The sequence below is a fragment of the Micromonospora sp. NPDC005367 genome, from assembly GCF_040606825.1.
In the GTDB taxonomy this organism is placed as follows: Bacteria; Actinomycetota; Actinomycetes; order Mycobacteriales; family Micromonosporaceae; genus Micromonospora.
Genome location: NZ_JBEXFP010000018.1, coordinates 56,702 through 113,813, shown reverse-complemented (window position 1 = coordinate 113,813; position 57,112 = coordinate 56,702). Strand labels below are relative to the sequence as shown.

Sequence of the window (57,112 nt, the reverse complement as noted above, 5' to 3'; positions counted from 1 at the left end):
GTGCTCGACAGCCACACGCACCTGGACATAACGGTCAGCGAGGCCGGTGTCCCCGGTGGCGGTCCCTCCGACGACCCGGTCGGTACGGCCATCGAGGTCGCCACCAGGGTCGGGGTGGACCGCCTGGTGCAGGTCGGAGTGGACGTCCCCTCGTCCCAGTGGGGCGTGGCGACCGCGCAGCGGTATCCGGCGGTGGTGGCCACCGTGGCGTTGCACCCCAACGACGCCCCTCGCCTGCCCGAGCTGGACGAGGCGCTGCGCGAGATCGAGGCGCTCGCCGCCCACGACCGGGTGCGGGGCGTCGGGGAGACCGGGATGGACTTCTTCCGCACCGGCGACGAGGGCCGCGCCGCCCAGGAGGAGAGCTTCCGGGCGCACATCGCCATCGCCAAGCGGTACGGCAAGGCACTCGTCATCCACGACCGCGACGCGCACGCCGAGGTACTGCGCATCCTCGACGACGAGGGCGCGCCGGACACCGTGGTGCTGCACTGCTTCTCCGGCGACGCCGCCTTCGCCGCCGAGTGCGTACGCCGTGGCTACCTGCTCAGCTTCGCCGGCACGGTCACCTTCGCCAGCGCCGCAGCGCTGCGCGAGGCCGCCGCGTTGACGCCGATCGACCAGATCCTGGTGGAGACCGACGCCCCGTACCTCACCCCCACGCCGCACCGTGGCCGCCCCAACGCGTCGTACCTCATCCCGCTGACCGTCCGCGCGCTCGCCGCGTCCACCGGCGCCGACCTCGACGAACTCTGCGCCGCGATCTCGGCCACCGGCGACCGGGTCTTCGGCCCGTGGTGAGCTCCGTGATGGACCGGCACCCGGCTGAGCCGGGCCGCTTCCAGACGGCCCGGCCGGCCCACCTACGCTGCTGCCCATGAGCGGTCTCCTCGGCCCGGCGGAGATCCGGGAGCTGGCCGCCCGGTTGGGTGTGGCCCCGACGAAGCGGCTCGGGCAGAACTTCGTGCACGATCCGAACACCGTGCGGCGGATCGTCACCGCCGCCGGGCTCGCGCCCGACGACGTGGCACTGGAGGTCGGCCCCGGGCTCGGCTCGCTCACCCTGGCCCTGCTCCCGGTCGCCGCGCACGTACACGTCGTCGAGATCGACCCGGTGCTGGCCGGCGCGCTGCCCGAGACCGCCGCCCGGTACGCCGGCCCGCACGCCGCCCGGCTCACCGTGCACCACGCGGACGCGCTGCGCGTCACCGCGGCCGACCTCGGCGACCCGGCGCCCACCGCGCTGGTGGCGAACCTGCCCTACAACGTCGCCGTGCCCGTGGTGCTGCACCTGCTCGCCGAGCTGCCCGGCCTGCGACACGGCCTGGTGATGGTGCAGAAGGAGGTCGCCGACCGGCTGGTCGCCGGTCCAGGCTCCAAGGTGTACGGCATCCCGTCGGTCAAGCTCGCCTGGTACGCCCGCGCCCGCGCCGCCGGCCGGGTCCCGCCCAACGTCTTCTGGCCCGTGCCGAACGTCGACTCCGGCCTGGTGGCCTTCACCCGCCGCGAACCGCCCCGCACCGACGTGGCCCGCGAAAAGGTCTTCGCCGTGGTCGACGCGGCGTTCGCCCAGCGGCGCAAGACACTGCGTGCCGCCCTCGCCGGCTGGGCCGGGGGCGCCGACCGGGCCGCCGCCGCGCTCACCGCCGCGGGCGTCGACCCCGGGGCACGCGGCGAGGCGCTCACCGTCGAGCAGTTCGCCGCCATCGCCGCGTCGGCCCCGGCTGCCGCACTCGCCGGGCAGTAGGCTGGCGCCGTGCCCGCCGGCACCCCGCACCACCTGCGGATCGAGCAGGATCCGTTGCACGTGTACGCGTACGACCTGGTCGATGGCCGGTACGAGCCGGTCGTCGACGCTGCCGAGGAGCTGATCGTGGAGAAGCCGTTCGACATCCGCCTGCGTGCGCGGGACATCGCCCCGTGACCGAGGCCTGGCGACCGGACGACGAGGACGAGCAGCGGCGTGGGGCCAGCGGCCCGGTGAAGGTGCGGGTGCCCGCGAAGGTCAACCTCCACCTCGGCGTGGGACCGCTGCGCCGCGACGGCTACCACGAACTCAACACCGTCTACCACGCGATCTCCATCTACGACGAGCTGACGGCCCGCCGGGGCGACACCCTCACCCTCACCATGGAGGGAGAAGGCGCCGGTGAACTGGCTCTGGACGACAGCAACCTGGCGATCCGGGCCGCCCACGCGCTCGCCGGGTACGCCGGGGTGCTCCCGCACGCCCGGCTGCACCTGCGCAAGCAGATCCCGCTCGCCGGCGGCCTCGCCGGTGGCAGCGCCGACGCGGCCGCCACCCTGGTCGCCTGCGACGCGCTCTGGGGCACCGGACTCTCCCGCGACGAACTGGCGGGCATCGCCGCCGACCTCGGGTCGGACGTGCCGTTCCTCATCCACGGCGGCACCGCCCTGGGCACCGGGCGCGGCGAGGCGGTCAGTCCGGTGCTGGCCCGCCCGACCTCCTGGCACTGGGTCGTCGCCATCGCGGACGGCGGCCTCTCCACGCCCGCCGCCTACCGCGAGCTGGACCGGCTGCGCGAGGCCGGCAGCGCCGGCCCGCCGCTCGGCAGCACCGACGCCCTGCTCGGCGCACTACGCCAGCGGGACCCGCGGGTGCTCGCCGCCGCGCTCGGCAACGACCTCCAGGACGCCGCCCTCGCGATGCGTCCCGCGCTCGCCGAGACGCTCAAGGCGGGCGAGGCGGCCGGAGCGCTGGCCGGCATCGTCTCCGGATCCGGACCGACCTGCGTCTTCCTCGCGGAGGACAGCAGGCGCGCCGAGCGGATCGCCGCCGAGCTGACCGCGGCCGCCGTGTGCCGCGAGGCCCGGGTGGCGCACGGCCCGGTGGCCGGCGCCCGGATCATCTGACGCCACCACCTGCCCGCCGTTCGCCGCAGCGGGCGGCGACCGCGCGATCGAGGGTGTCCGCGTACCCTTGAAGGCCAGGCGTCCCGTGCCTCGCCGGCACCGGACGCCTTGATCATGAAAGGTAGGTCGTGGCCAACATCCTCAACCTGGACCGGGTGTCCAAGGGCTACGGGGCCGCCGGGCCGCTGCTCACCGACGTCTCGCTCGGCCTCGACGACGCCGACCGGATCGGCGTGGTCGGGCTCAACGGCGCCGGCAAGTCGACGCTGCTCCGGCTGCTCACCCGCAGCGAGGAGCCGGACGACGGCCGCGTCACCCACCGCCGCGACCTGCGCGTCGCCTGGCTGCCACAGAACCTCACCCTCGCCCCCGACGCCACCGTCCGGGACGTCGTGCTCGGCACCGAGTGGCTCGAGGAGAGCATGGGCGCCGAGCACGAGTGGGCCGGTGACGCCGGCGTCCGCGGCATCCTCGACGGCCTCGGCATGCCCCACCTCGGCCTCGACCAGCCGGTCGGCCCGATGTCCGGCGGTGAGCGCCGCCGGGTGGCGCTCGCCGCGCTGCTGGTCCGCGACTCCGACCTGCTGATCCTCGACGAGCCCACCAACCACCTCGACGTCGGCGGCGTCGACTGGCTTGCCCGGCACCTGCTCGGCCGTAAGGGCGCGCTCGTCGTCGTCACCCACGACCGCTGGTTCCTCGACGCCGTCTGCAGCGCCACCTGGGAGGTCGCCGACCAGACCGTCCGGTCGTACGAGGGGGGCTTCGCCGCCTGGACCCTCGCCCGTGCCGAACGGGAACGGGTCGCGGCGGCCACCGAGGCCCGCCGGCAGAACCTGCTCCGCAAGGAGATCGCCTGGCTGCGCCGCGGCCCGCCCGCCCGAACCTCCAAGCCGCAGTTCCGGATCGACGCGGCCAACGCGCTGATCGCCGACGTCCCACCAGCGCGCGACACCATGTCGCTGCAACGGCTCGCGACCGCCCGGCTCGGCAAGCAGGTGTACGACCTGGAGCAGGTCACCCTGCACGCCGGCCCGAAGGAGATCCTGCACGACCTCACCTGGCAGGTCGGCCCCGGCGACCGGGTGGCCATCCTGGGCGCCAACGGAGCCGGCAAGACCACGCTGCTGCGGATGCTCGCCGGTGTCACCCGCCCGGACGGCGGTCGGTTTGTCACCGGCTCCACCGTCCGGCCCGCCTTCCTCTCCCAGGAACTGGCCGAGCTGCCCGGGCAGCTGCGCGTGCTGGAGGCCGTCGAGGAGGTGGCCCGCCGCGTACAGCTCGGCGACCGGGAGATCTCCGCCGCCCAGCTCGCCGAGATCTTCGGTTTCGACGACCGGCGACTCTGGACACCGGTCAGCGACCTCTCCGGTGGCGAACGTCGCCGCCTGCAGATGCTCCGCCTGCTCGCCGGCGAGCCGAACGTGCTCCTCTTCGACGAGCCCACGAACGACCTGGACACCGATACCCTCGCCGGGCTGGAGGACCTGCTCGACTCGTGGCCGGGGACGCTGATCGTGGCCAGCCACGACCGCTACCTCATCGAGCGGGTGACCGACGTCGTGTACGGCATGTTCGGCGACGGCCGGCTGGTGCACCTGCCCGGCGGCGTGGACGAGTACCTGGCCCGGGCGGCCGGCCGACCCGGCTCCGCCCGTACCGAGGCCGTGCCCGCCGCCACGCCGGAGGCACCGGCCCGCACCGGTTTCTCCGCCGCCGAGGTGCGGCAGGCCCGCAAGGACCTCACCCGGTTGGAACGGCAGATCAGCAAGCTGGAGCAGCGTGAGGCGGCGCTGCTCGGCCAGCTGGCCGAGCACGCCACCGACTACGCGAAGGTCGCTGAGCTGGACGGCCAGCTCAAGGACCTGCGGGCCGAACGGGAACAGACCGAGGAGTCCTGGCTGACCCTGGCCGAGCAACTGCCCGCCGACTGACCCCAGCGACCTCGACCCATCGACGGTGGCGGCCCGGCCAGTGGTCGCCACCGCAGGTGGGCCCCGTGTGCCGAGTCACAATCCGGCGTGCGGGAGAATCGTCGTCGACCCTCACCCGAAACGGCGTTGGAGACTCAGACATGGCCCACACCCCCGTCAACCACCCCGCGCGGCCGATCTACCGGGCGATCGGCGGGCTGATCGGTCTGTACCTGGTGGTCTTCGGTGTGCTCGGCATCATCGCGACCGCCGGCAACGACGCCCTCGCCCAGGATGACACCCTGGTCCTCGGCCAGGGCACGAACCTCGTCTTCTCGCTGATCAGCATCGTGTTCGGCATTCTCGTGCTGGCCGGTACCGTGCTCGGCCGCAACATCGACGTGGCGATCAATCAGTGGGTGGCGTACGTCCTGATGGTCGGCACCCTCGGCGGGCTCGCGTTCATCCGGACCGACGCGAACATCTTCAACTTCAACATCGGCACGGTCATCGTCTTCATGATCGCCGGCATCCTGCTGCTGATGGTCGGCATGTACGGCAAGGTCGGCACCGACGAGGAGAAGGAGGCGTGGCAGAAGGCTCGCCTCGTGCTCTGAGCTTCTGGTTGCGCTTCTGGTTCCCTGCGCTTGAAGGTTTCGCCGGAGCCCGACCCGCTCCGGGCGGTCAGGCTTGATCCCTCCGCGGGTCGGGCTCCGGCGAAACCCCTCCTGGTCCTGCTCCGTCCGGCGCCTTCGGCCCGGAGGGGTGGGACGTCTTTTTGTGGCTCGGCCCGGCAGGACTTCCGCTGGGTGGGCGGGATCTTTCTTGTGCGGGTGGACCAGTGGGTTCGCCGGACAGTTGGTGGTCCGGCGGGCGACAATCCTCCAGAACCGGTCATCTCGGGCGGAGGAGAGGCTCATGGCGCATTTCCCGATGAACCATCCGGCGCGGCCGATCTACCGGGTTCTCTCCGGGCTCATCGGGCTCTACATCCTGATGTTCGGTGTGTGGGGAGTCGTGCTGACCGCCGGCGAGTCCCTCTTCGCCCGCGAGAGCAACTGGGCCCTCGGGCTCCGCACCAACCTCGCGTTCTCCATCGCGTCGGTGATCTTCGGCGCCTTCTTGATCATCGGTGCCTCGCGCCGCACCAACCTCGGCCACTACATGAACCTGACCGCCGGCATCGTCTTTCTGGTCACCAGCATCCTCATGATGTCGCTGTTGCAGACCGAGGCGAACTTCCTGAACTTCTCGATGTCGACGGTGATCGTGTCGATGATCTTCGGCCTGGTGCTGCTCGGCACCGGCCTGTACGACAAGGTCGGCCCACCCGAGCTCGCCGAGGCGGAGCGACGCAACCGGGACAAGCAGATCTCCGAGGCGAACACTCCCTGACCAGATGCGGCCGCCCCGGTGGATCGGCCGTGCTCAGCGGTTCCGAGAGGAGATCAACGTCGGCTTCGCCTCCAGATGCGACAAGCCGTTCCAGGCCAGGTTCACCAGGTGCGCGGCGACCGTCTCCTTCCGCGGCTTGCGGACCTCCAGCCACCAGCGGCCGGTCAACGCCACCATGCCGACCAGCGCCTGCGAGTAGAGCTCGGCCAGCTTCGGGTCGTACCCCCGGCTCTTGTACTCGGCGCCCAGGATGTGCTCGACCTGATGGGCCACGTCGTTGAGCACGCTGCTGAAGTTGCCCGTCGCCGCCATCAACGGCGACTCGCGGACCAGCACCCGGAACCCGCTCGTCTCCTCCTCGATGTAGCTGAGCAGCGCCATCGCCGCCTGCTCCAGCAACTCCCTCGGATGGCCGGCGGTCAACGCCGTGGTGATCCGGTCCAGCAGCGCGCGGACCTCCCGGTCCACCACGACGGCGTAGAGCCCCTCCTTGCCACCGAAGTGCTCGTACACCACCGGCTTCGAGACCTTCGCCCGAGCCGCCACCTCCTCCACCGAGGTCGCGTCGAAGCCACGCTCGGCGAAGAGTTGCCGCCCGATCGAGATCAGCTGCTCCCGGCGCTGAGCCGCCGACATGCGTACCCGCGAAGGAGACTTGCCGCCGGGCCCGGCGACCGGTCGTTGTCGATTGACGCCACTGTCGCTGCTTGACACATCCGCCATCTGGTCACCTCGCCGGCGCTCGGTGACGCCCTGCCGTGGGATGGTGCCTCCGCCGTATCCGGTCACTTCGCCGCCTCACTGATGTACGGCCGGAGGGCGCTCGCGCGCCGCCCGACCGTACCCGCCGCGTGCGTGGCCCCCCTGTCGCCGTGCCGCGCGGCATTCCCCCCGCTTGGTTCGGTCACCGGGCAATACTGCCAGGTAACGCGCGAGCTCAACTCCCGGATCATCCCGCCGACGGCGACACGAGCTTCGCTGCCAGACGTTCCGGCTTCGGCCAGCGCACGTCGTACGCCGCGCCGAACTTCTCGAGGAACCAGATGACCCGGGCCGAGATGTCCACCTGACCGCGCATGACGCCGTGCCGCGCACAGGTCGGGTCCGCGTGGTGCAGGTTGTGCCAGCTCTCTCCGAAGGAGAGGATCGCCAGTGGCCAGAAGTTCGCCGCCCGGTCGCCGTTCCGCATGGCGAAGGGGCGCTCGCCGTAGACGTGGCAGACCGAGTTGATCGCCCAGGTCACGTGGTGCAGCAGCGCGATGCGGACCAGCCCCGCCCAGAAGAGCGCGGTCAGCGCGCCCTGCCAGGACCAGGTCAGCAGCCCGCCCATCAGCGCCGGACCCAGCACTGAGACGGTCACGATCAGCGGGAAGAGCTTGTCGACGCGCTTGATGTCCCGGTCGGCGACCAGGTCGGGCGCGAACCGCTGCCGGTTGGAAAGTTCCCGGTGGAACATCCAGCCGACGTGCGCGTGGAAGAGGCCGCGGGTCAGGCCCCAGACGCTCTCGCCGAACCGCCACGGCGAGTGCGGGTCGCCCTCCAGGTCGGAGAAGGCGTGGTGGCGACGGTGGTCGGCCACCCACTGGATGATCTCGCCCTGTACGGCGATCGAGCCGGAGACCGCCAGCGCCACGCGCAACCCGCGCCGCGCCTTGAACGAACCGTGGGTGAAGTAGCGGTGGTAGCCGACCGTCACACCGAGCCCGGAGAGCACGTACCAGAACGCGGCGATGCCCACGTCGGTCCAGCTCAACCAGCCACCCCAGGCCATCGGCACGGCGGCGACCAGGGCCGCGAAGGGAATCACCACGAACAGCCAGAGGGCGACGAGGATGCCGGGCGACTGCGTGCCCTGGGTAAGTGGCTTCGGTCCGGACGCTTTCGGTTCGAGCAGAGCGGTCGACATGGCACCTCGCAGGGGAGTCGGGGACATCGCAAGCTACGCCTACGTCACCGTAACTTACGGAACCGTAGATCGCACGGGGAAGTTCGCGAGCCGCTTTCGTCGTACCGGCGACGTAGCGTCGCCCCATGACCGACCCTCGTGACGAGGACGACCTGTACGCGCAGGCCGTGCGCCTGCGGTCCCAGGGCTGCTCGGTGCCCGTGATCGCGCAACGGCTGGGGGTGGCCAAGTCGACCGCCTACCGCTGGATCGGACACATGCCCCTACCTGACGACGAGGAGTCCCGAGCCCGACGCCGGGCTCACTCAAAGGTGATGACCGACGCGCAGTGGGCAGGTCATCGAGCAGCGCGGGACGCGGCTCGGACGGACACCGTCGCGGCGACCGCAGGCTGGGTGAAGTAGCTTCGCTACCGGGAATTGGTCCTCGTCGGAGCGGCGATCTACTGGGCCGAGGGCACGAAGGCGAAGCCGTGGCGTCCCAACGACTGCCGGGTCAGGTTCGTCAACAGCGACCCCGCGCTGATCACGCTGTTTCTCCGCTTCGTGGCGGCGATGGGCGTGCCACGCGCGGACCTGCGGTTTCGGGTCAGCATCCACGAGAGCGCCGACGCGCTGGAGGCTGTGCGCTGGTGGTCTGCTCTGGTCGGCGTCTCGCCGGAGGATTTCCAGCCCACTGTCCTCAAGCGGCACCGGCCAACCACGAATCGGCGGAACACCGGCGACGGCTACCGAGGGTGCCTCGCCGTCGAGGTGGCCAGGTCGAGCCGGCTGTACTGGAAGATAGAAGGGATCATGAAGGGAATGGGCGATGGCATGCCGCCACCGGGACGCTAAGGTGTAGTGGTCGGCAGCTAATCGCCTTGACTGTTTTGACCGTCCCGGGTCGTCTAATGGCAGGACGTCAGGTTTTGGTCCTGATTGTAGGGGTTCGAATCCTCTCCCGGGAGCTTCTGCTCGTCGGCCGTTGATGTCTGGTTAGCATGACCGCGGAAGTGTCGTCGTCCCGACGGGAGCCAGGTCGTGTCCCAGCCCCACCATCGCACCGTCGTCGTGCTCGCCGCCGGTGAGGGCAAGCGGATGAAATCGGCGCTGCCGAAAGTGCTGCACCCGCTGCTCGGTCGTACGCTGCTCGGCCATGTGTTGAGCGCGGCCGCGCCGCTCGGCGCGGACCGGACCGTGGTGGTGGTCGGGCACGGCGCCGACCAGGTCCGCGGGCACCTCGCCGAGATCGCGCCGGACGTCGTTCCGGTGCTCCAGGCCGAGCAGCTCGGCACCGGTCACGCGGTGCGGATCGCGCTCGAGGCCGTACCGGACGCCACCGGCACCGTCGTCGTGATCAACGGAGATGTGCCGTTGCTTCGCCCGGAGACGGTGAGCGCGCTGGTGTACGCGCACGAGCAGGCCGGCGCGGCCGCGACGGTGCTCGCCGCCGAGGTGCCCGACCCCACCGGCCTGGGCCGGATCGTGCGGTCCGCCGACGGCCGGCTGGAGCAGATCGTCGAGGAGCGGGACGCCACCGCGGCGCAACGCACGATCCGGGAGATCAACGCCGGCAGCTACGCCTTCGACGTGGTGCGGCTGCGCGACGCGCTGGGCAAGCTGTCCACGGACAACGACCAGGGCGAGGAGTACCTGACCGACGTCTTCGGTCTGCTCAACTCGGCGGGTGAGCCGGTGGCCGTGCACGTCGCGTCGGATCATACGGAGACGTTGGGCTGCAACGACCGGGTCGAGCTGGCGGCGCTGCGCCGGCTGCTGCGCGACCGGATCAACGAGGGCTGGATGCGTACCGGGGTGAGCCTGCTCGACCCGGAGACCACCTGGATCGACGTGACCGTCGCGCTGGATCGGGACGCCGTGGTCGACCAGAACACGCAGTTGCGCGGTGCCACCGTGGTGGGCTCCGGCGCCGTGGTCGGCCCGGACGTGACGCTGATCGACACGGTGGTGGGCGAGGGCGCGACGGTGCTGCGCAGCCACGCGGTGGGCGCGCAGGTCGGCCCGGGCGCGAGCGTCGGTCCGTACGCGTACCTGCGTCCGGACGCGCGCCTGGCGGAGAAGTCGAAGGTCGGGACGTTCGTCGAGGTGAAGAACTCCGAGGTGGGGCCGGGCGCGAAGGTGCCGCACCTGTCGTACGTGGGTGACGCGACGATCGGCGCGAAGGCGAACATCGGCGCGGCGACGATCTTCGTGAACTACGACGGGGTGAACAAGAACCGGACGATCGTCGGCGAGGGGGCGTTCGTCGGCTGCGACACCAGCCTGATCGCGCCGGTCGAGGTGGGTGCCGGTGCGTACATCGCGGCGGGCAGTGCGATCAGCAAGGACGTGCCGCCGGGCGCGCTGGGTGTGACTCGCGCGCCGCAGCGCGAAATCGAGGGCTGGGTGGCCCGCAAGCGCCCCGGCACGGTGTCCGCGGCAGCGGCCGAGCGGGCGTTGCGTGCCGCGGAGGGTGCGTCGGCGGGAACCGCGGCGGCAAGTGAAGGTGAGGCAATCCACGGGGATGGCCGGGCCCTGGGCGGGGAATCACCCGAGGGAGATACTGCAACCGACTAGTCCCCGGCCCACCACCACCGCGCGCCGGGCACCACCGACCAACGGGAGCAGACGGGCCCATGGGCAGCATCGTCGCCGAAAACCGCAAGAGCCTGATGCTCTTCACCGGACGTGGCTTTCCGGAGCTGGCCAAGGAGATCGGGGAGGTGCTCGGCATCGCGCCGACGCCTACCGATGCGTACGATTTCGCCAATGGCGAGATCTTCGTGCGGTACAGGGATTCGGTGCGTGGTTCGGACGCCTTCGTGGTGCAGTCCGTCACGCACGGTGTGAACACCTGGGTCATGGAGACCCTGATCATGATCGACGCGTTGAAGCGCGGTTCGGCCAAGCGGATCACCGTCGTCCTGCCGTTCTACCCGTACTCGCGGCAGGACAAGAAGCACCGGGGCCGGGAACCGATCTCGGCCCGGCTCATCGCCGACCTGCTGAAGACGGCGGGGGCGAACCGGATCCTCACCGTGGATCTGCACACCGCGCAGATCCAGGGATTCTTCGACGGGCCGGTCGATCACCTCTTCGCGATGGACGTGCTGGCCGAGTACGTCGAGCGCCAGTACGCGGGCCGGCCGCTGACGGTGGTCGCACCGGACTCGGGCCGGGTGCGGGTGGCCGAGCGTTGGACGGACCGGCTGGGTGGGTGCCCGCTGGCGTTCATCCACAAGACCCGCGATCCGATGAAGCCGAACCAGGTGGTCGCGAACCGGGTCGTCGGTGACGTCGAGGGCCGGGTCTGCCTGATCGTGGACGACATGATCGACACGGGTGGCACGATCTGCCGCGCGGCGGACATCCTGAAGGAGTCCGGCGCCGCCGACGTGATCGTCGCGTCGACCCACGCCCTGCTCAGCGACCCGGCGACGGAGCGCTTGAAGAACAGCCCGATCAGCGAGGTCGTGGTGACCAACACGCTGCCGTTGCCGCCGGAGAAGCAGCTCGACAAGATCGCCGTGCTGTCGATCGCTCCGCTGCTCGCCCGGGCGATCCGCGAGGTCTTCGACGACGGTTCGGTGACCACGCTCTTCGGTGGCCTCAGCTGAGGTCGCTGTCGCCTGTCCGGCGGCCGTCGTGGGCGGCCGCCGGGGATGGCGGAGTTGGCCTGCGAGTCAACGTCGGCGGTGATATGGGGACTGGCGGAAAGCCGGGAATTCTCTCGGGTAGACTGGTGCGGTTGCCACGGCGAGGGTGCCCGGCGGGCCGCTGAGGAAGCGCCGCACGGAGGCACCGTCATCGACGCGGTGCTCCGGGCAGTCGTTCATGACGCATGAGCCCCAGCGAGCCCCTCGCCCCAGCACCGCCAGACGACAAGCCGCCGCAGCGAAAGCATCAGGAGTTTCCCCGTGTCCGAGGTAAAGATCAGCGCCGAGCCCCGTACCGAGTTCGGCAAGGGTGGTGCCCGTCGTACCCGCCGGGCCGGCAAGGTGCCCGCCGTGCTGTACGGCCACGGCGAGAAGCCGAAGCACATCGCACTGCCGTCCCGTGAGTTCGCGGCCGCGATCCGCAAGGGTGGTGCGAACCAGCTGTTCGCCATCGAGGTGAGCGACGGCACCCAGGTGCTGGCGCTGCCGAAGGCGATCCAGCGTGACCCGATCAAGGACACCTTCGAGCACGTCGACCTGCTGCTGGTCCGGCGGGGTGAGAAGGTCACCGTCGAGGTCCCGGTCGAGCTGACCGGCGAGGCCGCGAAGAACACGCTGATCGTGCACGACCACGACACCCTCTCGGTGACCGCCGACGCCACCCGGGTGCCGGACCACCTGGAGGCGTCGATCGAGGGTGCCGAGGTGGGTGCGCAGATCACCGCGGCCGACGTGACGCTGCCGGCGGGTGTCGAGCTGGTCGCCGACCCGGAGCTGCCGGTCGCCACGGTGACCGCCGCCCCGACGGCCGAGCAGCTCGAGGCGACGCTGCCCGAGGTCGAGGAGGCCGCCGAGGAGGCCGAGGCCGAGGTCGGCGAGGTCACCGAGTCCTCCGAGGGCGCCGACGCGGCTCCGGCTGCGGAGGGCGAGGAGAACGCCGAGGCGCGTACCGGGGCCTGATCCGGTCGGTTCAAAACGTGCGACAGGCGTCCCCGCGTTCGGGGGCGCCTGTCGGCGTATCGGGGTCCGGTCGAGTGGCACTTGGGAAGGGTGGGTCGTGACGGACGAGGCGGGGCCGTGGCTGGTGGTCGGCCTGGGCAACCCGGGCCGGGAGTACGCCGGCAACCGGCACAACGTCGGTTTCATGGTGGCGGATCTGCTCGCCCAGCGGGTGGGCGCGAAGTTCGGCCGGCACCGGCGGGCCGTGGCGGAGGTCGCGGAGGGCCGGCTGGGTTTCGGCGGTCCTCGGGTGGTGCTGGTGAAGCCGTTGACCTACATGAACCTGTCCGGCGGGCCGGTGGCCGCGTTGTCGCAGTTCTACAAGGTGGTGCCGGGGCAGGTCGTCGCGGTGCACGACGAACTGGACATCGGCTACGGGCAGCTGCGGGTGAAGGTCGGCGGTGGCGAGGGCGGCCACAACGGGTTGCGCTCGATGACGAAGTCGCTGGGTACGAAGGACTACGTGCGGGTCCGGTTCGGCATCGGGCGGCCGCCGGGGCGGCAGGACCCGGCCGACTTCGTACTGTCGGATTTCAGCGCGGTCGAGCGTAAGGAGCTCGAGTTTCTGGTCGATCGGGCCGCTGACATGGTGGAGTCGGTCATAACCCGTGGCGTGGAGCAGACGCAGAACCTCTACCACGGCGCCTGACGCGGGCGGGGCGTACCCGTTCGGGGGGTGCGGGCCGGTAGTCTGCGCCTTTCGATGTGTGGCGACCGGCGGCGCGGGTCGCACGGGACGAACCGGGCCGTGGCGAGGCGACGGGAGCGGACCATGGGCACTCCTCCGACGATCGACGGGGCGTTCGCCCGGTGGCTGGCGGCGCGAGCCGGCCAGGCGCTGCTGGGTTTGCGCGCGGAGCTGGGTTTCGCCGACCCGGGTGCGCTGAAGTCGGCCGGGGACAAGGTTTCGCACGATCTGATCCGCACCGAGTTGGCGAAGTGGCGCCCGGGCGACGCGGTGCTCTCCGAGGAGGACGAGGGCTCCCGGTTGGCCTGGGCGGCGGAGGTGAACCCCGAGGGGGTTTCGCGGCGGACGGCGGACCGGGTGTGGATCGTCGACCCGCTGGACGGCACCCGTGAGTTCGCCGAGGAGGGCCGCTCCGACTGGGCGGTGCACGTGGCGCTCTGGTCGCGTGCGGCGCCGAGCCCGCACGGCCTGATCGCCGGCGCGGTCGGGTTGCCCGGGCAGCAGCGGGTGCTGGCCACGGACTATCCACCGGCGTACCCGCCGATGGCGGTGGAGGCGGCGGCGGCCGGCAGCCGGATGATCCGGTTGGCGGCGAGCCGGAGCCGCCCGCCGGTGTTCCTCACCGATCTGGCCGACGACGTGGGGGCGCACCTCGTGCCGATGGGTTCGGCCGGCGCGAAGATCGCCGCGGTGGTGACCGGTGAGGTGGACGCGTACATCCACGCGGGCGGCCAGTACGAGTGGGATTCGGCGGCACCGGTGGCCGTGGCGACCGCTACCGGATTGCACGCTTCCCGGATCGATGGTTCGACGCTGAAGTACAACGAGGCGGATCCGCGCCTGCCCGACCTGCTGGTCTGCCGTCGCGATCTCGCCCCTCGGTTGCTTGCGGCGCTGCGGAGGCATTCCGGGTAGCCTGTGCCCAGTTCTTGACTTCCCCGACCGGAAAGGTCTGGAATTCGGATGAGCGAACGAATCGAGCCCGGGTCATGAGCGCCCCCGCCTACCAGGTCTCCCACCTCGACGCGTTGGAAGCGGAGAGCATCTTCGTGATGCGCGAGGTGGTCGCCGAGATGGAGCGACCGGTGCTGCTCTTCTCGGGCGGCAAGGATTCGATCGTCATGCTGCGGCTGGCGCAGAAGGCGTTCACCCCGGCGAACGTGCCCTTCCCGGTGATGCACGTGGATACCGGGCACAACTTCCCGGAGGTCCTGGAGTACCGCGACCGGCAGGTGGCGGAGAGCGGCCTGCACCTGGTGGTGGCGAGCGTGCCGGACGCGCTGGCGCGCGGCCTGGTCCGCGAGTCCCCGGACGGGACGCGTAACCGGATCCAGACCCCGGTCCTGCTGGAGGCGGTCGAGGAACACCGCTTCGACGCCCTCTTCGGCGGTGCTCGGCGGGACGAGGAGAAGGCCCGCGCGAAGGAGCGGGTGTTCAGCTTCCGCGACGAGTTCGGCCAGTGGGATCCGAAGAACCAGCGTCCGGAGCTGTGGGCGCTCTACAACGGTCGGCACCACCCGGGCGAGTCGATCCGGGTATTCCCGCTGTCCAACTGGACCGAGCTGGACGTGTGGCACTACATCGCCCGCGAGCGGATCCCGCTCCCGTCGATCTACTACGCGCACGAGCGCGAGGTGATCGAGCGCGACGGGATGCTCTACGCCGTCAACGAGTTCATCCGCCCGCGGGCGGGCGAGGAGCTGTTCAAGGAGCGGGTGCGTTACCGCACGGTGGGCGACGCGTCCTGCACGGCGGCGGTGCGCTCGGACGCGGACACGGTGGAGAAGGTCATCGAGGAGGTGGCGGCGACCCGGATCACCGAGCGCGGCGCCACCCGTGGTGACGACCGGGTCAGCGAGGCCGCCATGGAGGACCGCAAGCGGGAGGGCTACTTCTGATGACCGTCGAGACCGCCGCGTCGGCCGGCACGGACGCCGAGTCCGCCACTCGCCGGATGGATCTGCTGCGCTTCGCCACCGCGGGCAGCGTGGACGACGGCAAGTCGACGTTGATCGGCCGGCTGCTCTACGACACGAAGTCGCTCTTCACCGACCAGTTGGCCGCGGTGGAGGCGGTCAGCGCGGCGCGCGGCGACGAGTACACGAACCTGGCGCTGCTCACCGACGGTCTGCGGGCGGAGCGGGAGCAGGGCATCACCATCGACGTGGCGTACCGGTACTTCGCCACACCGCGACGCAAGTTCATCATCGCCGACACCCCGGGGCACATCCAGTACACCCGCAACATGGTCACCGGGGCGTCCACCGCGGACCTGGCGCTGATCCTGGTCGACGCCCGTAAGGGCCTGGTCGAGCAGTCCCGCCGGCACGCCTTCCTCTGCTCCCTGCTGCGGGTACCGCACCTGGTGCTCTGCGTCAACAAGATGGACCTGGTCGACTTCTCCCAGGACGTCTTCGAGCGGATCGCCGACGAGTTCACCGCGTTCGCCGCGAAGCTCGACGTGCCCGACCTGACGGTGGTGCCGGTCTCCGCGCTGAAGGGCGACAACATCGTCAGCCGGTCGCCGAACATGCAGTGGTACGAGGGGCCGGCGCTGCTGCACCACCTGGAACGGGTGCACATCGCCAGCGACCGCAATCTGGTCGACGTGCGGTTCCCGGTGCAGTACGTGATCCGCCCGCAGTCGACGACCGTCACCGACTACCGCGGTTACGCCGGCCAGGTCGCCTCTGGCGTGCTCAAGGCGGGTGACGAGGTGATGGTGCTGCCGTCGGGTTTCACCAGCCGGATCGCGTCGGTGGAGACCGCCGACGGGCCGGTCGCGGAGGCGTTTCCGCCGATGTCGGTCACCGTACGGCTGACCGGCGAGATCGACATCTCCCGAGGCGACATGATCTGCCGCCCGAACAACGCGCCGGCCGTGTCGCAGGACATCGAGGCGATGGTCTGCTGGATGGACGAGAGCCGCCCGTTGCAGGTCGGCGGCAAGTACGCGATCAAGCACACCACCCGGTCGGCGCGGGCGATCGTGCGGGGTCTGCACTACCGGCTCGACATCAACTCGCTGCACCGGGACGAGTCGGCGGGTGAACTGCGGCTCAACGAGATCGGTCGGGTCCGGCTGCGCACGACGGTGCCGCTGCTGGCCGACGAGTACCGCCGCAATCGCACCACCGGCGGTTTCGTCATCATCGACGAGACGACCAACCGTACGGTCGGCGCCGGCATGATCGTCGAGGCGGGCTGAGAGGCTGGGCCGCGTCGAGGCGCTCGGGCGGTCGGGGCGCTGCGGGGCTGAGGCGCGTTGTTCAGAGGCGTTGAGGCGGCGGCCGGCTCGGCCCGGGATCAGCGCTGCGGGCCGGCGGCGACGGTGAGGGTGGTGCGGGCCGCCAGTCTCGTCCAGACCCGGTAGCCGAGCCAGCGGGCCGCCGGCCCGGCCCGGCGGGCCGACTGCCGCCACAGGCGAACGGCGAGCACCAGGCAGGCCGGCAGCAGCAGCACGGTACTCACCCCGCCCGCCGGGCTCTCTGCCGCCGGGGCGAGACCGTTGAGCAGCAGACCACCCAGGGCGACCAGGGTGAGCGCCAGGCAGACCGCTACGGTCCGCGCACCCAGCTGGCGGCGCAACTGCCAACGCACCGCCCCCGGCTGCCGTCGCCAGGTCAGCAGGGCCGAACCGGCCACCACCGGCAGGACGAGCAGCGCGGTGGCGAGCCGCACGAGCCGGCTCGCGTCGGCGAGCAGCGCGAAGATCACCCAGTGCGCCACGGCGGCCAGCGCCACCGCGTCGAACAGCCGCCACCACAGGGCGGCGGCGCTCACCGCGTGCTGTACGGCCGCCCAGCCGTCTTGCGGATCGGCGGCGAGCGTCGCGGTGAATCCGCGTACGGCCCGGCCGGTGAGGTCCTGCCGGGCGTCCAGCAGCGCGAGTTGATGCAGGGCCGGCTCGCACGACGGGTCCAGCGCCAACGCTCGGCCGCAGGCCGCGCGGGCGGCGCCCGGCCGACCCATCCGGGTGTGCAGCCGGGCGTCGAGCAGGTGTGCGGTGGGGACCTGCGGGGCGAGTTCGAGCACGGTGTCCGCGTGCCGGCGGGCCAGCACCACGCGCGTGGGGTTACCGAGCGTGAGGAGCGCCTCGGCCAGCAGCGCGTGCGCCTCCCAGAGGCGCGGTGACCGTTCCAGCGCTGTGTGCGCGGCCGTGGCCGCGTAGCCGGGCTGGTCGGCCGCGAGCAGGATCCGAGCCTTCTCGACGAGCAGGTGCTCCTGGGTGGCGGCGAAGCCGAGCGCCTGGTCGATCAGTCGCATGGCCTCGGCGTACTGGCCCAGGACACGGTGACAGCGGGCCAGCAGGAACAGCACCCCGGCGTGCCGGGGCTGTTCGGCGAGTACGCCGCGCAGCACCTGCACCGCCTCGTCGTGCCGTCCGACATCCATCAGCGCCCCGGCGCGCTGCTGTGCGGTAAACCCGACGTCTGTCACGTCGCCTCCCCCCGCCGGCCTGTCGAGGCAAGACCCTATCGACGGTCCCCCCTGGACGGACCACCCCTCGGCTCTCGCGCACCGTCATGGAACGAGTGGCCATCCGGCGCGGGATGGGCCACTCGTTCCATGAAGTAGGCGGACGAGCAGGAGAGGACCCGGGTTAGTCGAGGCGGGTGGCGCCGGGGGCGGGGAGAGCGGTGATGTGCTCGGGGGGCTGGAAGCCGTTCTTGGCGTACGCGGCGGTGACCGCGGCGGCGACCGCGTCGGCTGCCGCTGCCTCGACGAGGGCGAGGACGCAGCCGCCGAAGCCGCCGCCGGTCATCCGTGCGCCGAGCGCGCCGGCGGCGAGCGCCGCCTCGACCGCGGTGTCGATCTCCGGCACGGTGATCTCGAAGTCGTCGCGCATCGAGACATGCGAGGCGGTGAGCAGCGGGCCGATCTCCCGGACCCGGCCGGCGCGCAGCAGCGCCACCGTGTCGAGCACCCGCTGGTCCTCGGTGACCACGTGCCGGACCCGGCGGCGGGTCTCCGGGTCGTCGAGGCGGGCGAGCGCGGCGTCGAGCTGATCGATGGTGACGTCGCGCAGCGCGGGCACCCCGAGCCGCTCGGCGCCGGCCTCGCAGGACTTGCGGCGGGCCGCGTACTCGCCGTCGGCGTGCCGGTGCGGGGCGTGGCTGTCGATGACCAGCATGGCGAGCCCGGCGGCCCGTAGGTCGAACGGGATGTGCTCGACGCCCTCGGTGCGGCAGTCGAGGAAGAGGGCGTGCCCGCCGCGGCAGCGGATGGAGGCCGACTGGTCCATGATGCCGGTCGGCGCACCGACGTAGTGGTTCTCGGCGCGCTGCGCGAGCCGGGGCTGCCGGTCGGCGGGCAGGTCGAGGCCGCCCAGGTCGACCAGGGCGGTCAGCACCGCCGCCTCCAGCGCGGCCGACGAGGAGAGCCCGGCGCCGAGTGGCACGTCGGACGCGATGGCGAAGCGGGCGCCGGGCACGTCGTGACCCGCGTCGCGCAGGGCCCAGACGACCCCAGCGACGTACGCGCCCCAGCCGGTGACCCGGCTGGGCTCGTCGACCTCGTCGGCGCCGAAGCTGATCGTCTCGCCGGACAGCTCCGACCAGACGGTCCAGCGTGCGCCCTCCTGCCGGTCGGCGGCGGCCACCGTACGCAGCGGCAGCGCGAAGGGGAGCACGAAGCCGTCGTTGTAGTCGGTGTGCTCGCCGATCAGATTGACCCGCCCGGGCGCCGCCCAGTGACCTGCGGGTGGCTGGCCGAACTCTTGACGGAAGCCCGCGGTGGCGCGGTCGGCGACGGCGGTCATGCCTGATCCATGATGTGCGTGCGGTAGAAGGTCCAGGCGTCGCCGACCATGTCGTGCAGGGTCGGCTTCTGCGGCACCCAGCCCAGTTCCTCGCGGGCCAGCCGGGAGGAGGCCACGAGTTCGGCGGGATCGCCTTCGCGGCGCGGTGCCATCTCGACCGGCAGCTGGTGCCCGGTCACCTGGCGGACCACGTCGACCACCTGCCGGTTGGTGAACCCGTTGCCGTTGCCGAGGTTGTAGACCCGGTGCTGGCCGGCGGTGGCGGCGTCCAGCGCGAGCAGGTGGGCCCGGGCCAGGTCGGCCACGTGGATGTAGTCGCGGACGCAGGTGCCGTCGACGGTGGGGTAGTCGTCGCCGAAGAGTTGGAGCTTCTCCCGCCGGCCGGCGGCGACGTCCAGTGCGATCGGGATCAGGTGGGTCTCCGGGTCGTGCCGCTCGCCGAGGGCCACGTCGTCGGTGAGGTGCGCGCCCGCCACGTTGAAGTAGCGCAGCGAGACGGCGGCCAGGCCGTGCCCGATCGCCTCGGAGGTGAGCGCCATGTCGACGGCGAGTTTGGTGGCCCCGTACGTGTTGGTCGGCGCCTTCACCGCGGTCTCCGGGATCGGCAGCTCCGTCGGATTGCCGTAGACCGCGGCGGTGGAGGAGAAGACGAGGCGGGGGATCCCGGCGGCCCGGACCGCGTCGATGAGGGCGAGCGAGCCGATGGTGTTGTTGTGCCAGTAGATCTCGGGCTTGACCATCGACTCGCCGGCGGCGATGAGGGCGGCGAAGTGCAGCACCCCGTCGAAGCCGGCTTCCCGGGTGAGGACCTGAGCCGCCTCGTGGACGGGCAGGTCGACGTGGGTGGCGTCGGGGGCGAGCGCGACCCGGTGGCCGGTGCGCAGGTCGTCGAGGACGACCACCTCGTGACCGGCGTCGAGCAGCATCCGGGTCACGACGCTGCCGATGTAGCCAGCGCCGCCGGTGACGAGCAGTTTCACGTCGTTGCCTCCTGCCTGGCCGGCTCGGAACGCGGCCGCTGTCGGTGCACACCCTACGGGCGCGTGGGGTGGCTCGGCCCGTCACGCCGGGCATCCCGATTCCATCATAAACTCTCACGATCCAACAGAGTTGAACACATGAGGGTGGTTCGACCGGAGTGCCGCCGGCCACGGCGGGCCGTGGGAAATCCGGTGCCCGAACGTCCCGCTGTCTACCATCTCTGACATGCGGGAGGCAGGCGGTCCCGAGCACCGGCGACGCGCCCGGCGACGGCCGAGTCGCGACCCCGGGCCGCTCGCCCGCGCCGTGGCCCGGATGGTGGTACGGGCGGCCGACGCCGCCACGCGCCGGGTGACCAACCTGCTCGGCGCCGGCCCGGCGGCCGGTCGGGAGCAGATCAGCGAGTCCGACCTGCGTGACCTGGTGGCCGCGAACACCCTGCTCGACGCCGACGAGCGCCGGATCATCGACGAGGTGCTGGTCGCCGGCGCACGGATGATCCGCGAAGTCATGATGCCCCGCACCGAGGTGGTCTTCCTGCCCGTCGGGCTGAACATCAACGAGGCGGCCCGACTCGTGCGGGCCGAGCCGCACACCCGCTATCCGGTCACCGACGGCACCCACGACGACGTGGTCGGCTTCGTCCACCTGCACGACGTGCTGCTGCGCCCGGACACCGATCCCCGTGTCACCGTCGGCGAGCTGGCCCGGGAGGTGAAGCGACTGCCCGGCAGCAAACGGGTACTCGCCGCGCTGACCGAGATGCGCCGGGAGGGGCACCACCTGGCGGTGGTGGTCGACGAGTACGGCGGCACGGCCGGCATCGTCACGCTCGAAGACCTCATCGAGGAACTGGTCGGCGAGATCCACGACGAGTACGACGCCACCCCGGACCCGGTGCACGCCGGACTGCCCGCAGTGGTCGACGGCCGGCTCAACCTCGCCGACTTCGCGGAGCGCACCGGGATCACCCTGCCGTCCGGGCCGTACGAGACGGTCGGCGGGTACGTGATGGCCGTGCTGGGCCGGCTGCCGGTCGCCGGTGACGAGGTGCCGGTGGCGCCCGGGCCGGGCGGCACCGGTGAACCGGGCGACCTGCCCGGCGGCTGGATGCTGCGGGTGCTGGCGATGGAGGGACGGCGGGCGGCCCGGATCGCGGCCTCCGCCGCACGACTGCCGGAGCAGCGGCGTGAGGTGAACCCGCCCACCTCGACCGGCGGACGCCGACCCGCCGGGCCGTCATGACGGACGCCCGGGCGGGCTGACAGAATTGGCGTCATGCCCGACGTTCCCGCTCGCCCCCGCGTCTTCTCCGGCATCCAGCCGACCGCCGACTCGTTCCACCTCGGCAACTATCTGGGCGCGTTGCGGCACTGGGTAGCGCTGCAGGAGACCCACGAGGCGTTCTACTGCGTGGTCGACCTGCACGCGATCACCGCCGGGCACGACCCGAAGGTGCTCCGGCAGCGGTCCCGGGTCGCCGCCGCCCAGCTCTTCGCGCTCGGCCTCGACCCTGAGCGCAGCACCCTGTTCGTCCAGTCCCAGGTGCCCGAGCACCCGCAGCTGGCCTGGGTGCTCGGCTGCATCACCGGGTTCGGCGAGGCGAGCCGGATGACCCAGTTCAAGGACAAGTCGCAGAAGCAGGGCAGCGACCGATCCAGCGTCGGTCTCTTCACCTACCCGATCCTGCAGGCCGCCGACATCCTGCTCTACCAGGCCGACGCGGTGCCGGTCGGCGAGGACCAGCGCCAGCACCTGGAACTCTCCCGCGACCTGGCCCAGCGGTTCAACTCGCTGTTCGGTAAGACCTTCACCGTGCCCGCGCCGCACATCGTCAAGGACACCGCGAAGATCACCGATCTGCAGGAACCGACCGCGAAGATGTCGAAGTCCTCGTCCTCGCCGGCCGGCATCATCGATCTCCTGGAGGAGCCGGCCCGTACGGCCAAGAAGATCCGTTCGGCGGTCACCGACACCGGCCGGGAGATCGTCTTCGACGCCGAGGGCAAGCCGGGCATCGCCAACCTGCTGACCATCTACTCGGCGCTCTCCGGCCGCGACATCGACGACCTGGTCGCCGCGTACGCCGGCAAGGGTTACGGAGACCTCAAGAAGGATCTGGCCGAGGTGGTCGGCGAGTTCGTCCGGCCGATCCAGGAGCGCACGCGCGGCTACCTGGACGACCCGGCTCAGCTGGACAAGCTGCTCGCGACCGGCGCGGAGAAGGCCCGCGCGGTGGCCGGCCAAACGCTGCGCCTCGCGTACGAGCGGATCGGGTTCTTCCCGCCGGTGCGCGGCGAATAGCGCCGCGACGCGGCACAGGACTGGGTGGACACGGGCCGGTGGCCGGAGAGGTGGCGCGCAGCGTGGATCGCAGGGACGGGGCGTCCGAGCAGGGTGACCTCATCCGGATCGGGGTAGCTGTCGACATCCCGGAGCCATGGGGTGCCCAGCTGACCCGGCGGCGCGCGGAGGCCGGCGACCCTCAGGCGGCCGACATTCCCGCGCACGTCACGCTGCTCGGGCCGACCGAGATACCGGCCGCCACCCTGCCCGCGGTGGAGCGGCACCTGGCCACGGTCTCGTCGGCCCACCTGCCGTTCATGCTGCACCTGCGTGGCACCGGCACGTTCCGCCCGGTGACCCAGGTGGTCTTTGTGGCGGTGGCCGCCGGGATCAGTGAGTGTGAACTGCTCGCCGGGGCGATCAGCGCCGCCCCGGAGCTGCATCGGGAGGCGCGCTTTCCGTACCACCCGCACGTCACCGTGGCGCAGGACGTCCCGGCCGAGGCGCTGGACAAGGTGTACGAGGACCTCGCCGACTTCTCGGCCGTGTTCGAGGTGGCGGCGTTCACCCTCTTCCTGCACAGCGGGCAGTCCCGGTGGCAGCCACGGCGTGACTTCCAGTTGGGCGGCTGACCGGCCGGCGCGCGGTCACACGCGCGACGGTTACCCCCACGGCGAGGCGACATCGGCGAGGATGACGGCGTGAACGTGATCGGCCGGGTCGAGGCGAGCATCGACCGCTGGGTGAGCGCCGGCCGCCGCCGGTCCGCCCTCTTCGACCACGTGTGGCGCGCCGGTGCCCGCTACGCCGAGGTGCTCGGTGGCCGGCTGGCCGCGGCGATCGCCTACTACGGCTTCTTCGCGGTCTTCGCGCTCGCCCTCGTCGTGTACGCCATCTTCGGCGCGACCCTGAACGACAACAGCGATTTCAGCATGGCCGCGAGCAACTTCCTCCAGGACAATCTGCCGTTCCTCGACCCGGCGCAGATCGCCGAGAGCAGCGGCACGGTCGGGGTGATCGGTCTGATCATCCTGACCTTCACGGGGATCGGTTGGATCGAGGCGATCCGCTCCTCCCAGCGGCTGATCTACGGACTCAAACAGCAACCCGGCAACCTGGTGATCCGCCGGCTGGTGGACATCGGCGTGATGGTCCTCGTCTTCGTTCTGCTCGGCGCCTCGGTGGCGGCCGTCGACGCGCTCGAGTCGGCGTTGCGCTTCCTGCTGCGCAGCACCGGCTCGCTCGGCCTGACCACGCTGAGCGCGGTACTCAGCGTGGTGGTCAACGCGGTCCTCGCCACGCTGCTGCTCGTCGCGGTGCCCCGGCTGCGGATGAGCCGGTCGCGGCTCCGCCCGACCGTGCTGCTCGTCGCGGTCGGCATCACCTTGCTCAACACGGTCGGCCGCTACTACGTCGTACGCACCGAGCACAGCCCCGCGTACACCGTGGTAGCCGGCGCGGTCGGGCTGCTGCTCTACCTCTACCTGCTCAACCAGTTGCTGCTCTTCGGCGCGGCGCTCGCCGCGACCAGCACGCGGGGGCGCGTGATCGACCTGGCGGAGGGCGCGCCACCGGCCAACCTCGACGAGCAGACCGATCCCGGCACCCCGGGGGGTGCCAGTTGACCAAGCGGGAGGCGGACATGCTGATCTCGGTCGACCTGGATTCGCCCGTGCCGCCCTACGAGCAGGTGCGTGGCCAGCTCGCCGAGATGATCGGGGACGGGCGGCTTCCGGTGGGCACCCGGCTGCCGACGGTGCGGCAGCTCGCCGCGGACCTCAACCTGGCGCCGAACACGGTGGCCCGGGCGTACCGGGAGTTGGAGGGTGTCGGGCTGCTCGAGACCCGGGGCCGCAACGGCACGTTCGTGGCGCCGGGGCGGGACGACGCGCTGGACCGGCTGCAGCGGTCGGCCGCCGACTACGCCCTCCAGGCCCGCCGGCTCGGTGTGCCGCCCGGTACGGCGCTGGCGCTGGTCCGGGCCGCTCTGGACGCGTCCCGCCCCGGCTGAGACGCCGGGCCGGCGCAGCGCGGCCCGACGCGGGGCGGGCGGGATCGGGCGATTGTTCCACGGCGGCCGGTCGTGACGGACCATGATGAGCCGGTGGGCGCACTCGTGACGTTGGACCTGCCGAGCGATTCGCCGATGCTCGGCCTGCCGTGGATCATCACGTTCGGCCCGCTCGGCGACACCGACGAGTGGGAGCCGGTGGTCTGCGGGCCGTACCAACGGCCGCACGCGCTCGCCCTGGCCGAGGCGGTGGTGGCCGAGGAGCAGCTGATGGCGGTGGTCGAGCCGCTGCTGCCGGCGCTCTCCGCCGAGGAGATCCGCAGCGAGATCGCCGCCGCGCAGATAGCCGCGGCGGACGAGGCCGCGCAGGTCGACCAGGTCGACCTCTACGGCGACTTCGAGGACACCATCGACGAGGAGTTGGACGCGGCGGCGGACGAGGTGGGTCACGGCGAGCCGACCGTGCCACCGACCGAGGCTGAGCTGCGGGCCGGGTTCCGGCGGATCGCCGAGATACTGACCGCCAAGGGGTCCTGACCCCGGACGAGGCGTCGAGCGGCGACGTCGTCGCGGACACGACCGGTGTCAGGGCCGGGCCGGCGGGTGGTTCAGCACGCAGAACTCGTTGCCCTCCGGGTCGGTGAGTACCGCGAACGGTTCGTCGCCGGTCTGCCCGACGTCCGCTTGCCGGGCGCCCAGCGAGACGAGCCGCCGCACCTCCGCGTCCGCGTCGCCGTCGCTGACCAGGTCGAGGTGAAGGCGATTCTTGCCCTGCTTGGCAGTGCCCGAGCCCTGCAGCCACATGGTCGGCCCGGTCCCGGCCGGGTCCGGGAAGAGCTTCGCGCAGCCGTCGCCGCCCTGCTCGACGCGGTAGCCGAGCGCGGCGGACCAGAACGCCGCCATGAGGTCGACGTCCTCGACGTCGACGGTGTACTGCGCCACCCGGGCCACCATCCGCCACCTCCAGTGCGTCCCGTATCCGCCGCGGCGATGGTCTTCCCGCGACAGACCCCCGCAGCCGCCGCCGTACGTCCGGGTTACCCCGAGGGGATCGCGGTGACACACCGCCCACTGTGCCCGCCGCGAAGCACGGCCCGCACTGGTGAGCACTCGGTGGTCGTGGGAACGGACGCCGGCGCCCCGCGGAGCGGACTCCGCGAGGCGCCGGCACCACCTCACCCCCACCACAAGGGGTCGGTGCCCCAGTCGCCCGCCGGCGCGGAGCACGGCGGACGACCAGGTCGCTTTCGGTTACCCGCTCAGCGCCGTTCGAACCAGGCAGCCGAGTCGACTGGCAGCAGATGACCGTCACCGGTGCCGGCGAGCGGTTCGCTCGCGACGACCGGTTCGCCGTACCCGGCGACGTCAAGCACCTCGGGCAGGCCCAGCTCCTCGCCCTGGTAGACGTACGCGCAGCCGGGCAGCGCGAGCATCAGCAGAGCCGCGGCGCGAGGCCCGGCGCAGCCCCTCGGGCCTGTCGCCGTAGCGGGTCACGTGTCGCTGCTTGTCGTGGTTGGAGAGCACCCAGGTGGTCGGCGCGCCGACGGTGGCCGACTCGGCGAGCGCCGTGTCGATCACCTTACGGAACGATTCGGCCGACCAGGTGGCGTCGAGGAAGTCGAAGTTGAACGCCTGGTGCAGCTCGTCCGGGCCGACAGCGCCGCTGGGGCAGACACGACGAAGCCCCGGCCCACGCGGTTCGAGGTGCCGGGGCTCCGGCCCGGTCAGTTCTGCTTCGTGCAGGTCAACACGATCAGGTCGTCGGGGTTGAGTTTCGCGCCCGGCTTCGCGGACTGCTTCGTGACCGTCCAGTTCGCCAACATGATCACAAGGGTGTCGTTCTCGTCGGCGCTGCCGTACTGGAGGTTGGTGAAGCCGAGCTTCCGCAGTTTGTCATCCGCGACTGCGGCGTTCTCGCCCTTGAGGTTCGGCATGGTGATCTTCTCCGGGGCGGCCGGAGTGGCGGGTGCGGTCGTTGCCGGTGGCGGCGGGGCGGCTTCGCTCGACGGTGCCGCCGGTGTGGCGGTCGCCGGGGCTTGTGCGTCCCGTTCGGCGGCTGCGGCGACGGTCGGCGACGACGACGGGGCGGCGTCGGGTTCCGAGTCGCCGGTGACGAGCGCGGCGACGCCGGTGATGCCGCAGCAGGCGATGACGAGCGCGCCGATGGTGATGGCGATGATCGCGCCGGTGCCGAGTTTTCGTTTGGGTTTACCGGGCGGCGGCATGTTCGGGTACGGCTGCTGCTGCGGGTAGGGCTGCTGGGGCGGGGACGGCTGCTGGCCTTGCCAGGTGGTGGGGCCGGGTTCGTGGTTCACCGGACGAGTGTGGATGGTGGTGGTGTTGGTTGGCATTACCCGTTTGGGTGTTGGGGTGTCGCCTACTTGACCAGCGCCCAAACTCCTTTGTGGACCGCGTGAGTCGCCGGCCGGCACCGCGCTGGTGCTGGCCCGCCGGTCGGCCGGCGGGGGCCGGCTCGGCGGACTGCCGGCCGGGGAGAACGTGTACGGCGGGGCGCCCGCGCTGCGGCCGGAGCGGACGGGGTGGCCACCCTGGCCGGCGACGGCCCAACGTTCCGGGTCTGGCGCATCCCGTGATCCGGCCGCCGGGCCCCCTACTACAACGTGTCGTTGATGGGGGAGGATGTCCGCGTGGAAGCTTTGAGGCTGATTCTTCTCTACGTCCATCTGATCGGGTTCGCGTTGCTGCTGGGCGGTTCCCTGGCCCAGTACTTCAGCGGACGGCTGCGCATCAACGCGGCCATGCTGTGGGGGTCCGTGATCCAGCTGGTGACCGGTATCGGGCTTTCCGCTCCGCTTCGTGACGGTGACGAGCCGGCCCCGGCCAAGCTCGCCACCAAGGGCGTGATCGCGCTGCTGATCTTCGTAATGGTCTTCTTCTCGCGAAAGCGGGAAACGGTCAACCGTGGCCATTTCCTGGCAATTGTTGGGTTGACCCTGGTCAACGCCGCAGTGGCGGTCTTCTGGCGGTAACGTCGGTCCTGTAAGGCGCCTCGAAAACCGGACTTTCACGACGCCAGGGTGCACTGTTACCTGCACGAAGAGTGATTTCCCCCACGCGACGGTTACGTAGGGGTAACAGGCACTCAACGGTCGTGCACGATTGGCGGCCGGTGGGTGGGCGCGGGCGTACGCTCCCGTCCGTAACGTGGGACGCCGGCGGCAATAGCGCAGGCCGGCTCAAGGGCAGCCACCGCACAAGGCGCGGTGTGCGATGGGAAGGAGACGTCTTGCGCTCGGTGCGTGGGATGCGGATCGCCTCGATCGTGGCGGCGGGTGGGCTCGTGCTGAGCGCCGCCGCGTGTGGTGAGGCGCCGGACGAGAACAACGGCGCCGGTGACGGCGGCAAGAAGTTCAGCGCCTGCATGGTGACCGACGTCGGTGGCATCGACGACAAGTCGTTCAACGCCTCCGCCTGGCAGGGCCTGAAGGACGCGCAGGCGGCCAACAGCAACATCGACCCCAAGTTCGTGGCGTCGAAGGCCGAGGCCGACTACGAGCCGAACCTGACGCAGTTCGTGAACCAGAAGTGCGACTTCATCCTGGCCGTCGGTGGCCTGATGGCTGACGCCACCAAGAAGATCGCGCAGGCGAACCCGAACCAGCAGTTCGGCATCGTCGACGCCAACCCGGGTGTGGACAACATCTACCCGATGCAGTTCGACACCGCTCAGGCCGCGTTCCAGGCCGGCTACCTGGCCGCGGGGATGAGCAAGACCGGCAAGGTGGGCACCTACGGTGCGCTGCCGATCCCGCCGGTGACCATCTTCATGGACGGCTTCGTCGACGGCGTGGCGTACTACAACCAGACCAAGGGCAAGAACGTCCAGGCGCTGGGTTGGGACAAGGCGAGCCAGAAGGGCTCCTTCACCAACGACTTCGCCAAGCAGGACGAGGGCAAGAAGGTCTCCGACACGCTGGTCGCCCAGGGCGCGGACATCATCATGCCGGTCGCCGGCGGCTCCGGCCTCGGCACCACCGCGGCGGCCAAGGCCTCGAACGGCAAGTTCAGCGTGATCTGGGTCGACGTCGACGGCTGCGAGAGCACCCCGGACTGCTTGGCGATCATGACCACCGTGGTCAAGAACATCCCGGAGGCCGTCAAGGAGGCCGTGCTGAAGGCCGCTGGTGGCGAGAAGCTCGAGGCCAAGCCGGGCTTCGTCGGCGACCTGGCCAACAGCGGTGTCTCCATCGCCCCGTTCCACGACTTCGACAGCAAGGTCCCGGCCGAGCTGAAGGCCGAGGTCGAGAAGATCAAGTCGGACATCGCCGCCGGCACCATCACCGTCACCTCGAAGGCTCAGCCGACCAAGTGACGACCGGCCGCTCCCCCCGGTGAGAACATCGGGGGGCCGGTAGGCAACACGGTACGACCGATCCGGCCGCTCCGGCTCCCACGGAACCTCCCGTCGGGCCGGGGCGGCCGGTCGCGCACGATGGCGACCGGCCGGCCCGGCCGTGTCGTCCGGCAGCCGGCCGGCGGCTAGGCTGCACCATCGCTCGCACTCCCGGGAGGTTGCGCTGAGACTCGAACTGCGCGGCATCACCAAGCGGTTCGGTGATCTGGTCGCCAACGACCACATCGACCTGACGGTGGAGCCTGGTGAGATCCACGCCCTGCTCGGCGAGAACGGCGCGGGCAAGTCGACCTTGATGAACGTGCTCTACGGGCTCTACCAGCCCGACGAGGGCGAGATCCTGGTCGACGGGGAGCCGTTGAAGCTGCGCGGGCCCTCGGACGCCATCTCGGCCGGGATCGGCATGGTGCACCAGCACTTCATGCTGGTCCCCGTCTTCACGGTCACCGAGAACATCATGCTGGGCGCCGAGAAGATTCGCGGCGGCATCTCCGGTTTCCTGGACCGACGGCGCGCCCGCCGGGAGGTCGTCGAGGTCTCCGAGCGGTACGGGCTGCGCGTCGACCCGGACGCGGTGATCGAGGACCTGCCGGTCGGCATCCAGCAGCGGGTCGAGATCGTCAAGGCGCTGACCCGGGACGTCGACCTGCTCATCCTGGACGAGCCGACCGCGGTGCTCACCCCACAGGAGACCGAGGAACTGCTCACGGTCATGCGGTCGCTCAAGGCGGCCGGTAAGTCGATCGTGTTCATCACCCACAAGCTCGGCGAGGTCAAGGCGATCGCCGACCGGATCACCGTGATCCGGCGCGGTAAGACCGTCGGCACCGCCTCCCCGGAGGCCAGCCGGGACGAACTGGCCGCGCTGATGGTGGGTCGAAACGTCCGGCTCACCGTGGAGAAGGCCACCGCCAAGCCGGGTAAGCCGGTACTCGAGGTCGCCGGCCTGGTCGTCGACGACGACCGGCAGATCCGCGCCGTCGACGGGATCGACCTGACCGTGCACGCGGGCGAGGTGCTCGGGGTGGCCGGTGTGCAGGGCAACGGCCAGACCGAGCTGATCGAGGCGATCATGGGTCTGCGCCCGACGCTCGCCGGTTCGGTGACCCTCGACGGCGCGCGGGTCGACGGCTGGTCGACCAAGCGGGTGCTCCGGGCCGGGGTCGGCTACGTCCCCGAGGACCGCAGCGTCGACGGACTGGTCAAGGAGTTCACCGTCGCGGAGAACCTGGTGCTGGACATCTACGACCGCCCGCCGTTCGCCGGTGGGCTCGCGCTGAAGCGGGAGGCCATCGCGGCCTCGGCGAAGGAGCGGATCGAGCAGTTCGACGTCCGGACCTCCTCGGCCGACATGCCGGTGGGCACCCTCTCCGGCGGTAACCAGCAGAAGGTCATCGTGGCGCGGGAGCTGTCCCGTCCGCTGAAGCTGCTCATCGCCGCGCAGCCGACCCGCGGTGTCGACGTGGGTTCGATCGAGTTCATCCACAGCCAGGTCATCCACGAGCGGGACATCGGCACCGCCGTGCTGGTGGTCTCCAGCGAGCTGGATGAGGTGCTCGGGCTGGCCGACCGGGTCGCGGTGATGTATCGCGGCCGCATCATCGGCATCGTCGGCCCGGACACCCCACGCGAGGAGATCGGCCTGCTCATGGCGGGTATCACCCCCGAGGCTGCGGCCGATCAGGCCGAGGCCCGGCCGGCGACCGATGACGACGTGCCGACCAGCGAGGAAGAGGCATGAGCAAGCGTCAGCGAGCGAATCATCGACCCAGCGCCACGGTGCCCCAGGCCGGCGCCGAGCGGAGCGAGGTGACGGCGTGAGCTCCCCCAATCCGCAGTCCGGGTCGCCGGACAAGGAACCGGCGAGCAAGGCGCAGGCGGCGCAGGACTCGCTCGGCAACACCGAGCAGGCCGAGGACGCGACCACACCGCAGGCCGGGGCGGCTACCGCGGCGCCCGATGGCGCGCCGGAGGCGACGCCCGGCCTCGGGCGGCTGTTCGTGACGAACCTATGGGCGGCGAACACCGTTACGGTCACCGTGCTGTCGCTGGTGCTGGCGATCGTGGTCGGTGCGATCCTCATGATCATCTCCGACCCCGAGGTGCTGTCGACGTACTCGTACATCACCGCCCGCCCGTCGGACGCGCTGAACTCCAGCTGGACGCTGGTGAGCGAGGCGTACGCGAACCTCTTCAAGGGTTCGGTCTTCGACCCCGAGGCGTTCAGCGGGTGGCTGAACGGCAGCAACGGCTGGCAGGCCGTCCTCGCGCCGATCTCCGAGACGCTCACCTACACCGCGCCGCTGGTCTTCACCGGCCTCTCGGTGGCGCTCGCCTTCCGGGGCGGCCTGTTCAACATCGGCGCCCAGGGGCAGGCCACCATCGGTGTGATCACCGCGGCGCTGGCCGGGTTCGCGCTGCCGCTCCCGCCCGGCCTGCACCTGCTCGTGGCGCTGCTCGCCGGTGCTCTCGGTGGCGCGGTCTGGGGTTTCATCCCAGGCATCCTCAAGGCGCGTACCGGCGCCCACGAGGTGATCATCACGATCATGCTCAACTACGTCGCCACGTACTTCCTGACCTGGCTCATCGTGCAGAACGGTGTGCAGGACCCGAGGCGCACCGACGCGATCAGCAAGGCCGTGGACCCGTCGGCCCAGCTACCCCGGCTGCTCGGTGACAACCTGCGGGTGCACGCCGGCATCCTGCTCGCCGTGCTGGCGACCTGGGCGGTGGCCTGGCTGCTCAACCGCTCCACGCTCGGCTTCGAGCTGCGGGCGGTGGGCGCGAACCCGGACGCCGCCCGAACCGCCGGCATCAGCGTCACCCGGACGTTCGTCCTCATCATGGTCTTCGCCGGGCTGCTGGCCGGTCTGGGCGGCTCGAACATGGTGCTCGGCTCGACCGCCAGCGCGCTCACCCCGCAGGTGGCGGCGCAGATCGGCTTCGACGGAATCCTGGTGGCGCTGCTCGGTCGACTGAAGCCGTGGGGTGTGGCGCTGGCCGCGCTGCTCTTCGGCGCGTTGCAGGCCGGCGGCAACCGGATGCAGTCGTACTCGGGAATCTCGCTGGAGCTGGTCACCGTGCTCCAGGCGCTGATCGTCATCTTCATCGCCGCGCCGGCCCTGGTCAAGGCGATCTTCCAGCTCCGGGCCGCACGGGCCGCCCGGTTGCAGACGAGCCTGGCGAAGGGCTGGTAACTCATGTCCACCATGGCTGTCCCCGACGTGGCGGTCGCCGCGGTCGACGAGGGATTCTGGACCCGCAGCCGCAAGGTCGGCCTCGTGCTGGTGGCGCTCGGCCTGTTGGCGGCGTTGCTCTTCGGCGCGCTCGCCACCGATCAGCAGGCCCGGTTCACGCTCAGCGAGGACGCCGCCGGCACCGCGTTGGAGATCAACGGTACGTTCGGCGCGATCCTCTTCGGCGTCATCGCGCTCGCCGCCGGCGCGGCGCTGCTCGCCGGGCTGCCGAAGCGCTGGTTCCTCCTGGTGCTCGGCGTCGGGCTGGTCGCCTTCGTGCTGTCGTTCCTCTGCTGGCAGGTCTCCGCGGCCCCGGCCGGCCAGAACTTCATGCCGTTGGTCAACATCATCCGGGGCACGTTCATCCTGGCCCTGCCGCTGATCTTCGGTGCGCTCGCCGGCGTGCTCTGCGAGCGTTCCGGTGTGGTCAACGTGGCCATCGAGGGGCAGCTGCTGATGGGCGCGTTCAGTGGTGCTCTCTTCGGCAGCATCTCCGGCAACGTCTGGGTCGGCCTGGTCGCCGCCGCGATCGGCGGGGCGTTCATCTCCCTGCTGCTGGCCGTCTTCTCGATCCGCTACCTGGTCGACCAGACGGTCATGGGGATCGTGTTGAACCTGCTCGCGGTGGGCGTCACCGGTTTCCTCTACGAGCGGCTCATGCAGACCAACGCGGAGCGGTACAACAGCGCCCCCCGGTTCAGCAACTGGGAGATCCCGCTGCTCAAGGACATCCCGGTGCTCGGCCCGGCGCTGTTCCGCAGCAACATCTTCCTCTACCTCGGGCTGCTGCTGGTCCTGGTGATTCACATCGGGCTCTTCCGCACCCGGTGGGGCCTGCGTACCCGCTCGGTCGGCGAGCACCCGATCGCGGCCGACACCCTCGGCGTACGCGTGCTCCGGCTGCGCTACCGCAACGTGCTGCTGGCCGGTGTGGTCGCCGGCATCGGTGGCGCCTCCTACACGCTGGCGCTCTACTCGTTCACCAAGAACATGATCGGCGGCAAGGGCTTCATCGCCCTGGCCGCGCTGATCTTCGGGCGGTGGAACCCGACCGGAGCGCTGCTCGCCGCGCTCTTCTTCGGCTTCGCCGACCAGCTCGCCACCTACCTGGGCGCGATCAACAGTGTGATCCCGAGTCAGTTCCTCGCCATGCTGCCCTACCTGGCGACGATCCTGGCCGTGGCCGGGCTGGTCGGCCGGGTACGCGCACCGGCCGCCGACGGCAAGCCGTACATCAAGGGCTGACTGGGGGGAGCGCGATATGGAGATCGACTGGACGCGGCTGCGCGCCGCCGCCACCGAGGTGATGCGGCATGCGTACGCCCCATACTCGAAGTTCCCGGTAGGCGCGGCCGGCCTGGTCGACGACGGCCGGATGGTGGTCGGCTGCAACGTGGAGAACGCCGCGTACGGGGTGGTGCTCTGCGCCGAGTGCGGTGTCGTCTCCTCGCTGCACGCCACCGGCGGGGGCCGGCTCGTCGCGCTCTCCTGCGTCGACGCGACCGGCGAGCCGCTGATGCCCTGCGGCCGGTGCCGGCAGCTGCTCTGGGAGAACGGTGGCCCGGAGTGCCTGATCGAGACGAGGGGGCGCCCGCTGCGGATGGCCGAGCTGCTGCCGCACGCGTTCGGCGTCGAGGACCTCGAATCCGTGGTCGGGGAGACCCCGCTGCCGGTGGTGCCGGAGCGGCTGGCCGCCTGGCGGGGGCGCGGCACGGTCTTCGTGCATCCGGACCTCTCCGCCGGCCAGCAGGTCTGGACGGCGTACTGGGAGCGGTCGGCCGGTGACGACGCGGGCGCCGAGACCGGCGTGCTGGAGGAGGGGCCGAGCTGGGACGACCCGGCCGAGGCGATCACCTGGGGAATGGCCCGTACGCCCCGGGTGGTGGTGGTCGACGCGACCGGCACCATCTTCTGGGCGGGCGAGGGCGAGCCGCCGATGGAGATTCCGGTTCGCTGGCCGGGCGCCTGATTCCGCCCGTTGCTTTCGGGGGCCGGGGCCGGTCGACCCGATCCTTGGTGGTGGCGGAGCGCGGTTCCGGTCGCGGTCGCGGGGCGTATGCGTCGTCGCTGAGTATCGCCATGACAACAAGGAAAGAACTTTCTGATGAGTGCTCTTACTGCGGTTGACGTCATCCGGACCAAACGGGACGGGGGCGTGCTGTCGGACGACCAGATCGACTGGGTGATGGACGCGTACACCCGGGGGCAGGTCGCCGACGAGCAGATGTCCGCGCTGGCCATGGCGATCCTGCTGCGTGGCATGACCGGTCCGGAGATCGCCCGGTGGACCGCCGCGATGATCGCGAGCGGTGAGCGGTTGGATCTCTCCGCCGTCGACCGGCCGACCGCGGACAAGCACTCCACCGGAGGTGTCGGCGACAAGATCACTCTGCCGCTGACCCCGCTGGTGGCGGCCTGCGGTGCCGCGGTGCCGCAGCTGTCCGGGCGCGGCCTCGGGCACACCGGAGGGACGTTGGACAAGCTCGAGTCGATCCCGGGCTGGCGGGCGACGCTCACCAACGACGAGTTCATCGGCCAACTGCGCGACGTGGGAGCGGTGATCTGCGCCGCCGGTGCCGGGCTCGCCCCCGCCGACCGGAAGCTGTACGCGCTGCGTGACGTCACCGGCACCGTCGAGGCGATCCCACTGATCGCCAGTTCGATCATGAGCAAGAAGATCGCCGAGGGGACCAGCGCTCTGGTGCTCGACGTCAAGGTCGGCTCGGGCGCCTTCATGAAGTCCGTCGAGCAGGCCCGCGAGCTGGCCCGCACCATGGTCGAGCTGGGCGGGGCGCACGGGGTACGCACGGTCGCGCTGCTCACCGACATGTCCGCCCCGCTCGGTCTGGCTATCGGCAACGGTGTCGAGGTCGCCGAGTCGGTCGAGGTGCTGGCCGGTGGCGGCCCGGCCGACGTCGTGGAGCTGACCCTGGCCCTGGCCCGGGAGATGCTCGACGCCGCCGGCCTCGGCGACGCCGACCCGCAGGTGGCGCTCCGCGACGGCCGGGCCATGGACGTGTGGCGGGCGATGATCCGCGCCCAGGGCGGCGACCCGGACGCTCCGCTGCCGACCGCTCCGGAGATCGAGACGGTCCGGGCGGAGGCCGACGGTCACGTCGAGGCGATCGACGCGTACGCCATGGGGGTGGCCGCGTGGCGACTCGGCGCGGGCCGCGCGCGCAAGGAGGACCCGGTGAGTGCCCCGGCCGGCGTGGTGCTGCACAAGCGGCCCGGTGACCGGGTGCGTGCCGGTGAGACCCTCTACGAGTTGCGGGCCGAGCAGGCCGATCGGATCCCCGCGGCGATGGCCGAGGCCGCCGGCGCGGTGCGGATCTCCGAGACACCCCCGGTCGGTCAGCCCCTGGTGATCGAGCGGATCGGCTGACCCGGTATCGGGCGGGCCGGCATGGTGCCGGTCACCCGGGGTCGCTATTCTGCCTGGCCAGGGGGGACAACCGGCGTCGAGCCGTTGCGAGCAAGGGAATCGCCGTGACCGTACCTGCCCCCGACCCACGTGAGGTGCGTGAGGCGAGCCTGGACGAGCTGTCCCGGCTGGGCCTGCCGCTGCCGCCGCCGCAGTTTCCGCTGGTGTGGGAACCCGGCGACCAGATCGAGTTGCGGTCCACCGCGGAGATCGAGGCCCGGATCGCGGTGCTGCACCTGATCCTGGCCCGTTGCTTCGGGATGACGCCGCAGGCCGCGATGAGCTGGTTGCTCGCCTCCCACCTGGTGGAGAAGGTCACCCCGCCGGAGTGGCAGTTCGTCACCGGCAGCAAGGGTGATCACCGCTCCTTCGTGTTGCACCACGACGCGCTCTTCTCGCTGGCGTGGGTACTCGGCCTGACCAAGCTGCTCGACCCGACCCTCCCGGTGGACGAACGGCTGGTCGAGCGGATGCCGGACATCGCCGCCGGTGAGACCTTCGCCGAGTGGCGGTCCCGGATCCTCGCCGCGCCGCAGCACCCCGCCGACGCGGCCGCCCTGCTCGATCTGCACTACTGCCTGGACTGGGCGTACCTGGAGCTGGAGCGGAACGGCCGCCGGCCGCCCGGGCTGGTCGACGCGAACGCGATCGGTCAGCGGCGGTGGGCGCTGGAGTGGGCGGTGGTGCTGCGCGGGCCGTACCACGATGAGCCGCCCGGCTGGGAAGAGGTCGACCTCTCCACCTGACCCGGGCCGGCCGCCGTCAGCGCGGCACCGGACGCCACACGCCGAGCCGGACCGCGACGGTCACCCGTACCGGCTCGGCCATCGCCGCGACGCGGGCGGCCAGCCCGGCCGGGTCGGTGTGCCAGGCGCTCGGGCCCATACCCACCAGTGTGGCCACCTCCGGCCGGGTGAGGGCCAGCTCGCGGCGGTGCACGGTCTCGGCGGCGCAGGTGAAGTGCGTACCCAGGCTGGCGGCCACCCGGTCCTGCTTGGCCGGATCGACCCGGAGCAGCTCGAGCGGCCCGATCAGCTCGGCGAGGTGGTCCGCCGCGGGCGTCACCACCAGCAGCGCGCCGGCCGGGTCCAGCACCCGGTGGAACTCGGCGCCGTGTCGTGGCGCGAAGACGTTCAGCAGCAGGGCGGCGGCACCGTCGGCGACGGGGAGTCGTTGCCAGGTGTCGGCCAGCGCCGCGGCGATCCGCGGGTCCGCCCGGGCGGCTCGCCGCAGCGCCGGCTTCGAGACGTCGAGCGCCACGCCCACGGCGTCCGGCAGCGCCGCCAGCACCGCGGCGAGGTGCCGGCCGGTGCCGGCTCCGGCGTCCACCACCAGGGGGTACGCCCCGGCGGCCGGGCCGACCGCGGTCACCGCCGCGTCCGCCAGCGCCGCCGAGATGAGGTCGTAGTGGCCGGCGGCCAGGAAATCGGCCCGGGCGGCCACCATCTCGGCGGTGTCGCCGGGGTGCGGCGCGCGACCGGCCAGCAGGTTGACGTAGCCCTGCCGGGCCACGTCGAAGCTGTGCCGGCGCGGGCAGCGCAGCGCGCGGGCGGTGCCGGCGTGGGTCTCGCTCAGCGGCTCACCGCAGATCGGGCAGCGGAGCCGCTGGAGGATGCGGGAATCCATGTCAGGCGTCCAGGTGGGTCGGCACCGCGGGTACCCGGCGGTGGTCGTCGGCGCGGCGGAGCGGGTGCGCGGCGGTGGGCCCTCGGCGATCGCGATCGGGCAGCTCCACGTCGACTACGGTAGGCCCACCCGCCGCCGTGCCGGTCCGTACCCGGCCGTCCAGCGCGGCCGGACGAACGGAAGGCGGTCGTGCGGGACGCGGCCGGTCCGCGGAATGGCGTGGATCGCGCCGCACTAGGGTCTGGGAATGGTCGCGAACATCCGGTACGAGGACATCGTCAAGGTCCCGAAAGCGTTGCTGCACGATCATCTGGACGGTGGCCTTCGGCCGGCGACGATCGTCGAGTTGGCCGCGGAGGTGGGGCACCAGCTGCCCACCACCGATCCCGAGGAGCTCGGGCGCTGGTTCGTGGCGGCGGCCGACTCGGGCTCGCTGGAGCGGTACCTGGAGACCTTCGCGCACACCGTGGCCGTGATGCAGACCGCGCCCGCGCTGCGCCGGGTGGCTCGGGAGTGCGCGCTCGACCTGGCCGCCGACGGCGTCGTGTACGCCGAGGTGCGGTTCGCCCCCGAGCAGCACCTGGAGCGGGATCTCACGCTGGACGAGGTCGTCGAGGCGGTGCTCGTCGGCTTCGCGGAGGGCAGCGCCGAGGCCGCCGCGGCGGGCAGGCCGATCCGGGTGGGCACCCTGCTCACCGCGATGCGGCACGCCGCCCGCTCGCAGGAGATCGCCGAGCTGGCCGTACGGCACCGGGACGCCGGGGTGGTGGGTTTCGACATCGCGGGGGCCGAGGCCGGCTTCCCACCCACCCGGCACCTGGACGCCTTCGAGTACCTGCAGCGGGAGAACTTCCACTTCACCATCCATGCCGGTGAGGCGTTCGGGTTGCCGTCGATCTGGCAGGCGATCCAGTGGTGTGGAGCGGACCGGCTCGGCCACGGGGTGCGGATCGTGGACGACATCAGCACCGAAGGGCCGGATCCGGTGCTCGGCCGGCTGGCCGCGTACGTGCGGGACAAGCGGATCCCGCTCGAGCTCTGCCCGTCCTCGAACGTGCAGACCGGTGCCGCCGCGTCGATCATCGAGCACCCGATCGGTCTGCTGCGTGATCTTCGCTTCCGGGTGACGGTGAACACCGACAACCGGCTCATGAGCGGCACCTCGATGTCGCGGGAGATGGCGCTGCTGGTGGACGCGTTCGACTACGGCTGGGCCGAACTGCGGTGGTTCACGATCAACGCGATGAAGAGCGCCTTCATCCCGTTCGACGAGCGACTGAAGATCATCGACGAAGTGATCAAGCCCGCCTACGAGCCGCTGTTGCGGGACTGATCGACCTGGTACGGGTGGCCGGCGAGCAGGCCGGCCACCCGGTGCAGCACCTCGCGGCCCCGCGCCGCCTCCGCACCGAGGTTCGTCTGACGGTGCAGTACCGCCGGTTCCGTACGCAGCAACGCCAGCCCTCGTCGTACCAGCACCCGCGGCGCCTTGCGCTGTTCGGAGAGGTCGCGGGCCAGCCGGCGGAAGAAGGTGGTGCTGCGGGGCCGGCGTAGCGCGTACGCCCCGGCGAGCAGCCCGCGTCGGCGGCACTCTCGGACGATTTCGGCGGCGAAGATCCCTTCGGCCACAAAAAGTGGCGATCCGGCTAGGTCAAATGTCCGGGTGGACACCTGGCGGTCCGCGTCGATGGAATAGACGGGGACTTCCGCCTGGCCCTCTCGCGCGAGCCGGGCGATCGCCTCGAGCGCCGCCTCGGCATTCCAGGACTGTGGTGACTCCCAGTCCACCTGGCCGTTTCGTCGCGGCGACGTAGGGTCATCGCCGTCCTTGTAGAAGTCGTCCAAGCACAGCACCGGGAGCCCGGTTCGCTGCGCTATGTATGACTTTCCGGAGCCGGAAGGGCCGGCCAGCAATACAACGCGATGCGGATGATTCATTACCTTCAGTAACTCCGGCCAGACGGTGTGCTATCAAAACGCTTCAACATCTCATCACACGGTGGGCGGCGGCCAACCTGGGCTTTCCTCTTGTCGAGCGGCGTGATGGAATCTCGGGGGTCCGACCCGCCGGGTCGGTCGCTGGGCGTTGCCCGGGGCAACGCGCGGACGCTGTAATCGCGAGGACGGTGACGTGAGCAAACGGCCGAAGACGGCGGGCTCCTTCCTGTCGCGGCTGCGCCAGCCGGCCAGTCGACTCCGGGACATGCCGATCTGGTCCAAGCTCGGTCTCATCATGATCGTGCCGACCATCGCCACGGTCGTGGTGGGCACCAACGGTCTGGTCGACCACCTGGAGACGCTCAACAATGCCAACCGAGCCGGCGACCTGGCCAACCTCTCCGGCTACTCGGGTGACCTGATCAACACTCTGCAGGACGAGCGGACCACCGCCGTGCTGCTGCTGGTATCACCCCCGGGTCAGGCGAGAGCGCAGTACCAGGAGGCGTACAACCGGGTCAACACCCGGGTCGACCAGTCGAAGGGCCCCTACCTGCGGCAGCGCGCGTCGATCGACGGGCTCCCGAGCAGCCTCGAGGGGTTGCTCGACAAGATCGACCGAAGCCTCACCGACATGCCCGGCATCCGTAGCCAGGTCTACAAGGGCAAGCTCCGGCCGGTCGAGGCCACGCAGGCGTACGAGCGTGTGATCACCGACCTGCTCGCCATCCGCGACTCGGCCACCCAGCTCGCCGGTGACAACAACCTGAGCGACCGGATGCGAGCCGCAGCCGCGGTGGCGCGGGAGAAGGAGTTCCTCTCCCTGCGCCGTGTTGTGGTGCACCAGGCGCTCGCACAGAAGCAGCTCACTCCGGCCCTGCGCACCGAGTACATCGCCAGCGGTACCGGGCAGGACCAGGCCGTACAGAACTTCAAGGCGGTCGCCAGCGGGGACGAGATCCGCTTCCACGACCAGACCATCGCGGGCGGCGACCGGCGCGAGGCCGAGCGCTACATCGGCTGGATCAACGGCAACACCAGCGGCAGCATGGTCGGCGCCCCCTTCGGGCCGGACCAGTGGGACGCGGCCATGGTCGCCAACGCGAAGCTGATCCGGACGGTGGAGACGAAGCTCGACAGCGACGTGGTCCGCCTGGCCGAGGGCATCCGCTCCGACGTGCAGCGCCAGGTGTTCCTGGAGACCGGCCTCCTGCTGAGCATGCTCCTGCTGGCCATCCTCTTCGCCTACCTGGTCGCCCGCTCGATGGCCCGCTCGCTGCGCGAGCTGCGGCAGGGCGCCCTGGCCGTGGCCCAGTACGGCCTCCCGCAGGCCGTGGCCCGGCTGCGTGACCCGCAGGTCATCGGCCAGCTCTCCCCGGCCCAGCTCGCCAACCAGATCGCCGAGCCACTACCGGTGCGCAGCAAGGACGAGTTCGGCCAGGTGACCGAGGCGTTCAACGCCGTCCACCTGGAGGCGGTCCGTACGGCCGCCGAGCAGGCGGCGCTGCGCGCGTCCGTCGCGACGATGTTCGTCAACCTGGCCCGCCGGTCGCAGATCCTGGTCGACCGCCTGATCGGGCACCTCGACCGGCTGGAGCGCGGCGAGGAGGACCCGGACCGGCTGGCCGAGCTGTTCCAGCTCGACCACCTGGCCACCCGGATGCGCCGCAACGACGAGAACCTGCTGGTGCTCGCCGGCGCCGACTCGACCCGCGTGCAGCGGGAGCCGGCCGCCCTGATCGACGTGCTGCGCGCCGCGCAGTCCGAGGTCGAGCACTACACCCGGATCGACTTCGGCGTGATCGACCGCGACATCGAGATCGCCGCGCACGCCGTCAACGACCTGGTCCACCTGGTCGCCGAACTGTTCGACAACGCCACGGCGTTCTCGCCGCCGGACTCGCAGGTGCAGGTCGAGGCGCGCCGGGTCGGTGACCGTTCCTCGCTCTACGTCGAGGACCGCGGCATCGGCATCAGCGCGGACCAGCTCCAGGAACTCAACGAGCGGCTCGCCACGCCGCCGCAGGTGGACGTGGCCGTCTCCCGGATGATGGGTCTGGTCGTGGTGGCCCGGCTGGCCTCCCGGCACGGCGTTCGGGTGGAGCTGCGTCCCGGCATCGACCGGGGCACCGTGGCGGAGGTCATGCTCCCCAGCTCCGTGCTGGTGCCGCGCGCGCTCTCCGGTCGGGTGCAACAGCCCCCGGCGCTGCCGGCCCCAGCCGGCGGCCAGGCACCGGCCACCCCCACGCCGAGTTTCGGTGCGCTGCCCGCGTTGGGCGTGCGGCAGAGCGAGTCCGGCAACCAGGTGACCCTCGGCGGCCGTGCCTTCGACCCGGCATCCCGCAACGGATCGGGCACGCCGACGCCGACCGCTTCGGGGCGCGGTATGCCCGCCTGGTCGGACCTCACCGGTGCCGCCTCGGCCAACGGCAACGGCACGTTCACTCCACGCCCCGCCAACGGCCAGCCGATCGACCCGCTGCCGCAGCGTCGTGGCGTCGACGGCGAATCGGGCAACGGACAGCCGCCGGCTATCCCGCGGCAGCTGCCCAGCAGCCCGGAGGTGACTCCGTACTCGCCGCCGGTCTCCGTGCCGCCGCTGCCGCCGGTCTCCGGTGGGCCGGTGTCCGGATCGCCGGTCTCCGCGCAGCCGTACTCGGGCGCTCCGGTGTCGGCCTCGCCGTACGCCGGTCCGCCGGTCTCGGCGCAGCCCTACTCGGCTCCGCCCGTCTCCGGCCAGCCGTACTCGGCTCCGCCGGCCGCGACGCAGCCGTACTCCGCTCCGCCCGTCTCTGGCCAGCCGTACTCCGCGCCGCCGGCCGCGACGCAGCCGTACTCGGCTCCGCCCGTCTCTGGCCAGCCGTACTCGGCTCCGCCGGCCGCGACGCAGCCGTACTCCGCGCCGCCGGCCGCGACGCAGCCGTACTCCGCTCCGCCGGCCGCCGGGCAGCTGGCGAACCCACTGCAGTCCCAGCCCAGCTCGAGCGCTGCGGCGCCGCCGGCCTGGCCGCCGGTGGCCGACGCGGAGCGGGAGCCGGCCGCGCCGCCGGTGCCCGAGCGTCTCGCCGCCGCTCTGGACATGACGACCGAGCTGCCGCGGGTACCCCGGCCGGAGGCCCAGCCGGCTCCCGCGCCGCCGGCACCCAACCGGCCCGCGCCGGCTCCGCAGGCCCAGAACCAGCAGCGGTACGCGGACGAGACGATGGAGCTGCCGATCTTCCGGGAGCTCGAATCGGCCTGGTTCCGTACCCGCCGGCCTGGGGCGGAGGAGGCGGCTGCGGCCGCGAAGCCGGCGACGGCGACGAACGGTGCGACGACCCAGCAGTTTGCCACGGTCGACACCACCGGTCAGGCCGTCCAGAAGACGACACCCGGGACGACAGGTAACGCACCGATGGCAGACACACCGACGGCGCGGGAGACCGGGGTGGGCGTGAACGGGGGCAGCCGTCCGACCGCCGCCGAGAGCATGCCCCGCCGGCCCGTGCAACAGAGAAACAGCTGGGAGAGCGCTGCCGACGACGGCTGGCGGGCCGCCACGGCAGCCACCGACGTGCCGGTGCGGTCGACCACACCGACCGGGTTGCCGAAGCGCACCCCGATGGCGCAGCTCGTGCCGGGCGCGGTGGAAAAGCCGGCCGCGTCCGTCCAACGGCGTTCGCCGGAGGCCGTCCGCGGTCTGCTCTCGGCCTATCACCGGGGTGTGCAGCGGGGGCGTAGCAACCCCTCGGAGAGCAACCCAACCAACCCGGAGGCGGCTCCGGGAGGGCAGCAATCCTCGCAGCCTGACTCAGGCCCAGTGGCCGGGAGCGGGCAGAAGGAGCAATAACGATGACTACTACGCAGGATCTCGGTTGGCTTCTCGCCAACTTCGCCGACCGGGTGCCGGGGGTCGCGCACGCGGTCGCCGTCTCCGCGGACGGCCTGCTCCTCGCTGGGTCACGGGACCTTCCGCGTGACCGCGCCGACCAGCTGGCCGCGATCTCGTCCGGCCTGGTCAGCCTGACCCAGGGCGCGGCCCGTTGCTTCGAGGGAGGCGCGGTACTGCAGACGGTCGTGGAGATGGACAATGGCTTCCTGTTCCTGATGTCCATCTCCGACGGCTCGTCCTTCGCCGTCCTGGCTGCCCGCAGCTCGGATGTGGGGCAGGTCGGCTACGAGATGGCGTTGCTCGTCGACCGGGTGGGCGACGCGCTCACCCCGGCGCCGCGCGCTGCCGCGGGAATGCTGGGCTGACGTCCTGCTGACCGGAGTCGGCGGGGCAGCAACGACGACAAGAGGGGCTCCACCGGGTGGAGCCGGTGCCGGGTACGAAGGAGGTGAGCGGCGAGATGTCCGACCGTGACGAACCAACCGGAGCGTTGGTCCGTCCTTACGCCGTGACCCGTGGTCGTACCCGCCCCCGACTCGACATCGCGCTGGAGGCGCTCGTCGAGACGACGGTGCGCGGCCGGGCTGCCGCTGCCAACGGCAGTGGTGGTCAGGGTCGCGAGCACCAGTACATCGCCGCGCTGTGTGACGGACGCGTCCAGTCGCTCGCCGAGATCGCGGCGCGGATGCAGCTCCCGCTCGGTGTGGCCCGGGTGCTCATCGCCGACATGGCGACGGACGGCCTGGTCGCAGTCCACGAGCCGACCATCCTGGACGACTCGGACGACGCGGTGGGCACTGAACTGCTGGAGAGGGTGCTGAGTGGACTTCGCAGGCTCTGACATGTCGCACCGCCCGCCGACCCCGAGCGGGCGCGTGACGTCGGCGAAGATCGTTATCGCCGGTGGATTCGGCGTCGGCAAGACGACGCTGGTCGGTTCGGTCTCGGAGATCACGCCGCTGACCACGGAGGCCATCATGACCTCCGCCGGTGTGGGTGTCGACGACACCCGGCAGGTGCCGGGCAAGGCGACGACCACGGTGGCCATGGACTTCGGCCGCATCACCATCGACCGTGATCTGATCCTGTACCTGTTCGGTACGCCGGGTCAGACGCGGTTCTGGTTCATGTGGGACGAGTTGGTGCGTGGCGCCATCGGCGCTGTAGTGCTGGTGGACACCCGGCGACTGGCCGACTGCTTCGCGGCGATCGACTTCTTCGAGCACCGGCGGCTGCCGTACCTGGTGGCCATCAACTGCTTCGACGGGATGCAGTACCACGACCCGCAGGACGTCCGCGACGCGCTGGCGATCTCGAGCGACGTCCCGGTGGTGGCCTGCGACGCCCGAAACCGGGAGTCGACCAAGCACGTGCTGATCTCGCTGGTCGAGTACGTGCTCACCATGCGGCGCTCCCGCGCGGTCGCGCCGGCCTGACCGGTAACCGTCGACGCGCCCGGTGCGGCTGAGGCCGCACCGGGCGTTCGTCGTTCTGGGCGCGGTGCTGGTGCCCCGCCCGGCTCCCACCTCGCCGGGTCGGGGACAGGTGTCGCTGGTTCACGTGCTGTCGAGCCCGCGGCCCGCCGGTGGCGGCGAGAGGGCGACGATCTGCGGCCAGGCCGCCTGCGGCGCTGCTGGGGGGCCGTCATGGGCGCGGCGCTGTTTGGGGGCCGCCATGAGCGCGGTGATGGCATGCGAAGAGCCCCGGCTCCGATCCGGCCGACCGGCCGGGCCCGAGCAGGGGCTCTGATGCTGCGGAGACGTCAGGAACGGTAGCCGGCGGAGCGGTACTCGTACTCCCGGTCGTCGTCGCGGTCACCGTGGTCGCGGCTGAAGTCCCAGCCGCCGGCGGACTCCCGGCCCGGACGGCCACCGACCGCGAAACCACCGATCTCCTGACCGCGGCGCCAGCCGCGGAAGTATCCGGTGGTGTTCTCCGCGAGGCTCGCGGCGTCCCGGACGATCCGGAGCGGACGTTCCTCCCGAAGCGGTGAGCCGGGCACCAGGTTGGCCTGTGGCACCCGCTTCGGCAGTCCGGCCCTGGTCTCCGAGCCGATCGCGGGGCGGGCGGCCTGTTCGGCCGCCTGCCAGCCGGTGTCGGCGAGGCTCGACCAGTCCAGGTCGGACTCGTCGTTGTGCCCGACGAACCAGGCGGACCTCGCCTGCGCGAAGATCAGCAGATCACCGTCGCCGCTCTCGTCGGCCACCGGTGGTGGCCGGTGCTCGACCGGCGGTGGTGGCCGGTGCTCGACGGACGGTGGTGGCCGGTGCTCGACGGGCGGACGCTCGGCACGGGCGGCCGGGCGGCCACCCCGCCCGGAGTCGGCCGTGTCGACCAGGCGCAGCGGCGGCGTCTCCAACTGCGGGTCGGTGTTCTCGCGCAGCGCACGGTCGGCCAGCGGTGGTGGCTCGACGAGCCGCAGCATCGGCGGCTCCTGAGGCAGGTCGTCGGCGAGCCACGGCGGGGTGACCCGCCCCTCGCCCGCGCCGGGGTCGGTCGGCGCGTCGACGCCCCGCCCGCCCCCGTACGGGTAGGCGGCGGGGTTGTCCGCCGGACCGTCGGCCGGGTCCTCCGGGTTGTTCACCAGCGGCCAGTTCGCCCGCGAGCCGGGCGCGGCGGACTCCTGGTCCGGCCGCGGGGCGGGCACCGGGACGCTCAGATCGGTGGCGCTGAACCCGCCTGTGGGTGGCCCCGCGTCCCGATTGGTCTTCGGCCGGGGTGGGATCACGGTGCGCTGCCGTTCCGCCCGGGCGCTCTGGATCGCGGCGGTGGTCAGCGTGGGCCGGAAGGGCTCGCCGGCCTCGGCAGGTGGCACCTTGCCGCGCTGCGCGGGCGCGATCGGGGTGATCCCGGGCGGCGGGGGCGGGGGTGCGGAGACAGGCCGGTTGGTGGGCGCGTCGATCTGGCTCGCCGCCGGCTCGACACGAACGGGCGGCGCGGACACCGGCGGCCCGGCCAGCGCGGCCGGCGTCACCGGTGCGGGGGCGACCGGTGGTGGTGCGACCGGTTCCGGCGCGACCGGGGGCGGCCCGAGCGGTCGTGGCGGCAGCGGCGGGCTGCCGGCGGAGACCGGCTCGGGACGGCTGCGCCGGCCGCCGGAGGGCATGGGCTCGGTCGTGGTCGCACGGATGGCGCGAAGACCGCTGGTGTTGCCCGTGAGACCGGGCAGCTCACCCGCGGACTCACCGCGCCGGGCCGCGGCCCGCCGACCGGGGGCCGGGGTGGGCGTGGTGACCCGGGCGTTGAGTGCGTCCACGAGCGCGTCGCATCCCGCGTCGCAGGCCCGGACGGAGGCCACCGCCTGCCGGACGGTTTCCGCCACCGCGGAGGTGAGGGCGCGGTTGACCGTGGCGCGCCGGGGCGTCTCGGAGATGGCGACCCGCAGGGCGGTCACCGCCTCGTCGATCTCCTTCTCGTCGGCGATGCCGTCCGCCGTGAGGTGCGCCGCGATGGCGTCCGCGGCGACGGAGACCTCCCGGCCGTGGGTGACGGTGCCGGCGAGCATGCTCGGCTCGGGCAGGGCGTCGAGCACGGCCAGCGGCACCGGCTCGGCCGGGTCGGGGTACGCGCGCAGCGCGGCCGGGTAGAGCTCCCGGAGCACCTCGCGCAGCGCCACGGCAGCGGAGTGCCGCCCGGTGGCCAGCGCGGCGTGCGCGGCGAGGACCTGCTTGTAGCCGGCGAGATCCCGGGGGGCGGGGAGGGTCACGGCGGAGAGCGCGCCGGCCTGCAGCGCTCGGGCGAGGCCGACGGCCCGCCGTTCCGCCGGCGGCGACTGCATCTCCTCCAGCGAGTCGTCGTCGGCGAACCGCTCGGCGAAGTCGTCGACCGAGTCGTCGTCGGCGATTGCGAGGGGGCGACCGGCGGCGCTGAGCAGTGAGGTGACGGTGTGGTCGTCGCTGTCGGCGGCGATCGCCGCACCGCTCGGCCCGCCCGACCGCTCGACGAGCAGCGCGACCAGCTGGGCGTAGCCGGCCGGGTCGTCGCCGATCTCGCAGACAAGCAGCAGACGGCCTGCGTCATCGACCACAGCGGACGTCAGCGTCGAGCCGGCCGAGGCCGGTCGGTCGGCCGGATCCGCCGAGGCTAGACCGCAGTACACGCGCACGAGCGCCACAGCGTCGTCCTCCTCCCGGGACAGGTGTTCCTCTGCCAGTGACTGATGCTCCCCGGTAAGGGTCAGTCGCGCCAGTCCACCACCGCAGAGATCTTGCCGACAATGGTGCGCCAACCGAGACTTGCGGTTTGTGCCCCGATTTTCTTGAGTCGCCTTCGGCCGAGGAAACCACCGACCCCGCCGTTGACCGAGGCCCGCAGCGCCTCGTCCAGGTCATCGAGGCTGGAGCCGGCGGAGAGCATGTCGAGTACGGCCGGTAGGCGCAGGGCGTACGACAGGTCACGGGCGACCTCGCCGGCCTCGATCAGCAGTGTGGGATCCCACGCGTCGTGCCCGCCGCGAAGGTTCTCCACCACCAGGTCGAGCTCGTAGGTGTCCTCGTCCAGCGGGGCGATGTCGGCCGGCTCGACCCGTTCGGACAGTTCTTGCCAGCTGTCCAGTTGAGACAAATCGTTGGGCGCACCGGATCGGATGAAACTGACCAGGGACTCCGGGGTCTTGAACAGCAGCAGCCGCCCCTTGTGGGTGAGGAAGGCCGGGACCTCTTCCTCCTCGCCCACCTCCTCGGCGGCTTCCTCGGCCGTCTCCTCCTCGTCGGCCCCCTCGGCGTCGGCGGCACGCCGGCGCTCGTCCTCCTCGTCGCTCGCGGCGAACTCGTCGGCCAGGTCCTCGTCGAGGATGACGACGGTGTCGTCGTCCTCCTCCTCGATGACCTGGCGACGGGCGAGGAACGGGTCGTCCTGGTCCCGCTCGGTGACGTCGGTCGGAGTCAGTTCTCGCGCCGGCCGGTACGCGCGCAGGGTGAAGCCGGTGCCGGCGGGGAGGGCGATCTCCACCGGGTCGATGCCGACCTTCTCCCACAGTGACCGGTCCACGTTCGCCGAAGGGCGATCGGTGTCGGCCTCCTCCGGCTCGACCGGCTCAGTGGTGTCGTCGAGCTCGGGCTCGTCGGCGTCGGGCCGTTGAGGCGACTGGCGGGCCACACTGACCTCCGTGTGCTTCGGGCTGCCCACTTCCGGCGCTGCGGCCGGCTAGTGACTCTGGGCACATACCCTAGTGGGCCGCCCTGGAACACTGGTGGCCGCACCCCGGTGCGCCCATCGCCGTTCCCGGTGGCGGTCCGGCGCATCGACAAGTAGCGTAACTACACATGAAGGCTCAGGCGCTGCACGGACACCTCGATGCCCTGCTGCTGGCGGTGCTGGAGGGGGGAGCACTGCACGGTTACGCGATCATCGAGGCGCTTCGCGCCCGCAGCGACGGCAATCTCGACCTGCCGACCGGCACGATCTATCCCGCCCTGCGCCGGTTGGAGCGCGCCGGGCACGTGGCCAGTGCCTGGAGCACTGTCAACGGTCGGGAGCGGCGCACCTACCAGCTCACCGACGCCGGGCGCCGGGCCCTGGCAGGGGAGCGCGCCGGCTGGCACGAGTTCAGTGCGACCGTCGGGCGGTTCCTCGACCCCGGCACCGCACCGACCGCGCCGGCCTGACGCGACCGAGGCGCTGGGGTCGGACGCTCGGTCTGGCGCGGGCCGGGACGGACCGAGGCCGCGATGGCGGGCGACCTCAGCGGACCGCGAGCACCCAGCTTCGGGCGGCCCGGCCCAGCCAGAGGTAGCCGGCACCCGCCAGCACCGCCCCGATGATCATCGGTGGCCAGGTCAGCGCGGCGTCCCAGAGACCGATCGACCAGGCGAAGAGACCGGCCCCGGCCAGTACGCCGAGCCCAAGGCAACCGGTGAGCCCGGTGCCGACCAGCCGGGCGAGCACGGCGGGGCCGGGATTGGCCGACCGGGCGGCCAGCGTCACCAGCAGCAGCCCGGCCGCCGCGAACGCGAGCGCGGCCAGCCAGAGCCAGTGCACCGACGCGGAGAGGAGCAGGTAGCCGGCCGGGGGTCGGGGTCCCGCGCTCCAACTCGACCCGCGCCAGGTCAGATCCCCGGCGACGACCAGCAACGAGGCGACCGCGAGCACCCGTTGCGACAGCCCGCGCAGCGCCCCCACCGCGAGCTCGGCCTGCCAGGCCGGCAACAGCTGCGCAGGACTGCCGAACTCGGTCACCGCACGCCGTTCGGCCTCCGCCGCCGGCAGGCCGTCCGCGCGGTACGCCTCGACCGCGTCGAGCAGCCCGTGCCGGGCCTCGGTCAGCAGGTCGGCCTTCAACCGGGCCGGCCCGCGCAGCGACTCGGCCAGGTCCCGTAGGTGGTTTTCCACCAGGACGTCGTGGCAGCGTGGCATGGGGCCACCTTGCCACGTCCGGCGTTCTCTCGCTGTCCGGTAATACCCTGGTCCGTCCCGGAGAACGGTCAGGGGGTCAGGGCGAGGTAGCCGCGTTCAGCGGCCTCCTGGAGCAGCCACTGGTCCCGGTACCAACCGGGGGTGGCGACCAGTTCGGCGTGCCGGCCGCGTTGCGACACCCGGCCGGCGTCGAGCACCACGATCTCGTCCAGCTCGGCCAGCCCGGTGAGTCGGTGGCTGATGAGCAGCACCGAGTGCCCGGCGGGCGTGGCGGCCAGTGCCGAGGCGAGTACCGCGTCGGCGGCCGTCGGATCCAGCCCCTCGGTGGGCTCGTCCAGCAGCAGCACCGGCGGTGCGGCCAGCAGTGCCCGGGCCAGCGCCAGCCGTTGCCGCTGCCCGCCGGAGAGTTGCCCGCCCTCTTCGCCGACCACCGTGTCCCAGCCGGCGGGCTGGTCGCGTACCCAGTCGAGCAGGCCGGCAGCGGCGGTCGCGGCGGCCAGATCGTCCTCGTCCGCGCCCGGCCGGCCGAGCAGCAGGTTCTCCCGGACCGTGGCGTGGAAGACGTACGCCTCGGCGAGCAGACCGCCGATCAGTCCCGGCAACTCGTCCTCGGGGTACGTCGTCACGTCGCGTCCACCGATGCTCACCTGCCCTCCGCTGGGGCGTACGGCGCCGGTCAGCACGGCGGCCAGCGTGCTCTTGCCGGCGCCGCTCGGGCCGACCACCGCGATCCGCCGGCCGGCCGGCAGTTCGAGGTTCACCCGGTCGAGCGCGGGCGCGGCGCCCGGCCGGTACCGGACCGTCGCCTCGTCGAGCCGGATGTCGTGCCCGCCGTCGAGCAGGTCCGGCCGGGCCGCGGCGGCCCGGCCGGCCGGAGCCGGCAGCTCGGAGCCGGGCAGCGGCTCGGGCCCGGGCGACGGCGGAACTCCGGGCTCGGTCGGGCCGGTGGACGCGGCCGGCCCGGCACCGCTCGGCGCGCTGTCGGACGGTGACGCGGCGGGGTGTCCGACCGCGGTGTCGCCGAGCAGGACGGCCACCCGGGTCAGGCCGGCGTCGAGCTGGGTATGCTGCCGGGCCGCCCCGACCAGCGCCAACGCGATCTCGACGGCGCTCAGGGTGCCCACGGCCAGCACGCCGACGAGTACGCCGGGCACGCCCGCGGCGAGCGCGACGAGCACCACCGCGGCGGCGGTGAGCCCGGCGACCAGCGTGCCGACGGCGTCCACCGCGAACCCGGCGGCGGCGAGGCGACGTTCCAGCCGGGCCAGCCGGGTGGCGCGTCCGGTGGCGGCGCGCAGCGCGGAGCCGGTGGCGCCGAATGCGGCGAGGTCGGCGGCGCCGTGGGTCAGGTCGATCGCATCGGCGGCCAGCGCACCGCGCAGGGGTGCCAGCTCGGCGGCGCTGCGCCGGGTCAGTGTGGTGGCCAGGACGGGTAGGGCCAGCCCGGCGACGAGCAGCCCGACCGCGAGCACCCCCGCGGCGGGCGGCGAGATGAGCGCGGCCCCGCCCACCGCGACCAGGCTGACCAGCACCGCCGCCGCGCCCGGCACGAGCACCCGCAGCAGCAGGTCCTGGACCGCCTCCACGTCGGAGACGAGTCGACTCAGCGCGTCGCCGCTGCGCGGTGCGGCGGTGCGCCGGGCGGCGAGCGTGGCGAACACCCGGGCCCGTACGTCGGTGATCATCCGCAGTACGGCGTCGTGTCCGGCCAGTCGTTCGGTGTAGCGGAACACCCCGCGGCTGATCGCGAGCGCACGCACGGCGACGATGGCGACGGTGAGCCGATCCAGGGGTGGCCGCCCGGCGGCGCTCATCAGCAGCCAGGTCGCGGTCGCCATCAGGGCCAGCCCGGCGAACTCGGTGGCCGCGGCGAGCAGCCCGGCGCCGACCAGGCGGCCGAGGTACGGCCGGGCCAGACGCAGCACCGCGCGCTCGGCAGCGCCCCTCCGGATGCCGGGATCGGGGCGTTCGGCCGTTCCGGCGGTCGGGTCGATCGCGGCGGGTCCGGCGATGTCGAACTCCGCCGGAACGGCCACACCGGCGGCGGCGGGGCCGAGCGCACCGGCCCTGCCGGCGTCGACCTCGGCCACGCGCTCCGGTGCGGGGTCGGCGGTACCGGGGGCGGGCTCGCGCGGTGCGGTGCTCATCAGGATGCCTCCCCGGTCGGTACGGGGCTCAGTTCGGTGACCCGGCCGTCCTCGACCCGCAGGATCCGGTCGGCGTCGGCGAGCAGCGCGGGGCGGTGCGCCACCAGCAGGGCCGTCCGCCCGGCCACCAGCCGGTGGGTGGCGGCCAGCACCACCGCCTCGGAGGCGCTGTCCAGCCGCGCGGTCGGCTCGTCGAGCAGCACCACCGACGCGTCCCGGAGGAAGGCCCGGGCCAGTGCCACCCGCTGCCGCTGCCCGCTGGACAGGCCGTGCCCGCGTTCACCGAGCACCGTGCCGAGCCCGTCGGGAAGGCCGGCGACCACCTCGTCCAGCGCGGCGTCGTGGACCGCTTCGGCGAGCGCCGCGTCCGGGGTGTCCGGGGCGCCGAGGCGGATGTTGTCGGCCAGCGAGGCGGCGAAGAGGTGGGCGCGCTGCGGGACCCAGGCGAGCTGGCGGCGCCAGGCGTCCAGGTCGACGTCGGCCAGGTCCACGCCGTCGACGGTGATCCGGCCACTGGTCGGGGTGACGAAGCCGAGCAGGAGGCCCAGCAGCGTGCTCTTGCCGGCGCCGCTGGGTCCGACCACGGCGATCCTCTCGCCGGGTCGTACGGTCAAAGTCACGTCGCGGAGCGCGACGGTCCGCTCGTACGCCACGGTCACCGACTCGAACCGGATCTCGCCGCGCGCGTCGGGAACGAGGCGGCTCTCCGACGCGGGCCGGGTGGGTGCGGCCGCCTCCACCCCGAACGCGTCGTTCAGCGCTGTGAGTCCCTCCTGGCTGGCGTGGAACCGGCTGCCTGCGGCCCGCAGCGGCAGGTACGCCTCCGGGGTCAGCAGCAGCACCAGCAGTGCGGTCTGCAGGGCGATTCCGCCACCGAGCAGCCGGATGCCGACCGGCACCGCCACCAGCGCCACCGAGAGGGTGGCCACCAGCTCCAGCACCAGGGCGGAGAGGAAGGCGATGCGCAGCGTACGCATGGTGGCGGCCCGGTGCCCGTCGGCCATCCGGCGTACGACACCGATCTGCGCCCGGGCGCGGCCGAAGGCACGCAGGGTGGGCAGCCCGGCGACCATGTCGAGGAAGTGCCCGCCGAGCAGCGAGAGACGGCGCCACTGGCGTTCCGTGGCGGCCTGCGCCTGCCAGCCGAGCAGTGCGCCGAAGATCGGGATCAGCGGCAGCGTCAGCGCGATGATGATCGCTGAACTCCAGTCGGCGAGCCCGATCCGGGCGAGTACGGCCAGCGGAACGGTGACGCTGAGCACCAACTGCGGCAGGTAACCGGTGAAGTAGGCGTCCAGCGCGTCGAGCCCGCGCCCGGCCAGCGTGGCGAGCTGCCCGGCCCGCTGCCCGGCGACCCAGCCCGGGCCGTTGCGGCCGACCGCGGCGAGCAGGTCGGCGCGGAGCGCGGCCTTGACCGTCGCGGCGACCCGGGCGGCGACGGTGCCCTGCGCCCACACCAGCAGCGCGCGGGCCGCGACGGTGGCGGCGAAGCCGGCCAGCGCGGGGCGGTCCAGCCGCCCGTCGAACGCCGTGGCGAGCAGGGCGGCCAAGGTGGTCGCCTGCGCGACAACCAGCCCTGCCGCGAGCACACCCAGCAGGGCGAGCAGGGCGAGATCGCGGCGGGCCGCGGGGACCCGACGCAGTAGACGTGGGTCGAAGGGGCGGCGGTTCACCAGTACACCGGTGCTCTGCCGTCCGTCCGTCCCCGGAACACCCACCAACACATCAGTTGGAAGCCTAGTAGGGCCGGCAGGAGCGGCATCGCGAGCCAGCCGAGCAGGCGCAAGGTCGGTGCGCTGGCGGCGGCGTCGGCCACGGTCAGTGACGCGCCCGGGTCGGTCGTGGAGACCAGCACGTAGGGCCAGAGGGTCGCGCCGATCAGCGCCACCGGTAGCGCGAGGGCCGCCGCGGTGGCGGTGAAGGCCATCCCCGCGCGCCCGCGGGCGAGCGCCGCGCGGGCCGCCAGCAGCGCGGTGACCAGCAGTGCGGGCAGCAGTACGCCGGCCAGCGGCTGCTGCGCGGCAGCCCGTACCCGTTCGGAGAACAGACCGACGACGGTGGCCGCGCCGACCGCGGCGAGCGCCACCAGGAGCAGCCGGCGGGCCAGCCGGCCGGCCCGGGCGGCGTCGTCGGCCGGCAGCCGGAGCGTGAGGAATGTCGCACCGTGCGCCGCCACCAGCGCGACCATGGCCAGCCCGGCGGCGGCCGCGAACGGGGTGAGGAGGTGGGTCAGCCCGACGACGTGCCCGTCGGTGTCGCGCGGTACGCCCTGGAGCAACCCGGCGAGCAGTGCGCCCCAGCCGAGGGCGGCGAGCGCGCTGCCGACGACAACCACCCGGTCCCACCGGGCGCGGATCCGCTGGTGGGCGGGCCGGCTGCGCAGCTGCACCCCGGCGGTGACCAGGATCACCCCGGCGAGCGCGCCCAGCACCGCCGGGTAGAACCCGGAGAGCAGTTCGCCCTCGAGCACGGGGAAGGCGCCGAACAGGATGCCGACGGCCGCCACCAGCCAGACCTCGTTGCCGAGGAAGAACGGACCGACGGCGTTGAGCGCCGCCCGGCGTCGGCCGGGGTCGGTGTCGCGGGCGAGCGATAGGCCGACGCCGTAGTCGTAGCCGCCGAGCACCAGGTAGGTGCCGAAGAAGAGGCCGAGCAGGACGTACCAGATGAGTTCCACGTCAGCTCCTCAGGCGAAGGTGGGCTCGGTACGGAGGTGGGTCGGCTGCCCCGGCGGGCGGCCGAGGGCCGGGTCGTCTGCTCCACGAGCGGCGTGCCGGGCGATGAGCACCCAGTTGGTGACGGCGAGCGTGCCGAGCAGCAGGCTGAAGCCGATCAGCGAGGTGAGCATGACCGGAGCGCCGACGGGCGAGACCGCCTGGTCGACGCCGAGCAGCCCGTAGGCGACCCAGGGCTGGCGGCCGACCTCGCGCGCTATCCAGCCGAGGATCGCCGCGACGAACGGTAGGGGCAGGGCGAACAGCAACAGCCAGAGCGGGAAGCGCAGCCGGATGATCCAGTCCCGCCAGAGCAACGGCACCAGCAACCAGAGCGCGCCCAGGGTGAACCCGATCAGGATCATGAAGCCGAGGCCGGCGCTGGCCAGCGCCGGAGGCGTGTAGTCGCCGGGGCCGAATCGGGTCGTCCACTCGGCGATCATGGCCTGGGCGGCCTCGTCGCCGGTGCCGAACTTCGTGGGCTGCACGCTTCCGACCGGGTCGAACTGGGCGAACCCGAAGCTCTGCACCATCGAGATCGACAGTGCCGCGGTGACGAGCCCGATCCGCAGCGCGCTGCGGTGCAGCGCATGGTCGGGAGTGCGACGGATCAGGTGCCCGGCGCTCACCGCGGCCATCAGCATCCCGCCGACCAGCAGCGCCGCCGAGACCACGTGCCCGAAGGCCATGGTGAGGGTGGGGTTGCTGAGCAGCGCCGGGAAGTCGGTGAGGTGCGCGACGCCGTCGCGGACCTCGTAGCCGACGGGGTTCTGCAACCAGGAGTTGGCCACCAGAATCCAGAACGCCGAGGCGTACGCGGTCAGCGCCACGCCCCACAGCAGCGCGAGGTGTACGCCGCGCCGAAGCCGGTGCCATCCGAAGATCCACATGCCGAGGAACGTGGACTCCAGGAAGAAGGCGACGAGCGTCTCGATCGCCAGCGGAGCGCCGAAGACGTTGCCGACGTAGCGCGACAGCCCGCTCCAGTTCAGGCCGAACTGGAACTCCATGACGATGCCGGTGGCGATGCCCAGCACGTAGTTGATCACGTAGAGCTGGCCCCAGAACCGGGTGAGTCGCTCGTACTTCTCCTTGCCGGTGATCACCCACGCTGTCTGGAGGCCGACCAGCAGGGTGACCAGGCCGAGCGTGACGATCACGAAGAGGAAGTGGATCGAGGTCGTGGTGGCGAACTGCAGTCGGGCGAGGAGCAGGGTGTCCATCCGGCACTCCAACGATTCGGCTCGCTTTTAGTAGCGAGCCTACACGTAGCTTTACTACCTATAACTACTACGCCTTGTCGTAGCCAACTATACGACAGGGCGTAGTAGTGGTAGCGGAGTCGGATCAGCTCAGGTAGAGCGAGATGGGAAGCATGACCAACGTCGACGCGACGGCCAACGCGGTGACCACGACCAGCCGGCGGGGCTCGTCCACGACCAGCAGCCGCTGCACTCGGACGTCAAGGTCACGATCGCCCAGCCCGAGCGCGCCGGCCGGGGTGATCCGGTGTCCGGCGCTCGCGAACCGGCGCAGCGCGCCCGCCAGCGGAGCCTCGGCGTGCAACTCGCGGGCCTTGTCGTCGGCCCGCATCTCGACGAGCAGGGCGACCCGCTCGTGAGCCTGGCGCACCCACCGGACCCAGGGCAGGGCCCGGCCCAGCGCGGTGAACGGCAGCAGCACCAGATCGTGCCGCTCCTGGGCGTGCGCCCGCTCGTGCGTGAGCACCGCGTCCAACTCGGCGGGGTCCAGCAGGCTCAGCGTGCCCGCGCTCACCACCACCCGCGGCTTCACCCCCGGCAGGCAGTACGCCGCCGCGGTCGGGTGGTCGAGCACGAGTGCGCCGGGCGCGGCCGGGTCGTCCCGGGCCACCAGGGCGAGCAGGTCCCGGTGCCGGCGTTGGGCGCGCAGCGCGGCGTGGGTGCTGCGTACGGTCGTGGTCAGCAGCACCGCGCCGATCCCGAACCCGATGCCCACAAGGCTCAGGTGCAGCACGTTGACCCCGGCGGGGAGCCGGTTGTGCAGCAGGTCGGCGAAGAGGGCGACCAGCCCGCTGCCGGGGGGAAGGTCGTACGCGCTCACCCCGAGCGCGATCGGCAGACCCATCGCGGAGAGGCCGAGCGCCAGACCCACCGCCTGCCAGCAGACGATCGCCACCCGCGGGCTGTGCCACGGCCAGGTCGAGCGGGCCAGCACCTGGGCGGTCACCCAGCAGGCCAGGATCGTCAGGGAGAAGTGCAGGGCGTACGCCACGGCCGCCGCCCTACCTGTCCACTGCCTCGTCGGCCGAGGTCGGGCGGTCGGCCCTCGTGCTGGTCGGCGCCTCGACCCGATCGGTCAACGAACCGGCCCGTCCGGCCCCGCCCGCCACGTGCTCGGCCGGCGACACACCCGTGGCCTCGGCGGAGAGGGCGGCGCGGAGCACCTCGGCCTCCGTACCGGTCACCGAGCGGGCGAAGCGCACCAGCGCCGCGTCCCGGCTGCCGCCGAGATCGAGCGCGTCGAGCATGAGCTGGGCGATGTGCGCCTCGCGGCTGGCCGCGGCCCGGTAGCGCCAGGCCCGCCCTTCCCGCTGACGCTGCACCATGCCCTTGCCGGCCAGCCGGTCCAGCACCGTCATCACGGTCGTGTAGGCCAGCTCCCGGCCGGCCAGCGCGTCGGCGACCTCGCGCACGGTCACCCCGTCGGACGTGCTCGGGACCGAGTCCCACAGCACGTCCATCACCGCACGTTCGAGATCACCGAGCCGAGTCACAACCCAATCCTACTCCCGGTAGTAGACCGCCCACACCGCAGTAGTCCCGAGCCGACCCCTCCCACGGCAGTCGCCCCTGAGCTGACCCCTCCCACGGCAGCACACCCGAGCCGACCCTCCCACGGCAGTCGCCCCTGAGCTGACCCCTCCCACGGCAGCACACCCGAGCCGACCCTCCCCGCGGACCGCCCCCACGACGAGGTTTCCGGGGAGCCCCGCCC

General features: G+C 71.9%; 54 protein-coding genes, 1 tRNA gene and 1 pseudogene (1 of these 56 only partly in view). 37 read left to right on the top strand and 19 right to left on the bottom strand.

Annotated elements, in window-relative coordinates:
* From ABZS42_RS15560 to ABZS42_RS15530, 7 genes are all read left to right on the top strand, one after another.
* On the top strand, positions 1-801 hold the 3' portion of the coding sequence (locus ABZS42_RS15560; RefSeq protein ID WP_355145636.1) for a TatD family hydrolase. The gene continues 108 nt to the left of window position 1, outside the view; only the last 801 of its 909 coding nucleotides appear in the window; its start codon lies off the left edge, out of view; its stop codon occupies positions 799-801.
* 76 nt (positions 802-877) lie between these two features.
* Positions 878-1,747, top strand: a complete 870-nt coding sequence (gene rsmA / locus ABZS42_RS15555; RefSeq protein WP_355145634.1) for a 16S rRNA (adenine(1518)-N(6)/adenine(1519)-N(6))-dimethyltransferase RsmA — start codon at positions 878-880, stop codon at positions 1,745-1,747.
* A 9-nt stretch (positions 1,748-1,756) separates the two neighbouring features.
* Complete coding sequence (locus tag ABZS42_RS15550; RefSeq protein ID WP_355145632.1) at positions 1,757-1,924, top strand: Uma2 family endonuclease; 168 nt, start codon at positions 1,757-1,759, stop codon at positions 1,922-1,924.
* On the top strand, positions 1,921-2,874 hold the full coding sequence (locus tag ABZS42_RS15545) for a 4-(cytidine 5'-diphospho)-2-C-methyl-D-erythritol kinase (protein ID WP_355145630.1): 954 nt from the start codon (positions 1,921-1,923) through the stop codon (positions 2,872-2,874). Before ABZS42_RS15550 ends, ABZS42_RS15545 begins: the two co-directional genes overlap by 4 nt.
* A gap of 128 nt (positions 2,875-3,002) precedes the next feature.
* On the top strand, positions 3,003-4,808 hold the full coding sequence (locus tag ABZS42_RS15540) for an ABC-F family ATP-binding cassette domain-containing protein (protein WP_355145628.1): 1,806 nt from the start codon (positions 3,003-3,005) through the stop codon (positions 4,806-4,808).
* A gap of 140 nt (positions 4,809-4,948) precedes the next feature.
* A complete protein-coding gene (locus ABZS42_RS15535; RefSeq protein ID WP_355145626.1) occupies positions 4,949-5,404 on the top strand; it encodes a DUF4383 domain-containing protein in 456 nt (151 codons plus the stop codon).
* Positions 5,405-5,705: 301 nt separating this feature from the next.
* Positions 5,706-6,182, top strand: coding sequence for a DUF4383 domain-containing protein (locus ABZS42_RS15530; protein WP_355145624.1), 477 nt, complete (start codon positions 5,706-5,708; stop codon positions 6,180-6,182).
* Between the two features lie 33 nt (positions 6,183-6,215).
* On the opposite strand, the gene ABZS42_RS15525 is transcribed toward ABZS42_RS15530, so the two are convergent.
* Together ABZS42_RS15525 and ABZS42_RS15520 are read right to left on the bottom strand one after the other, a co-directional pair.
* On the bottom strand, positions 6,216-6,905 hold the full coding sequence (locus ABZS42_RS15525; RefSeq protein ID WP_355145622.1) for a TetR/AcrR family transcriptional regulator: 690 nt from the start codon (positions 6,903-6,905) through the stop codon (positions 6,216-6,218).
* 226 nt (positions 6,906-7,131) lie between these two features.
* Complete coding sequence (locus ABZS42_RS15520; protein WP_355145620.1) at positions 7,132-8,088, bottom strand: acyl-CoA desaturase; 957 nt, start codon at positions 8,086-8,088, stop codon at positions 7,132-7,134.
* A gap of 125 nt (positions 8,089-8,213) precedes the next feature.
* Here ABZS42_RS15520 and ABZS42_RS15515 point away from each other — a divergent pair, with 125 nt between their 5' ends.
* The 10 genes from ABZS42_RS15515 (at position 8,214) to ABZS42_RS15470 (ending at position 16,620) form a co-directional block, all read left to right on the top strand.
* A complete protein-coding gene (locus ABZS42_RS15515) occupies positions 8,214-8,492 on the top strand; it encodes a helix-turn-helix domain-containing protein (RefSeq protein ID WP_355145618.1) in 279 nt (92 codons plus the stop codon).
* 15 nt (positions 8,493-8,507) lie between these two features.
* Positions 8,508-8,924 carry a hypothetical protein gene (locus ABZS42_RS15510; protein WP_355145616.1) on the top strand — a complete coding sequence of 139 codons (417 nt, stop codon included), beginning with the start codon at positions 8,508-8,510 and terminating at the stop codon, positions 8,922-8,924.
* Positions 8,925-8,966: 42 nt separating this feature from the next.
* Positions 8,967-9,037 (top strand) — tRNA-Gln (locus ABZS42_RS15505).
* Positions 9,038-9,110: 73 nt separating this feature from the next.
* The gene (gene glmU, locus ABZS42_RS15500) at positions 9,111-10,646 is read left to right on the top strand and encodes a bifunctional UDP-N-acetylglucosamine diphosphorylase/glucosamine-1-phosphate N-acetyltransferase GlmU (protein WP_355145614.1); all 1,536 of its coding nucleotides are present in this window, start codon (positions 9,111-9,113) and stop codon (positions 10,644-10,646) included.
* A 59-nt stretch (positions 10,647-10,705) separates the two neighbouring features.
* A complete protein-coding gene (locus ABZS42_RS15495) occupies positions 10,706-11,686 on the top strand; it encodes a ribose-phosphate diphosphokinase (protein WP_355145612.1) in 981 nt (326 codons plus the stop codon).
* Between the two features lie 300 nt (positions 11,687-11,986).
* Entirely contained in the window at positions 11,987-12,685 is a 699-nt protein-coding gene (locus ABZS42_RS15490) for a 50S ribosomal protein L25/general stress protein Ctc (RefSeq protein ID WP_355145610.1), read from the top strand.
* Positions 12,686-12,782: 97 nt separating this feature from the next.
* Complete coding sequence (gene pth / locus ABZS42_RS15485; protein ID WP_355145608.1) at positions 12,783-13,373, top strand: aminoacyl-tRNA hydrolase; 591 nt, start codon at positions 12,783-12,785, stop codon at positions 13,371-13,373.
* 123 nt (positions 13,374-13,496) lie between these two features.
* Entirely contained in the window at positions 13,497-14,327 is an 831-nt protein-coding gene (locus tag ABZS42_RS15480; protein ID WP_355145606.1) for an inositol monophosphatase family protein, read from the top strand.
* A 74-nt stretch (positions 14,328-14,401) separates the two neighbouring features.
* Positions 14,402-15,310, top strand: a complete 909-nt coding sequence (gene cysD, locus ABZS42_RS15475; RefSeq protein ID WP_355145604.1) for a sulfate adenylyltransferase subunit CysD — start codon at positions 14,402-14,404, stop codon at positions 15,308-15,310.
* Positions 15,310-16,620: a GTP-binding protein gene (locus tag ABZS42_RS15470; RefSeq protein WP_355145602.1), complete on the top strand. Its 1,311-nt coding sequence runs from the start codon at positions 15,310-15,312 to the stop codon at positions 16,618-16,620. Before cysD ends, ABZS42_RS15470 begins: the two co-directional genes overlap by 1 nt.
* A gap of 98 nt (positions 16,621-16,718) precedes the next feature.
* On the opposite strand, the gene ABZS42_RS15465 is transcribed toward ABZS42_RS15470, so the two are convergent.
* The 3 genes from ABZS42_RS15465 to galE all read right to left on the bottom strand — a co-directional run bounded on the left by ABZS42_RS15465 (position 16,719) and on the right by galE (position 20,099).
* Positions 16,719-17,852, bottom strand: a complete 1,134-nt coding sequence (locus ABZS42_RS15465) for a tetratricopeptide repeat protein (protein ID WP_355145600.1) — start codon at positions 17,850-17,852, stop codon at positions 16,719-16,721.
* A 163-nt stretch (positions 17,853-18,015) separates the two neighbouring features.
* Entirely contained in the window at positions 18,016-19,173 is a 1,158-nt protein-coding gene (gene galK / locus ABZS42_RS15460; protein ID WP_355145598.1) for a galactokinase, read from the bottom strand.
* The gene (gene galE, locus ABZS42_RS15455) at positions 19,170-20,099 is read right to left on the bottom strand and encodes a UDP-glucose 4-epimerase GalE (RefSeq protein ID WP_355145689.1); all 930 of its coding nucleotides are present in this window, start codon (positions 20,097-20,099) and stop codon (positions 19,170-19,172) included. Before galE ends, galK begins: the two co-directional genes overlap by 4 nt.
* A gap of 280 nt (positions 20,100-20,379) precedes the next feature.
* Between galE and ABZS42_RS15450 the strand changes: the two genes are divergently transcribed.
* From ABZS42_RS15450 to ABZS42_RS15425, 6 genes are all read left to right on the top strand, one after another.
* Complete coding sequence (locus ABZS42_RS15450; protein ID WP_355145596.1) at positions 20,380-21,399, top strand: hemolysin family protein; 1,020 nt, start codon at positions 20,380-20,382, stop codon at positions 21,397-21,399.
* 33 nt (positions 21,400-21,432) lie between these two features.
* The gene (trpS, locus tag ABZS42_RS15445; protein WP_355145594.1) at positions 21,433-22,458 is read left to right on the top strand and encodes a tryptophan--tRNA ligase; all 1,026 of its coding nucleotides are present in this window, start codon (positions 21,433-21,435) and stop codon (positions 22,456-22,458) included.
* A 38-nt stretch (positions 22,459-22,496) separates the two neighbouring features.
* Positions 22,497-23,072, top strand: a complete 576-nt coding sequence (locus ABZS42_RS15440) for a 2'-5' RNA ligase family protein (protein ID WP_355145592.1) — start codon at positions 22,497-22,499, stop codon at positions 23,070-23,072.
* A 69-nt stretch (positions 23,073-23,141) separates the two neighbouring features.
* Positions 23,142-24,065 carry a YhjD/YihY/BrkB family envelope integrity protein gene (locus ABZS42_RS15435; protein ID WP_355145590.1) on the top strand — a complete coding sequence of 308 codons (924 nt, stop codon included), beginning with the start codon at positions 23,142-23,144 and terminating at the stop codon, positions 24,063-24,065.
* Between the two features lie 17 nt (positions 24,066-24,082).
* On the top strand, positions 24,083-24,451 hold the full coding sequence (locus ABZS42_RS15430) for a GntR family transcriptional regulator (protein WP_355145687.1): 369 nt from the start codon (positions 24,083-24,085) through the stop codon (positions 24,449-24,451).
* A gap of 93 nt (positions 24,452-24,544) precedes the next feature.
* Positions 24,545-24,988 carry a hypothetical protein gene (locus ABZS42_RS15425; RefSeq protein ID WP_355145588.1) on the top strand — a complete coding sequence of 148 codons (444 nt, stop codon included), beginning with the start codon at positions 24,545-24,547 and terminating at the stop codon, positions 24,986-24,988.
* 48 nt (positions 24,989-25,036) lie between these two features.
* Here ABZS42_RS15425 and ABZS42_RS15420 read toward each other — a convergent pair whose 3' ends face one another.
* From ABZS42_RS15420 to ABZS42_RS15410, 3 genes and pseudogenes are all read right to left on the bottom strand, one after another.
* A complete protein-coding gene (locus ABZS42_RS15420) occupies positions 25,037-25,405 on the bottom strand; it encodes a VOC family protein (RefSeq protein ID WP_355145586.1) in 369 nt (122 codons plus the stop codon).
* Between the two features lie 305 nt (positions 25,406-25,710).
* Positions 25,711-26,107 (bottom strand): annotated as a pseudogene (locus ABZS42_RS15415) (alpha-amylase family glycosyl hydrolase); the annotation flags it as partial.
* A 68-nt stretch (positions 26,108-26,175) separates the two neighbouring features.
* Positions 26,176-26,766 (bottom strand): PASTA domain-containing protein, encoded by a 591-nt coding sequence (locus tag ABZS42_RS15410; RefSeq protein WP_355145584.1) that lies wholly within the window; start codon positions 26,764-26,766, stop codon positions 26,176-26,178.
* A gap of 333 nt (positions 26,767-27,099) precedes the next feature.
* Between ABZS42_RS15410 and ABZS42_RS15405 the strand changes: the two genes are divergently transcribed.
* The 8 genes from ABZS42_RS15405 (at position 27,100) to ABZS42_RS15370 (ending at position 36,232) form a co-directional block, all read left to right on the top strand.
* Positions 27,100-27,441 (top strand): hypothetical protein, encoded by a 342-nt coding sequence (locus tag ABZS42_RS15405; protein WP_076471259.1) that lies wholly within the window; start codon positions 27,100-27,102, stop codon positions 27,439-27,441.
* Between the two features lie 275 nt (positions 27,442-27,716).
* Entirely contained in the window at positions 27,717-28,784 is a 1,068-nt protein-coding gene (locus tag ABZS42_RS15400) for a BMP family ABC transporter substrate-binding protein (RefSeq protein ID WP_355145685.1), read from the top strand.
* Positions 28,785-28,926: 142 nt separating this feature from the next.
* Positions 28,927-30,567, top strand: coding sequence for an ABC transporter ATP-binding protein (locus tag ABZS42_RS15395; RefSeq protein ID WP_355145582.1), 1,641 nt, complete (start codon positions 28,927-28,929; stop codon positions 30,565-30,567).
* 76 nt (positions 30,568-30,643) lie between these two features.
* A complete protein-coding gene (locus ABZS42_RS15390; RefSeq protein ID WP_355145580.1) occupies positions 30,644-32,023 on the top strand; it encodes an ABC transporter permease in 1,380 nt (459 codons plus the stop codon).
* 3 nt (positions 32,024-32,026) lie between these two features.
* Complete coding sequence (locus ABZS42_RS15385; RefSeq protein ID WP_355145578.1) at positions 32,027-33,307, top strand: ABC transporter permease; 1,281 nt, start codon at positions 32,027-32,029, stop codon at positions 33,305-33,307.
* A gap of 16 nt (positions 33,308-33,323) precedes the next feature.
* The gene (locus tag ABZS42_RS15380; protein ID WP_355145576.1) at positions 33,324-34,031 is read left to right on the top strand and encodes a cytidine deaminase; all 708 of its coding nucleotides are present in this window, start codon (positions 33,324-33,326) and stop codon (positions 34,029-34,031) included.
* Between the two features lie 135 nt (positions 34,032-34,166).
* Positions 34,167-35,447, top strand: a complete 1,281-nt coding sequence (locus ABZS42_RS15375; protein ID WP_355145574.1) for a thymidine phosphorylase — start codon at positions 34,167-34,169, stop codon at positions 35,445-35,447.
* A 104-nt stretch (positions 35,448-35,551) separates the two neighbouring features.
* Positions 35,552-36,232, top strand: a complete 681-nt coding sequence (locus tag ABZS42_RS15370) for a DUF4272 domain-containing protein (protein WP_355145572.1) — start codon at positions 35,552-35,554, stop codon at positions 36,230-36,232.
* Between the two features lie 16 nt (positions 36,233-36,248).
* On the opposite strand, the gene ABZS42_RS15365 is transcribed toward ABZS42_RS15370, so the two are convergent.
* Positions 36,249-37,112 carry a putative RNA methyltransferase gene (locus ABZS42_RS15365; protein WP_355145570.1) on the bottom strand — a complete coding sequence of 288 codons (864 nt, stop codon included), beginning with the start codon at positions 37,110-37,112 and terminating at the stop codon, positions 36,249-36,251.
* A gap of 247 nt (positions 37,113-37,359) precedes the next feature.
* On the opposite strand from ABZS42_RS15365, the gene ABZS42_RS15360 reads away from it, so the two are divergent.
* Positions 37,360-38,445, top strand: a complete 1,086-nt coding sequence (locus ABZS42_RS15360; RefSeq protein WP_355145569.1) for an adenosine deaminase — start codon at positions 37,360-37,362, stop codon at positions 38,443-38,445.
* Here ABZS42_RS15360 and ABZS42_RS15355 read toward each other — a convergent pair.
* A complete protein-coding gene (locus tag ABZS42_RS15355) occupies positions 38,421-38,966 on the bottom strand; it encodes an ATP-binding protein (protein WP_355145567.1) in 546 nt (181 codons plus the stop codon). The two genes, ABZS42_RS15360 and ABZS42_RS15355, sit on opposite strands and share 25 nt — an antisense overlap.
* 277 nt (positions 38,967-39,243) lie before the next feature.
* Between ABZS42_RS15355 and ABZS42_RS15350 the strand changes: the two genes are divergently transcribed.
* The 4 genes from ABZS42_RS15350 to ABZS42_RS15335 all read left to right on the top strand — a co-directional run bounded on the left by ABZS42_RS15350 (position 39,244) and on the right by ABZS42_RS15335 (position 44,357).
* A complete protein-coding gene (locus ABZS42_RS15350; protein ID WP_355145565.1) occupies positions 39,244-42,879 on the top strand; it encodes a nitrate- and nitrite sensing domain-containing protein in 3,636 nt (1,211 codons plus the stop codon).
* A gap of 2 nt (positions 42,880-42,881) precedes the next feature.
* The gene (locus ABZS42_RS15345) at positions 42,882-43,286 is read left to right on the top strand and encodes a roadblock/LC7 domain-containing protein (protein ID WP_120673401.1); all 405 of its coding nucleotides are present in this window, start codon (positions 42,882-42,884) and stop codon (positions 43,284-43,286) included.
* A gap of 95 nt (positions 43,287-43,381) precedes the next feature.
* Complete coding sequence (locus ABZS42_RS15340) at positions 43,382-43,762, top strand: DUF742 domain-containing protein (protein ID WP_350790886.1); 381 nt, start codon at positions 43,382-43,384, stop codon at positions 43,760-43,762.
* Between the two features lies 1 nt (position 43,763).
* Positions 43,764-44,357 (top strand): ATP/GTP-binding protein, encoded by a 594-nt coding sequence (locus tag ABZS42_RS15335; RefSeq protein WP_076471088.1) that lies wholly within the window; start codon positions 43,764-43,766, stop codon positions 44,355-44,357.
* A 326-nt stretch (positions 44,358-44,683) separates the two neighbouring features.
* Here the strand turns inward: ABZS42_RS15335 and ABZS42_RS15330 are convergent, their stop codons facing one another.
* Positions 44,684-47,059, bottom strand: coding sequence for a transposase (locus ABZS42_RS15330; RefSeq protein WP_355145683.1), 2,376 nt, complete (start codon positions 47,057-47,059; stop codon positions 44,684-44,686).
* Positions 47,060-47,097: 38 nt separating this feature from the next.
* On the bottom strand, positions 47,098-48,048 hold the full coding sequence (locus ABZS42_RS15325; protein WP_355145562.1) for a DNA primase: 951 nt from the start codon (positions 48,046-48,048) through the stop codon (positions 47,098-47,100).
* 137 nt (positions 48,049-48,185) lie between these two features.
* Here ABZS42_RS15325 and ABZS42_RS15320 point away from each other — a divergent pair, with 137 nt between their 5' ends.
* Positions 48,186-48,527, top strand: coding sequence for a helix-turn-helix transcriptional regulator (locus tag ABZS42_RS15320; RefSeq protein ID WP_355145560.1), 342 nt, complete (start codon positions 48,186-48,188; stop codon positions 48,525-48,527).
* A gap of 76 nt (positions 48,528-48,603) precedes the next feature.
* Here the strand turns inward: ABZS42_RS15320 and ABZS42_RS15315 are convergent, their stop codons facing one another.
* The 7 genes from ABZS42_RS15315 to ABZS42_RS15285 all read right to left on the bottom strand — a co-directional run bounded on the left by ABZS42_RS15315 (position 48,604) and on the right by ABZS42_RS15285 (position 56,891).
* Positions 48,604-49,275, bottom strand: a complete 672-nt coding sequence (locus ABZS42_RS15315) for a permease prefix domain 1-containing protein (RefSeq protein WP_355145558.1) — start codon at positions 49,273-49,275, stop codon at positions 48,604-48,606.
* A gap of 68 nt (positions 49,276-49,343) precedes the next feature.
* Complete coding sequence (locus ABZS42_RS15310; protein WP_355145556.1) at positions 49,344-51,422, bottom strand: ATP-binding cassette domain-containing protein; 2,079 nt, start codon at positions 51,420-51,422, stop codon at positions 49,344-49,346.
* Entirely contained in the window at positions 51,422-53,095 is a 1,674-nt protein-coding gene (gene cydD, locus ABZS42_RS15305; RefSeq protein WP_355145554.1) for a thiol reductant ABC exporter subunit CydD, read from the bottom strand. Before cydD ends, ABZS42_RS15310 begins: the two co-directional genes overlap by 1 nt.
* Positions 53,092-54,099, bottom strand: a complete 1,008-nt coding sequence (gene cydB / locus ABZS42_RS15300) for a cytochrome d ubiquinol oxidase subunit II (RefSeq protein WP_355145552.1) — start codon at positions 54,097-54,099, stop codon at positions 53,092-53,094. The genes cydD and cydB overlap by 4 nt, the downstream gene beginning before the upstream one ends.
* 9 nt (positions 54,100-54,108) lie before the next feature.
* Positions 54,109-55,359, bottom strand: coding sequence for a cytochrome ubiquinol oxidase subunit I (locus tag ABZS42_RS15295; RefSeq protein ID WP_355145550.1), 1,251 nt, complete (start codon positions 55,357-55,359; stop codon positions 54,109-54,111).
* Positions 55,360-55,483: 124 nt separating this feature from the next.
* Positions 55,484-56,389 (bottom strand): M56 family metallopeptidase, encoded by a 906-nt coding sequence (locus tag ABZS42_RS15290; RefSeq protein WP_355145548.1) that lies wholly within the window; start codon positions 56,387-56,389, stop codon positions 55,484-55,486.
* A gap of 10 nt (positions 56,390-56,399) precedes the next feature.
* Positions 56,400-56,891, bottom strand: a complete 492-nt coding sequence (locus tag ABZS42_RS15285) for a BlaI/MecI/CopY family transcriptional regulator (protein ID WP_355145546.1) — start codon at positions 56,889-56,891, stop codon at positions 56,400-56,402.
* Between the last annotated feature and the right edge of the window lie 221 nt (positions 56,892-57,112).

Bases quoted from the DNA above. Each gene is read 5' to 3' on its own strand.
- rsmA (WP_355145634.1), top strand. From the start codon at position 878: ATGAGCGGTCTCCTCGGCCCGGCGGAGATCCGGGAGCTGGCCGCCCGG.
- ABZS42_RS15535 (WP_355145626.1), top strand. From the start codon at position 4,949: ATGGCCCACACCCCCGTCAACCACCCCGCGCGGCCGATCTACCGGGCG.
- ABZS42_RS15530 (WP_355145624.1), top strand. From the start codon at position 5,706: ATGGCGCATTTCCCGATGAACCATCCGGCGCGGCCGATCTACCGGGTT.
- ABZS42_RS15525 (WP_355145622.1), bottom strand. From the start codon at position 6,905: ATGGCGGATGTGTCAAGCAGCGACAGTGGCGTCAATCGACAACGACCG.
- ABZS42_RS15520 (WP_355145620.1), bottom strand. From the start codon at position 8,088: ATGTCGACCGCTCTGCTCGAACCGAAAGCGTCCGGACCGAAGCCACTT.
- ABZS42_RS15515 (WP_355145618.1), top strand. From the start codon at position 8,214: ATGACCGACCCTCGTGACGAGGACGACCTGTACGCGCAGGCCGTGCGC.
- ABZS42_RS15495 (WP_355145612.1), top strand. From the start codon at position 10,706: ATGGGCAGCATCGTCGCCGAAAACCGCAAGAGCCTGATGCTCTTCACC.
- ABZS42_RS15480 (WP_355145606.1), top strand. From the start codon at position 13,497: ATGGGCACTCCTCCGACGATCGACGGGGCGTTCGCCCGGTGGCTGGCG.
- cysD (WP_355145604.1), top strand. From the start codon at position 14,402: ATGAGCGCCCCCGCCTACCAGGTCTCCCACCTCGACGCGTTGGAAGCG.
- ABZS42_RS15470 (WP_355145602.1), top strand. From the start codon at position 15,310: ATGACCGTCGAGACCGCCGCGTCGGCCGGCACGGACGCCGAGTCCGCC.
- galK (WP_355145598.1), bottom strand. From the start codon at position 19,173: ATGACCGCCGTCGCCGACCGCGCCACCGCGGGCTTCCGTCAAGAGTTC.
- galE (WP_355145689.1), bottom strand. From the start codon at position 20,099: ATGCTGCTCGACGCCGGTCACGAGGTGGTCGTCCTCGACGACCTGCGC.
- ABZS42_RS15450 (WP_355145596.1), top strand. From the start codon at position 20,380: ATGCGGGAGGCAGGCGGTCCCGAGCACCGGCGACGCGCCCGGCGACGG.
- trpS (WP_355145594.1), top strand. From the start codon at position 21,433: ATGCCCGACGTTCCCGCTCGCCCCCGCGTCTTCTCCGGCATCCAGCCG.
- ABZS42_RS15430 (WP_355145687.1), top strand. From the start codon at position 24,083: ATGCTGATCTCGGTCGACCTGGATTCGCCCGTGCCGCCCTACGAGCAG.
- ABZS42_RS15420 (WP_355145586.1), bottom strand. From the start codon at position 25,405: ATGGTGGCCCGGGTGGCGCAGTACACCGTCGACGTCGAGGACGTCGAC.
- ABZS42_RS15400 (WP_355145685.1), top strand. From the start codon at position 27,717: ATGCGGATCGCCTCGATCGTGGCGGCGGGTGGGCTCGTGCTGAGCGCC.
- ABZS42_RS15385 (WP_355145578.1), top strand. From the start codon at position 32,027: ATGTCCACCATGGCTGTCCCCGACGTGGCGGTCGCCGCGGTCGACGAG.
- ABZS42_RS15380 (WP_355145576.1), top strand. From the start codon at position 33,324: ATGGAGATCGACTGGACGCGGCTGCGCGCCGCCGCCACCGAGGTGATG.
- ABZS42_RS15375 (WP_355145574.1), top strand. From the start codon at position 34,167: ATGAGTGCTCTTACTGCGGTTGACGTCATCCGGACCAAACGGGACGGG.
- ABZS42_RS15365 (WP_355145570.1), bottom strand. From the start codon at position 37,112: ATGGATTCCCGCATCCTCCAGCGGCTCCGCTGCCCGATCTGCGGTGAG.
- ABZS42_RS15360 (WP_355145569.1), top strand. From the start codon at position 37,360: ATGGTCGCGAACATCCGGTACGAGGACATCGTCAAGGTCCCGAAAGCG.
- ABZS42_RS15345 (WP_120673401.1), top strand. From the start codon at position 42,882: ATGACTACTACGCAGGATCTCGGTTGGCTTCTCGCCAACTTCGCCGAC.
- ABZS42_RS15340 (WP_350790886.1), top strand. From the start codon at position 43,382: ATGTCCGACCGTGACGAACCAACCGGAGCGTTGGTCCGTCCTTACGCC.
- ABZS42_RS15335 (WP_076471088.1), top strand. From the start codon at position 43,764: ATGTCGCACCGCCCGCCGACCCCGAGCGGGCGCGTGACGTCGGCGAAG.
- ABZS42_RS15320 (WP_355145560.1), top strand. From the start codon at position 48,186: ATGAAGGCTCAGGCGCTGCACGGACACCTCGATGCCCTGCTGCTGGCG.
- ABZS42_RS15315 (WP_355145558.1), bottom strand. From the start codon at position 49,275: ATGCCACGCTGCCACGACGTCCTGGTGGAAAACCACCTACGGGACCTG.
- ABZS42_RS15310 (WP_355145556.1), bottom strand. From the start codon at position 51,422: ATGAGCACCGCACCGCGCGAGCCCGCCCCCGGTACCGCCGACCCCGCA.
- ABZS42_RS15295 (WP_355145550.1), bottom strand. From the start codon at position 55,359: ATGGACACCCTGCTCCTCGCCCGACTGCAGTTCGCCACCACGACCTCG.